The organism is Dictyobacter formicarum (assembly GCF_016587435.1).
This window is the reverse complement of record NZ_BNJJ01000004.1, coordinates 1-57,671: the sequence shown is the minus strand read 5'-3', so window position 1 is coordinate 57,671 and position 57,671 is coordinate 1. Positions and strand designations below refer to the sequence as shown.

At 49.9% G+C, this 57,671-nt stretch carries 45 protein-coding genes, 1 riboswitch and 1 other annotated feature (1 of these 47 running past the window's edge); of the genes, 24 read left to right on the top strand and 21 right to left on the bottom strand.

Features of this window, described 5'->3' with window-relative positions:
• Positions 1–3,041, bottom strand: partial view of a type 2 lanthipeptide synthetase LanM family protein gene (locus JMI88_RS07750; protein WP_201361238.1) — the 5' portion only. 253 nt of this gene lie to the left of the window's left edge; 3,041 of the gene's 3,294 nt are visible here — the first part of the coding sequence; it begins with the start codon at positions 3,039–3,041; its stop codon lies off the left edge, out of view.
• Between the two features lie 346 nt (positions 3,042–3,387).
• Here JMI88_RS07750 and JMI88_RS07745 point away from each other — a divergent pair, with 346 nt between their 5' ends.
• On the top strand, positions 3,388–6,387 hold the full coding sequence (locus JMI88_RS07745) for an NACHT domain-containing protein (RefSeq protein WP_201361237.1): 3,000 nt from the start codon (positions 3,388–3,390) through the stop codon (positions 6,385–6,387).
• A 134-nt stretch (positions 6,388–6,521) separates the two neighbouring features.
• Here the strand turns inward: JMI88_RS07745 and JMI88_RS07740 are convergent, their stop codons facing one another.
• Both JMI88_RS07740 and JMI88_RS07735 read right to left on the bottom strand, forming a co-directional pair.
• Entirely contained in the window at positions 6,522–8,195 is a 1,674-nt protein-coding gene (locus JMI88_RS07740) for a sensor histidine kinase (protein WP_201361236.1), read from the bottom strand.
• A 32-nt stretch (positions 8,196–8,227) separates the two neighbouring features.
• A complete protein-coding gene (locus JMI88_RS07735; protein WP_201361235.1) occupies positions 8,228–8,938 on the bottom strand; it encodes a response regulator transcription factor in 711 nt (236 codons plus the stop codon).
• A 310-nt stretch (positions 8,939–9,248) separates the two neighbouring features.
• Between JMI88_RS07735 and JMI88_RS07730 the strand changes: the two genes are divergently transcribed.
• Both JMI88_RS07730 and JMI88_RS07725 read left to right on the top strand, forming a co-directional pair.
• Positions 9,249–9,803 (top strand): Dps family protein, encoded by a 555-nt coding sequence (locus JMI88_RS07730; RefSeq protein ID WP_201361234.1) that lies wholly within the window; start codon positions 9,249–9,251, stop codon positions 9,801–9,803.
• Between the two features lie 383 nt (positions 9,804–10,186).
• On the top strand, positions 10,187–11,320 hold the full coding sequence (locus tag JMI88_RS07725) for a potassium channel family protein (RefSeq protein WP_201361233.1): 1,134 nt from the start codon (positions 10,187–10,189) through the stop codon (positions 11,318–11,320).
• A 52-nt stretch (positions 11,321–11,372) separates the two neighbouring features.
• On the opposite strand, the gene JMI88_RS07720 is transcribed toward JMI88_RS07725, so the two are convergent.
• Both JMI88_RS07720 and JMI88_RS07715 read right to left on the bottom strand, forming a co-directional pair.
• Positions 11,373–12,404: a ribonucleotide-diphosphate reductase subunit beta gene (locus tag JMI88_RS07720; protein WP_201361232.1), complete on the bottom strand. Its 1,032-nt coding sequence runs from the start codon at positions 12,402–12,404 to the stop codon at positions 11,373–11,375.
• 28 nt (positions 12,405–12,432) lie between these two features.
• Positions 12,433–14,886: a ribonucleoside-diphosphate reductase subunit alpha gene (locus JMI88_RS07715; protein WP_201361231.1), complete on the bottom strand. Its 2,454-nt coding sequence runs from the start codon at positions 14,884–14,886 to the stop codon at positions 12,433–12,435.
• A 145-nt stretch (positions 14,887–15,031) separates the two neighbouring features.
• A riboswitch (cobalamin riboswitch) is annotated at positions 15,032–15,176 on the bottom strand.
• A gap of 474 nt (positions 15,177–15,650) precedes the next feature.
• Here JMI88_RS07715 and JMI88_RS07710 point away from each other — a divergent pair.
• Positions 15,651–16,130 (top strand): GNAT family N-acetyltransferase, encoded by a 480-nt coding sequence (locus tag JMI88_RS07710; protein WP_201361230.1) that lies wholly within the window; start codon positions 15,651–15,653, stop codon positions 16,128–16,130.
• A gap of 52 nt (positions 16,131–16,182) precedes the next feature.
• Here the strand turns inward: JMI88_RS07710 and JMI88_RS07705 are convergent, their stop codons facing one another.
• The 4 genes from JMI88_RS07705 to JMI88_RS07690 all read right to left on the bottom strand — a co-directional run bounded on the left by JMI88_RS07705 (position 16,183) and on the right by JMI88_RS07690 (position 20,522).
• The gene (locus JMI88_RS07705; RefSeq protein ID WP_201361229.1) at positions 16,183–17,448 is read right to left on the bottom strand and encodes an MFS transporter; all 1,266 of its coding nucleotides are present in this window, start codon (positions 17,446–17,448) and stop codon (positions 16,183–16,185) included.
• Between the two features lie 330 nt (positions 17,449–17,778).
• On the bottom strand, positions 17,779–18,714 hold the full coding sequence (locus tag JMI88_RS07700) for a HEAT repeat domain-containing protein (protein ID WP_201361228.1): 936 nt from the start codon (positions 18,712–18,714) through the stop codon (positions 17,779–17,781).
• Between the two features lie 119 nt (positions 18,715–18,833).
• Complete coding sequence (locus JMI88_RS07695; protein WP_201361227.1) at positions 18,834–19,727, bottom strand: alkaline phosphatase family protein; 894 nt, start codon at positions 19,725–19,727, stop codon at positions 18,834–18,836.
• A 114-nt stretch (positions 19,728–19,841) separates the two neighbouring features.
• Positions 19,842–20,522 (bottom strand): DedA family protein, encoded by a 681-nt coding sequence (locus JMI88_RS07690; protein ID WP_201361226.1) that lies wholly within the window; start codon positions 20,520–20,522, stop codon positions 19,842–19,844.
• A 529-nt stretch (positions 20,523–21,051) separates the two neighbouring features.
• Between JMI88_RS07690 and murA the strand changes: the two genes are divergently transcribed.
• Complete coding sequence (gene murA, locus JMI88_RS07685) at positions 21,052–22,350, top strand: UDP-N-acetylglucosamine 1-carboxyvinyltransferase (RefSeq protein ID WP_373323798.1); 1,299 nt, start codon at positions 21,052–21,054, stop codon at positions 22,348–22,350.
• A gap of 125 nt (positions 22,351–22,475) precedes the next feature.
• Here murA and JMI88_RS07680 read toward each other — a convergent pair whose 3' ends face one another.
• Both JMI88_RS07680 and JMI88_RS07675 read right to left on the bottom strand, forming a co-directional pair.
• The gene (locus JMI88_RS07680; protein WP_201361224.1) at positions 22,476–22,880 is read right to left on the bottom strand and encodes a hypothetical protein; all 405 of its coding nucleotides are present in this window, start codon (positions 22,878–22,880) and stop codon (positions 22,476–22,478) included.
• Between the two features lie 204 nt (positions 22,881–23,084).
• Positions 23,085–23,474, bottom strand: a complete 390-nt coding sequence (locus tag JMI88_RS07675; protein ID WP_201361223.1) for an SCO5389 family protein — start codon at positions 23,472–23,474, stop codon at positions 23,085–23,087.
• Positions 23,475–23,946: 472 nt separating this feature from the next.
• Between JMI88_RS07675 and JMI88_RS07670 the strand changes: the two genes are divergently transcribed.
• From JMI88_RS07670 to JMI88_RS07640, 7 genes are all read left to right on the top strand, one after another.
• Positions 23,947–24,867, top strand: coding sequence for a metal ABC transporter solute-binding protein, Zn/Mn family (locus JMI88_RS07670; protein ID WP_201361222.1), 921 nt, complete (start codon positions 23,947–23,949; stop codon positions 24,865–24,867).
• A gap of 31 nt (positions 24,868–24,898) precedes the next feature.
• On the top strand, positions 24,899–25,687 hold the full coding sequence (locus tag JMI88_RS07665; protein ID WP_236022856.1) for a metal ABC transporter ATP-binding protein: 789 nt from the start codon (positions 24,899–24,901) through the stop codon (positions 25,685–25,687).
• 15 nt (positions 25,688–25,702) lie between these two features.
• Positions 25,703–26,608: a metal ABC transporter permease gene (locus tag JMI88_RS07660; protein ID WP_201361220.1), complete on the top strand. Its 906-nt coding sequence runs from the start codon at positions 25,703–25,705 to the stop codon at positions 26,606–26,608.
• 81 nt (positions 26,609–26,689) lie between these two features.
• Positions 26,690–27,586, top strand: a complete 897-nt coding sequence (locus JMI88_RS07655; RefSeq protein WP_201361219.1) for a metal ABC transporter permease — start codon at positions 26,690–26,692, stop codon at positions 27,584–27,586.
• 165 nt (positions 27,587–27,751) lie between these two features.
• Complete coding sequence (locus tag JMI88_RS07650) at positions 27,752–28,189, top strand: Fur family transcriptional regulator (protein ID WP_201361218.1); 438 nt, start codon at positions 27,752–27,754, stop codon at positions 28,187–28,189.
• A 233-nt stretch (positions 28,190–28,422) separates the two neighbouring features.
• Positions 28,423–29,517, top strand: coding sequence for a glycosyltransferase family 9 protein (locus JMI88_RS07645; RefSeq protein WP_201361217.1), 1,095 nt, complete (start codon positions 28,423–28,425; stop codon positions 29,515–29,517).
• 470 nt (positions 29,518–29,987) lie between these two features.
• A complete protein-coding gene (locus JMI88_RS07640; protein ID WP_201361216.1) occupies positions 29,988–31,844 on the top strand; it encodes an MraY family glycosyltransferase in 1,857 nt (618 codons plus the stop codon).
• Between the two features lie 106 nt (positions 31,845–31,950).
• On the opposite strand, the gene JMI88_RS07635 is transcribed toward JMI88_RS07640, so the two are convergent.
• Positions 31,951–33,645 carry a serine/threonine protein kinase gene (locus JMI88_RS07635; protein WP_201361215.1) on the bottom strand — a complete coding sequence of 565 codons (1,695 nt, stop codon included), beginning with the start codon at positions 33,643–33,645 and terminating at the stop codon, positions 31,951–31,953.
• Between the two features lie 306 nt (positions 33,646–33,951).
• On the bottom strand, positions 33,952–36,462 hold the full coding sequence (gene leuS, locus JMI88_RS07630; RefSeq protein ID WP_236022855.1) for a leucine--tRNA ligase: 2,511 nt from the start codon (positions 36,460–36,462) through the stop codon (positions 33,952–33,954).
• 93 nt (positions 36,463–36,555) lie between these two features.
• Positions 36,556–36,814, bottom strand: a binding site (T-box leader).
• Between the two features lie 424 nt (positions 36,815–37,238).
• On the opposite strand from leuS, the gene JMI88_RS07625 reads away from it, so the two are divergent.
• Positions 37,239–38,273, top strand: a complete 1,035-nt coding sequence (locus tag JMI88_RS07625; RefSeq protein ID WP_201361214.1) for an SIS domain-containing protein — start codon at positions 37,239–37,241, stop codon at positions 38,271–38,273.
• A gap of 74 nt (positions 38,274–38,347) precedes the next feature.
• On the opposite strand, the gene leuD is transcribed toward JMI88_RS07625, so the two are convergent.
• Together leuD and leuC are read right to left on the bottom strand one after the other, a co-directional pair.
• Positions 38,348–38,980, bottom strand: coding sequence for a 3-isopropylmalate dehydratase small subunit (gene leuD / locus JMI88_RS07620; protein WP_201361213.1), 633 nt, complete (start codon positions 38,978–38,980; stop codon positions 38,348–38,350).
• Positions 38,981–38,999: 19 nt separating this feature from the next.
• Positions 39,000–40,445 (bottom strand): 3-isopropylmalate dehydratase large subunit, encoded by a 1,446-nt coding sequence (leuC, locus tag JMI88_RS07615; RefSeq protein ID WP_201361212.1) that lies wholly within the window; start codon positions 40,443–40,445, stop codon positions 39,000–39,002.
• 202 nt (positions 40,446–40,647) lie between these two features.
• On the opposite strand from leuC, the gene JMI88_RS07610 reads away from it, so the two are divergent.
• Entirely contained in the window at positions 40,648–41,553 is a 906-nt protein-coding gene (locus JMI88_RS07610; RefSeq protein ID WP_201361211.1) for a LysR family transcriptional regulator, read from the top strand.
• 175 nt (positions 41,554–41,728) lie between these two features.
• Here JMI88_RS07610 and JMI88_RS07605 read toward each other — a convergent pair whose 3' ends face one another.
• The 3 genes from JMI88_RS07605 to JMI88_RS07595 form a co-directional block, all read right to left on the bottom strand.
• Entirely contained in the window at positions 41,729–42,316 is a 588-nt protein-coding gene (locus JMI88_RS07605) for a hypothetical protein (RefSeq protein WP_201361210.1), read from the bottom strand.
• 326 nt (positions 42,317–42,642) lie between these two features.
• Positions 42,643–43,341 carry a phosphatase PAP2 family protein gene (locus JMI88_RS07600; RefSeq protein WP_201361209.1) on the bottom strand — a complete coding sequence of 233 codons (699 nt, stop codon included), beginning with the start codon at positions 43,339–43,341 and terminating at the stop codon, positions 42,643–42,645.
• A gap of 357 nt (positions 43,342–43,698) precedes the next feature.
• Entirely contained in the window at positions 43,699–44,253 is a 555-nt protein-coding gene (locus JMI88_RS07595) for a hypothetical protein (RefSeq protein ID WP_201361208.1), read from the bottom strand.
• Positions 44,254–44,435: 182 nt separating this feature from the next.
• Between JMI88_RS07595 and JMI88_RS07590 the strand changes: the two genes are divergently transcribed.
• Both JMI88_RS07590 and JMI88_RS07585 read left to right on the top strand, forming a co-directional pair.
• The gene (locus tag JMI88_RS07590) at positions 44,436–45,119 is read left to right on the top strand and encodes a DUF1345 domain-containing protein (protein ID WP_201361207.1); all 684 of its coding nucleotides are present in this window, start codon (positions 44,436–44,438) and stop codon (positions 45,117–45,119) included.
• Between the two features lie 603 nt (positions 45,120–45,722).
• Positions 45,723–45,917 (top strand): helix-turn-helix domain-containing protein, encoded by a 195-nt coding sequence (locus JMI88_RS07585; protein WP_201361206.1) that lies wholly within the window; start codon positions 45,723–45,725, stop codon positions 45,915–45,917.
• Positions 45,918–46,334: 417 nt separating this feature from the next.
• On the opposite strand, the gene JMI88_RS07580 is transcribed toward JMI88_RS07585, so the two are convergent.
• The gene (locus JMI88_RS07580; protein WP_201361205.1) at positions 46,335–48,029 is read right to left on the bottom strand and encodes a serine/threonine protein kinase; all 1,695 of its coding nucleotides are present in this window, start codon (positions 48,027–48,029) and stop codon (positions 46,335–46,337) included.
• A 480-nt stretch (positions 48,030–48,509) separates the two neighbouring features.
• Here JMI88_RS07580 and JMI88_RS07575 point away from each other — a divergent pair, with 480 nt between their 5' ends.
• The 5 genes from JMI88_RS07575 (at position 48,510) to JMI88_RS07555 (ending at position 52,771) form a co-directional block, all read left to right on the top strand.
• A complete protein-coding gene (locus JMI88_RS07575; RefSeq protein ID WP_201361204.1) occupies positions 48,510–48,950 on the top strand; it encodes an SgcJ/EcaC family oxidoreductase in 441 nt (146 codons plus the stop codon).
• A gap of 172 nt (positions 48,951–49,122) precedes the next feature.
• Positions 49,123–49,926, top strand: coding sequence for an SDR family NAD(P)-dependent oxidoreductase (locus JMI88_RS07570; RefSeq protein WP_201361203.1), 804 nt, complete (start codon positions 49,123–49,125; stop codon positions 49,924–49,926).
• Positions 49,927–50,074: 148 nt separating this feature from the next.
• A complete protein-coding gene (locus JMI88_RS07565; RefSeq protein ID WP_201361202.1) occupies positions 50,075–50,902 on the top strand; it encodes a GNAT family N-acetyltransferase in 828 nt (275 codons plus the stop codon).
• A 66-nt stretch (positions 50,903–50,968) separates the two neighbouring features.
• Entirely contained in the window at positions 50,969–52,030 is a 1,062-nt protein-coding gene (locus JMI88_RS07560) for an alpha-hydroxy acid oxidase (RefSeq protein ID WP_236022854.1), read from the top strand.
• A 63-nt stretch (positions 52,031–52,093) separates the two neighbouring features.
• A complete protein-coding gene (locus JMI88_RS07555) occupies positions 52,094–52,771 on the top strand; it encodes an HAD-IA family hydrolase (RefSeq protein WP_201361201.1) in 678 nt (225 codons plus the stop codon).
• A 316-nt stretch (positions 52,772–53,087) separates the two neighbouring features.
• On the opposite strand, the gene JMI88_RS07550 is transcribed toward JMI88_RS07555, so the two are convergent.
• Positions 53,088–54,086: an RIO1 family regulatory kinase/ATPase domain-containing protein gene (locus tag JMI88_RS07550; protein ID WP_201361200.1), complete on the bottom strand. Its 999-nt coding sequence runs from the start codon at positions 54,084–54,086 to the stop codon at positions 53,088–53,090.
• Positions 54,087–54,849: 763 nt separating this feature from the next.
• On the opposite strand from JMI88_RS07550, the gene JMI88_RS07545 reads away from it, so the two are divergent.
• The 3 genes from JMI88_RS07545 to JMI88_RS07535 all read left to right on the top strand — a co-directional run bounded on the left by JMI88_RS07545 (position 54,850) and on the right by JMI88_RS07535 (position 57,150).
• Positions 54,850–55,842: a glycoside hydrolase family 76 protein gene (locus JMI88_RS07545; RefSeq protein WP_201361199.1), complete on the top strand. Its 993-nt coding sequence runs from the start codon at positions 54,850–54,852 to the stop codon at positions 55,840–55,842.
• 894 nt (positions 55,843–56,736) lie between these two features.
• A complete protein-coding gene (locus tag JMI88_RS07540; protein WP_201361198.1) occupies positions 56,737–56,922 on the top strand; it encodes a hypothetical protein in 186 nt (61 codons plus the stop codon).
• A 42-nt stretch (positions 56,923–56,964) separates the two neighbouring features.
• Positions 56,965–57,150 (top strand): hypothetical protein, encoded by a 186-nt coding sequence (locus JMI88_RS07535; RefSeq protein WP_201361197.1) that lies wholly within the window; start codon positions 56,965–56,967, stop codon positions 57,148–57,150.
• Positions 57,151–57,285: 135 nt separating this feature from the next.
• Here the strand turns inward: JMI88_RS07535 and JMI88_RS07530 are convergent.
• On the bottom strand, positions 57,286–57,671 hold a 386-nt coding region (locus tag JMI88_RS07530), incomplete at its 5' end, for a DoxX family protein (RefSeq protein WP_201361196.1).

Here is a 57,671-nt window from a genome sequence, read left to right as displayed (position 1 = left end):
AGGTTGCCCAGATCCCCATGACAAAGCGAATGATTAAAACCAAATCCCTCCTTCAGAGTCGTTTTGAGAGCTATATCCACTTCCTGACGTAATATGGCATTATCGTCATAGCGCAATAGCTCCATCCGACTCAAGCCCAGACCAGCCGCGCCATGGCACCAGGCGACAACAAAACGTGATGCAGCGTTTGCTAACGACTGATCAGCACCAACCGGCGCAGGCCGCAAATCGGGCCAGTTGTTGTGGGCACTAGAAAACAATTGACGCTCAAAAGAGAGCAAGGCAGAAGCAGCTATACGAAATCTCTCTTGCTGGCAAACAACGGATAGCTTCACCAGACTCAGAGCCATGCCAGCGGCGCCATGTGCATATCCGGTTAACAGGCCTTTTTGGAGCAAAACTGCTACCGGAATAGCTGGTGAGTTCAGATCCAGCGCTTGTAGCAGATGATCACCACAACGAATGGCGTTCGCCAGCACACGTGCTGTAGGCAGTACCGAATATAAGCTCATCAGAGCTAACAAGCAGCCGGCCGAACCATGCACAACATCGAGCTGTTGATCGTGCTCAATCAATAGCTCTATCTGTTCAAGCACGCGCTCCACCCCTGTCACCAACCAGGGCTCATTCCAAAGCGCAAGCAGATGGGAGAAAAGGTATAGCAGTGATCCCCAGCCACCAAAAGCGCCCACGCCCTGCATCAAAAGTTGTGAAGATGATGACGGTTCCAACTGCTGACACAGGGAGAAAACAATAGCGCGGGCCATAGCGGTCGATTCTGCATGCGCTTCGCATTCTCCCAGGTAAGCTAGAAAAAAGGCCAGGCCCGCAAGGCCATTGTATAAATCATAGCCAACGGCACCGATATACCACTCACGATGCAAGCCTGGCGATAAACTTAACCAACTAAACGCAGAGTCATGGCGAAATGAAAGGGTATCCAAGCGGCGCCCAATCGACCTGGCAGCCGCCCGCAAACGCTCAGGGGTAGCAGGAGCGGTAGGAGCGTGCAATTGCAGGGTTGGAGGCTGAAAATGGAGCTCCTGCTCCGTAATAGAAGCCAGCGAAGCCTGAATGATCCAGACTTGCCGCATCAAGTCAGTATCATCCAATTTCTGTAAGCGCTGCACGGCCATATCCATACCGCTATGCGAGCAGAAAGCCGTCATCTGTTCTCCCCGGCTAGTATAAAGATCATAGCTAGAAACCCGCGTCAGGAAAAAAGGTATATCACCTGAAAGGAGATCCGCCTGTTCAGCAGCAATGACACTGGCCATATGCGGCTGTTGAAGTGTAATCGCCCATAAACGATCCATATAGCGATAGAGATCAAGCGCATCGCGTAACACATCCGGATGAAAGCTTTCCTGTAACACCAGGCTATAGGCCATAGTTGGCCTTAAAATCACTCGTATCTCGTCACGCGCAAAGCGCGGCAACACAGCGCGCAACAACTCTTCGCGGCAGGCAACCAGCAGTCGATACATAGAGACAAAACCAAACACAATACAGTGCTGATAGGAACAGAGGTCTACCGACCGACCTTGCAAACGCGGGCGATTCTGGCGGCCTCCCAGCGTTGCAAAATCGCGAATGACGCGCATCTGATCCGTACCCACGTGAGCCCACATCGGCATCGCCACCGGGACCACCTGCCCCTGTAGATCGCTCATGCCACTCATATCCATACCGGGCACCTGCTCATTAGACCAGAAGCGATAGGGCAGCAAACCCACCGAAAGGACAGACGACTGCAGCGCCTCATCGACATCAGTCCAGGTGGATGCCGCGTCCTTCTGTTGACGGATACGTGGGCAAAACAACGCCTCTAAATCAACTAATACTGGCTGCTCGCCAGCAGCCACCAGATTTTCCGCATGGACATCGGTCGCTGATAACATATACAAGAGAGCCAGGTATGCTCCTTGTCGAATATAGAAACGCTCAACCTGTTCTGGTTCACTACAATCATGGGCTTCAATAAACTCGGACCATCCATATGTACCTTTATCCAGCAAACATAATAAGCGGAACGGAGGCAACTTACTTCTCACATTCAGCCACTGTAGTAATGCTTGAAAATGAGTATCAATCGACAGGGACCTGGGTTTATAGACCAGGCGCAACCCGGAATGAAACCGCAAAAGGAAAACGCTTCTGCCACCTCGGTGGACATCTCCTGTCCCGCTTAACACCTCAACCAGAAAACCGGGATCAGTTTCGGGAGAAAAGAGCGCGCGAATTTCTTTCCAATCGGCGCACAGGCGCTGCAGGAACTCCAGCGAAGTTTCACGCCACTGATCGAGATGGGCCATCAACTGACGAGCCAGAACCGGATATCTGGTCAGAATCGAAAGCATAACCTGTGGCTGACTACACCAATCCGCGAAAAAAGCGAAGCGCTCCTCAGGCGTCTCACCCCGCAAACGTCCCTCCAGGCGCATCACATTTAGCTCAAGAGCCAGCACTTTACTTACCTTAAGCAGCAGTTGACCGGGTAGGTGTTGGAACAGCTGAGTCATCACAACCAGGGGCTCGAACGGAGGGTTTTGCTGACGCTGTAATAGAATTTGTACTTCTACATAGACGCGCTTCCAGGCGCTACGTAAGAGGGGGCGAACCGCATGAACGAGTAAGTCAATTCCTTCTTCTCTCCGCATAGGTGGAAGAGGACACGGCATGTCCTTATCATCCATGGAGAAAGCCTGCATCAACTTATCTAACCAGATCAAATCGCCCGAAAATCGCTGCTGTACTGCTTCAATAGGTTCAGCCAGCAGATAGAGGAGATCTTCTTCCGAGAGCCCATCGATAGCCAGGCGCTGAGCAAACTGGCTTCCCTGTTGAAAAGCTGGCAGTTCCTGCCACCAGCGCAACTTACTCGCCGCCAGATCAGTATTGAGATGATCAGAGGCGACCCTTTTCTTATCATCTGTTTGCCATAAAGCAATGCGCTCAGGCAACGTAAGGGCGCGATACCAGGAAGCTGGAATTACCTGCCGCGGTATGCCAACCGTTGTTTTATGCCCCTCTCCTATCATCGCTTCACATCCCCTTTGAAAAGATCACTACTACATGTTACAGTATAATTTCTAGTAAAATTCTTTTTCAACATGCTTTAAGTGATCAATACAATCCTGGCCTTTTGAATACACTATACAATGATTCAAAACGGTTTCATAAGTGAGTAGGAATATTATACCAGATATACAAGATATAAAAGTGCTATCATATAGGAAAGATAGGACCAACAAAGACTTAACAACGGTCAGCATGCTATAATGATTTTGCATCGTTCAATGAGTGCGTAAAAAACAAACACTGTATAGCAGAAGGGCACAGGGTGGAGGAACACCTCAAGGGCAATGTGTAAGGAGGAAGAAAGGGATGGGAAAAGAAATTTGTCCAAGAGAAATGATAGCACCAAACCACAAACTTAAACAAGAAAGAGAGCGACGCTGCTGGACGCTTGAAGACGTTGCCAGGTATATCAATCACCTACAAGATTTCGGGCCAGGCAAACCTGATCCAATCATCGTGGAATACTGGGAGCAAGGGATACTCTTACCGACCCCGCGCTACTGCCGGGCACTATGCACCATCTTTCAAATGGATGCCTACGCGCTCGGGCTCGTCTCTCCCTTACAAAATGCACCAGTATATAACAGACCTGGCGTGGAAGAAGATATTTACAAGACCATAGCGGGCGGTGAAGAGACGCTGCTGCGAACACCTGGCGACAGACAAAAAACAGCGATGCCATTCACCGGACTATTGGGGCAGTATTCACAGCATGCAAGCAGAGCATCCAGTATCCAGGATCAGACCATAATCCCCCAGAATGAGAAGACACCACTATATTATCCAGCAAGTATTAATAATACAGTATTCAGGAATATAAAAACCGCTCGCCATCCGCAGGAAAAAAATAATCGCCTGCATTTACTCAAGCGTGTCAGGCGCTTCTGGATTACTGATGTGCTCGAACATTCACTGCATCACTCTACTCTGATCGAATTAGGATTACAGACACGGCCAGATGCATTGATTAACCCCTGGCATCTTTTACAGGAGTCGGCCCAGGCCAAAAGAACGCTACCCGCGCAGACCTCAATTACGCAGGTCTATGACGAAGCCGACGGCGCCCTCCTCATACTGGGAGAGCCCGGCGCAGGCAAGACCACACTTCTGCTGGAACTGACGCGCCACCTGCTCAACCGGGCCGAACAAGACGAAAATCATCTATTGCCCGTCGTTTTCAATCTCTCCTCATGGGCAGCCAGGCGCCTTTCCTTGCGTGACTGGTTAATCGATGAGCTACACGATAAATATCAGGTGCCACGCAAAGTAGGACAGAATTGGATCGACACCGAAGGCATCCTGCTGTTATTGGACGGACTTGATGAAGTCAGCGCCATCCATCGGGCAGCCTGCATTGATGCCATCAATGCTTTTCGCCAGAAACACGGCCTGGTGCCAATAGTGGTATGCAGCCGCAGCGCGGAATACCACACATTATCGACGCAACTGAGCCTGCAAATGGCAGTGGTTATACAGCCATTGACCCCACGGCAAATCGAACAGTACCTCAAAAACGTTGGCAAGCCCCTGGAAGCCCTGAGAGTCGCGCTCCAACAGGACTTCTATCTACAAGAGCTGGCCACTACGCCCCTGATGCTCAGTGTGCTTGCACTGGCCTATCACGGCATGCCACTGGACGAGATTCTGCAAAATGACACCATGGAGAACAAGCGGCAACAGATTTTCGCCACCTATGTGCAACGCATGTTAACTCGCCGTGGAACGTCAACCAGCCATCCACCCACCCAGACCATTCAATGGCTGGCCTATCTCGCCCGGCAAATGAAGCGGCAAAATCAAAGCGTCTTTTACATTGAACATATCCAACCAGACTGGCTAGAAGAACCGCGTACGCAACGCATCTATGAACGCCTGGCGATACAACTGATTGGCAGCTGCGTTGGCGTCTTGATCAGTCTGGTCGTCAGCCTGCTCTTTCTAGGCAGCTTAACTGTAACGATACGCACTATCTATGGCTTAATGGGAGGATTGCTGGGCGGTCTATTGAGTGGCAGAACACTTGAGCCGCTACCAGAATTAACAACGCCACCGATCAGGCAAGGCTGGACAGGCTGGTTGTATCAGCTCATCAGCCACGGACCAGCCCGCAATGGCCTGAGTATAACCCTGATTACCATCCTCGTTCCCGGAGGCTATACCTGGCACGATCCACTAAAAGGCATCATCATTGGGGGGGCCCTTGGTCTCACCAGCACGCTCTTAAGTATTTTACTGGCGCCGGTAGCCAACAACAACGGCAAACGTAGAACCTATAATTTAATCAAACAAAGTATCTTGATTGGCACATTAATCGGCCTGAGCACCGGACTCAGCTTTGGCTTCCTGATCGGACCAATCATTGGTATTGGCTTCGGCTCAATCATTGGTATTAGCTTTGGCCTGATTTCATTACTCCTCCTTCTCTTTTTCTCACAAAGGAGTCCGACTATCCAGCTAACCGAGATCATTACCTGGCATCCAAGAAACTTGCTCAAAGGACTGCTCAGTACACGTTATATAAAACAGAGCCTGCTGGTAAGTGGTTTAGTCGGACTGAGCATCGGTCTGAGCAACGCCTTAATCTTTGGCCCCAGTGTAGCGCTAGCGCGCAGCTTGAGCTTCGAACTCAAGAATCTCCTCGCCCTGGGCAATGTCGCCGAGCTTATTTATCGCGCCCTGGTCGGCCTCGGCTTCGGACTAAGTACAGGATTGAGTATTGGACTGAGCTATGGATTTATTTTGGGATTGTTAAACGGCCTTTCTAATCACAAACTAGAGGAACATCGTCGCCTGACACCAAATCAAGGTATTGGCCGTTCAGCACGCAATGGATTAATTGTAGGACTCATTTGCACGTGTGCCACCTGGAGTATACAGATCTTAATGTTACTCGTTTTTACGCGATCCTACTATTTGTTAAGCCAGGGTCTGGGGATGATGTTAAGCAACGAATCAAGTCAACAACTCAATATATTGCTCGATGAAGGTGTCAACGAGGTATTGAACTTTGGCTTACACAATGCACTCTACATCGGGCCATCCTGCGGTTTGCTGGTCGGGCTCTTAATTGGCGGCTGGGCCTGCATCCAACATATAGTCCTACGCGTCCTTCTCTGGCGTAGCGAAGCCATGCCACGGAATTATGCAAAGTTTCTTGATTTTGCGACCGAACGTATTCTCTTACGCAAAGTGGGTGGAGGATACATCTTTGTGCATAGGCTATTATTGGACTACTTCGCAGCCATGGTCCCACGGCCCCTGGCCGAGCCAGTTGAGGAGATCAAAGAACACATCCATTGCCCTTAAGAGAGCCTCCGTTTCCCATGGCTATGGGAAACGTAACGATCCTTTTGGGAGCGATTTGACTCGATACATAACGTTATTATTGTTTCTTTTTCGAGCGTGAAGGGTAAAAGCGCCCACAAGGGGCGCACCTACTATCAAGGCAATGGGAGAGGGCGTGTTTTGACGGATGGTTCATGTACAAAAATGTCTCTAACAGTCATATCATCGGGAGCCTGGGCACGGGGAAAACAAATCGTAAAGCAAGATCCCTGTCCAGGCACGCTTTCAACCGCCACCGAGCCGCCCATTGCCTCGGATAGTTCCTTCACAATAGCCAGACCCAGACCGGTCCCACTGCCATATTGAGCATTTGAGGCCCGATAAAAACGGTCCCAGATTTTGGTGATATCTTCTGGTGCAATACCTTCACCAGTATCTTTCACCTGCAAAATCACCTGCTGCGCATTCGCATGGGCAGCAACCGCAATAATACCACCGGGAGACGTATGCCGTATACCATTATGGATTAAATTATGCAAGATTTGTTCCAGCCGATCACGATCCACCAGAGCATATGGAAAAGCCGGGCTGATAGGAGCCACTTCCGCCACTACCTCAACACGACTACCCCGCCACGCGATAGGAGCAATCATCTCTACCACGCGCGTAACCAATAACTCGATATTGGTTGGCTCACAGCGCATCTCCAGGCGACCAACCTCGGCACGAGACAGCATAAACAGATCATTGATTAATGACTGCAGACGTATAGTCTGCTGCTCAATCGTCTGCATATCTTGCTTCAAAGTAGCTGGAGGCTGATCCTGCTGCCAGTTCGCCAGACTAGACTCCAGGTAACTACGAACAGTAGCCACCGGAGTGCGCAGTTCATGAGAAACACTGGCAATGAGCTCCCGGCGCGCATTGAGGAGCGTCTGTACATTATCGCGCTCCTCTTTCAGCTCAAGCATGGTACGCTCAAGGGCTGAAGCCATCGCATTAAAGTCAGCCTGCAGATGAGCAATTTCATCTTCACCCTCAACATTCACACGAATGCTGTAATTTCCACCGCGCAGCATACTGGTCGCCTGAGCGAGCTGCTCGATACGCCTGGTTATACGACGTGTAAAGATGTAAGAGGACAGAATAGATGGCGGCAAGACACAGGCCACCGTAAAGACGGTACACATAAACATGATAAACAGAAAGGAAATGATCAAATAGAGAGGCCTGGTATCTGTAAAAAGCGTACCGGCATCCAGCACCAGAAGTAGAAATACGATCACGACACTGATAAAGCCAGCGCCGATAACCACCACCATTAAATGCGAATGTGTGACCGCCCAGCGCAAACGCTTCAGGCGCAAGCGATCCCAAAACCCCAGCATGTGTAACACAATACGTAATGAGAAAAAGCCAATGCAACCCAATAAAGCAATGGCAATGAGGGGAAGCTTATTTTGCGGATTTGCAATGACCAGAGCGATAAAGTTAAACTGATGAAATAGCCAGAGAAAAAACAAAGCACTGAAGAAGAGTTCAAATAACAAAACACCAGCTACTTCAATCTCGACCAATAGCTGATGCCAGACGGTACGATGAGCCGGGCGTAGGTGCCAGCGAAAAGCCAGCCAGAGAAGCGAAAACAGGATGTAGAGCGTGAAAAACTGGGCCACAGCATTGATCGCAGGCTTGTGGCTTTCAGTGAGCGGTGAGAGCGCCGGCATTATCAGCGCTATAGCACTCTGAATAATCAGCATCTCTAGCAAAGAGCGCCAGACAAATGCACGCAAAAAGATGTTCCGCCGCCATGCTTGTTTACTCATCATAGAACACCAGATATTCTTTAACTTATATGCTTTTAAGAGCGTTCCAGACCGTCTTGTCTCAAACGATAACCGACACCCCAGACAGTCTCGATAGCATCCCCAACCTTACCTAATTTCTTACGCAAACGCAGCACCACATTATCCACCGAGCGATCCCCTCCAACATACGTCTCGCTCCAGATTGTCTCGATTAGATAGGCGCGACTAAAAGCACGGCCGGGACTGCGCAACAACAACTGCAATAAATTAAATTCAGTAGGGCTCAAATCTAATAAGGTTCCATCCAATGTTGCCACATGCGTCTGGGGATTAAGCCGGAGCGGGCCCTGCACCAGCATGGCAGCAGCATCGCTGCGATCAGCATTCAATGTCTGCAAAATCAACTCATTGCGGCGTAAAAGCGCGCGTACACGCGCAATTAACTCACGCACGCTAAATGGCTTCGTCAAATAGTCATCCGCCCCTACCTCCAGACCAACCACACGATCCGCTTCTTCGCTGCGCGCCGTCAACATCAACACAGGCGTTGAAGCTACCTGCCTGATCTGCCTCAGTACATCCAAACCATTCAATCCAGGCAACATCCAGTCCAGAATCACCAGGTCTATCTGCGAGCTTTTATGAACTTTGACCGCATTGAGGCCATCGCTGGCATGTAGCGTTGAATAGCCGGAGGCAGCCAGTTCACGCAAAACAACCTGAGCCAGATCAGCTTCATCTTCAACCAGCAATATTGTTGTCATCTATACTCTCTCTATTTTTTACCTGTTGTAGTTAATACAATTATAGCCGCAAAGCGCCGGTTGATAAACTCCTGCACACCATCTCGCGCGGCTATTTCCAAATATTGCGACAAAATTGCGACAATCTAGCGATACCTATCAGCAGTTGTCACCCATCTCATTTCAAAGCCGTGTAATGAACAGCGTGTCGCAAACCGCCATCAAGAGAAGGTAAACCCATCAGAAGGGATCACATTTATATAGAGCATTAGCTGGACAGGAAATTTTAAGCCATGCAATGGTCTTATGATATTGAGAAAGGGTCAAACTGATGACAACGAAAGATAAGTCAACCGCCAGGCATACAACGGCCCAGTATAAAGCGAGCGCGGCCCAACTTGCTACAGTGACAGACTTAACGTCAGAAGAGGTACAGGCCGTAACCACCGTTCTCAATCCGCTAATCGCGGACGCGTTTGCTCTTTACACAAAAACCAAGAATTTTCACTGGCACCTGTCTGGCTCACATTTCCGCGATTATCACCTCCTGTTCGATGAGCAAGCGGAAGACATATTGGAATCAATCGATGTGATGGCGGAACGGGTCAGGCGCATCGGCGGCACCACGATCCGTAGTATCAAGCATATTAGCCAGCTACAAACTATTCAAGATGACAACGATGAATTCGTACCGCCTGGTGAAATGGCTAAACGTTTAATGAATGATAACACGCATTCGGCACAAATGCTGCGCGCAGCAATCGAAATTGTAGAACGCAATCACGATAGCGCGACCGCCAACGCACTGGAAGATTTACTAAATCAAGCCGAGCGCCGCAAGTGGTTCCTGTTTGAAATCGTACAGGGACAAGATAACACTGGCTAAATCATTGAAAAGCAGCAGTCAAACCTCTTCTTTACCAGTGGCACCAGCATCATCCCCGGCTTGCCAGCGAGGAAGCCGGGGATGATTGCGTCACCCAGGTTAACAAATGGAGATCATAGGCGGCTCGCCCCAATCCGACGCGAAACTGTGGAGCCGCGATAGCTATCAGGCTACGCTAGAACATACTGTCTTTACTATAAAAGACGATCCGCAATGCTCAAAAACCCCTGCCTGACATCACAAAGTGATCTCACTTGAGTAGCTAGACAACGCATCATGGAGATGAATACAATACATATGACAGATTGAGCTAGTCAGGCTGATTGAACAGACTGAACAAAGATGTGAGCAAATAACTCAAACAGTGTAAACGAGGACAACTTATGCGGATTATTGCAATCATTATTGGCATATTACTTATTCTGGTGATTGCGCAAGATGGTTTTGAGACCGTGATCCTTCCCAGGCGCGTGGCACGAAAGTTTCGCCTGGCACGGCTTTTTTACAGTACTACATGGCAATTGTGGTCGAGCCTGGCACGTAAAATGCGCCCGAATGGTCGGCGCGGGCAATTTTTAAGTTACTATGGCCCCCTCTCCCTGCTTCTCCTCCTGGCTGTGTGGGCGTCTGGATTTGTCTTTAGTTTTGCCTTGCTTCAATGGGGGCTCAACTCACCGCTCCATTCACCCGATACATCAATATCCTTCGCCACCTATGTATACATGAGCGGCACAACATTTGTGACGCTTGGATTGGGTGATGTCATTCCACTCTCCAGTATGGGCAGGGGATTAGTAGCCATAGAAGCAGGATTTGGGCTGGCCTTCCTGGCATTGATTATCGGATATCTGCCCGTAATCTACCAGGCCTTTTCCCGCCGCGAAACCAATATTACGCTGCTGGATGCACGTGCAGGCTCACCTCCAGGAGCGCTGGAACTGCTCAAACGGCACGCGAACAGCAATTATCCAGACGAATTATTACAATTCATGCGCGAATGGGAAAAATGGTGCGCAGACCTGCTAGAAAGCCATATCTCGTATCCAGTCCTGACCTATTACCGCTCGCAACATGAGCGCCAATCCTGGTTGGGAGCCCTCACAACCGTGTTAGATGTCAGCGCACTGGCCCTGGTTGGCATTGAAAACCTGCCTGTCAAACCCATGAAATTCGCCTTCGCCGTTGCCCGCCACGCAGCTGTCGACCTGGCACAAACCTATGGCACCCCACCAATCAGGAACGCCAAAAGGTTATCCTCGGAAGATTTCGTCGAGCTGCGTGAGCAGCTAGCCGAAGCTGGATTAGTTTTCAAGCATGAAGAAAGCGCCGAGCGCCGCCTGGCGGAGATTCGCAGTACCTACGAACCATTCCTGATTTCCCTCTCCGAGCATCTGCTGATGCCGCTCCCCGAGTGGGTACCACAGGGAGAACGTGTTGACGACTGGCAAACCAGTGCCTGGGATCATTTCCTGCCATCAACTCCCGAGGCAATTGACCGCGCCATGCGTGGCAATTAAAAAAGCAGCGAGTTCTACTTTCCGTAGAACTCGCCAGTGTTCCTCATATTGTCTAATCCCAGCGCAGTGTAGAAGCGGCCTGATATTCAGTCACTCTGGTTTCAAAGAAATTCTTCTCTTTGCTCAAATCAATGGTCTCGCTCATCCAGGGAAAAGGATGGGGAGCATGATACTGCGCTGGCAGGCCAATACGCTCCAAACGCCGATCAGCGATATGCTGAACATAATGTTGAAACGCCCCGGGCTGCAAACCCAAGATGCCCTGCGGCAAACAATCTTGCGCATAAGCAATCTCTAGCTCCACCGCTTCTTGAATCAGAGCCAGGATATGTTGTTGAAAAGCAGAGGTCCAGATTTCAGGCTTTTCAGCTTTAATGCCATTGATTAGATCAATACCGAAGTTGAGATGGATAGTCTCATCGCGCAAGATATACTGAAACTGCTCACCAATGCCGGTCATTTTATTGCGACGATGAAACGATAAAATCATTGCGAATCCGCTATAAAAAAAGATACCCTCCATGATCACATAATAGCCGATCAGATTTTTCAAGAAAGTTTGAGCACCCTCCAGCGTTTCCGTCGCAAAATGCGGATCCAGTAGCGCCGCTGTCAAATTCATTTCGAAGGCATCCTTACGCGCGATAGCTGGAATGGCATGATACATTGTAAAAACTTCGCGCTCATTGAGTCCCAGGCTCTCAACGATATAGAGAAAAGCGTGCGAATGGACCGCCTCTTCAAAAGCCTGGCGCAACAAGTACTGTCGGCATTCGGCATTGGTAATATGCTTAAAAATAGCCAGAACCAGGTTATTGCCTACCAGGCTTTCAGCGGTAGCAAAAAAGCCCAGATTACGCATAATTACCAGTCGTTCAGCCTCGGTCAGGGAATGGCTGCGCCAGGTCTCGATATCCTTATTCATAGGTACTTCATTGGGCATCCAATGGTTGGCGCAGGCATTCAGATAGTGCTCCCAGGCCCAATGATACTTCAGGGGCAGCAGTTGATTAACGGTCACCTGCTTGCCGTTCAACAACTGTTTCTGTTCCGTCAACGACCTATCCTCAAACAAAGAATTCATTTTCAATCCTCTTTTCCAGCCACAAAATTTACTGGCATGCCTCGCACTGATCATCAAGTGAGCAGGCAAGTGGTTTAGCTGCAGATTCACGTGTCACCTGAATAGTGCTAGAAGGGCTGCTATGCTTCATCCAGCGCGGCTGAATACCCCAGCGGTTAACGTCGATAGTCGATTTTTCGATCTGTGTAGCGGCTACAGTACGCAAATAGTAGGTCGTTTTTAATCCTTTACGCCAGGCCAGGGTATAGATATCGTGCAGTTTCTTGCCGCCTGGCTCGACCAGATAGAGATTCAGCGACTGACCCATATCGATCCATTTTTGACGTCGGCTAGCGCACTCAATCAGCCAGGTAGCATCGATTTCAAACGCGGTCCGATAGCGCTGCCTGAGCTCTGAGGGCAACTGCGTCATCACTGCCAGCGAGCCATCATAATACTTCAACATTTCAAGCATCTCAGCGTCCCACAGTCCCGCTTTCTTCAGGTCATTCACCAGAAAAGTATTAATAGTAGTGAATTCACCGGAGAGATTGCTCTTGACATACAAATTTTTGTACTCCGGTTCAATTGATTGGCTGACACCAACGATGGTGGAGATAGTGGCGGTGGGAGCAATGGCCAGCACGTTACTATTGCGCATACCATGCTGCTGGATAGCGGCGCGCACAACCTGCCAATCCAGATGCGAGGTACGATTCATCTCAAGCGGCTCGCCACGCTCCTGCTCCAGTAGAGCAATGCTATCCAGGGGTAACAGGCCACGCTGCCATTTAGATCCCTGATAGCTGGAATAGCAACCACGCTCCGCCGCCAGTTCAGTAGAAGCTAAGAAGGCATAATAGGAGATAGCCTCCATACTTTGATCAGCGATTTCAACCGCTGCCTGGCTGGCATAGCTGATTCCTAGCTGGAAGAGAGCATCCTGAAAACCCATCAAGCCCAGGCCAATCGGACGATGACGCAGATTGGCCTGGTGTGCCTCTGGAGTGGGATAATAGTTAAGATCGATCACATTATCCAGCATACGCACCGCGGTAGAAATAGTCGCACGCAAACGAGGCAGATCCAACTGTCCAGCGGCAAGATGGGCCGCCAGATTGAGCGAACCAAGATTACAAACAGCTGTCTCATCCTGTGAAGTATTCAGTAGAATCTCGGTACACAGATTGCTACTATGAATCACACCAGCATGATCCTGGGTAGAGCGCACATTGGCCGCATCCTTCCAGGTCAGCCAGGGATGTCCCGTCTCAAACAGCCGGGTCAGCATCTTGCGCCACAGGTCCAGCGCAGGCAAACGTCTGAACTGCTTTAGCTGTCCACTATCCGCCAGCTGCTCATACTCACGATAACGTCGGGTGAAAGCCTCCCCATAGAGCTCATGCAGATCAGGCACCTCATCAGGACTAAATAGTGTCCATTGCTCGCCCTGCTGCACGCGGCGCATAAACTCATCAGAGATCCAGCAGGCCGTATTCATATCATGAGTGCGACGCCGCTCATCGCCGGTATTGCGGCGCAGATCCAGGAAATCCTCAATATCCAGGTGCCAGTTCTCCAGGTAAGCACAGACGGCTCCTTTGCGCTTGCCACCTTGATTGACCGCTACTGCAGTATCATTCACCACCTTGAGGAACGGGATAATGCCCTGGCTGGTACCATTAGTACCGTTGATATGAGAACCGGACGCCCGTATGTTTGTCCAATCGTTACCAAGTCCACCGGCCCATTTTGAAAGCAAGGCATTGTCCTGTATACTTTTAAAGATATGCCACAGATCGTCCTGCACCGTAGTCAGATAGCAGGATGAAAGTTGAGGATGGCATGTACCAGCATTAAAGAGCGTAGGCGTAGCGGGAGTGAAATAAAATTGCGAAATCAGCTCATAAAACTCAATCGCCCGCAATTCTTTCTGCTCTTCATGCAGGGCCAGGCCCATAGCCACGCGCATCCAGAGCAACTGGGGTAGCTCAAAGCGCAGGCCATCGTGCTGCAAAAGATAACGATCATATAGAGTCTGCAAGCCAGGATAAGCAAAGAGCAGATCACGCTCGGGCTTGATCGCGCTGGCAAGCACGGAGAGATCAAAGTCGGCCAGGCGAGGATCGAGCAGCAGCGTTTCAACGCCGCGCCGCACATAGGCTGCGAAATAGCCAGCATAGAGAGCAAAGGAGTCCTGCAGCCCCGGTTGAAGCTCGCCAGGAGTTAATAGCGAGTTATAAAGAGAGAGCAACAGGAAGCGAGCCGCCACAAACGTGTAGGCGGGCTCCAACTCAATAGAAGCTCGCGCAGACATCACCAGAGCCTGCCAGACCTCATCCCGTGAGGCCCCCGGATAGATATTAGCCTGCACACTGGCTAACAGGTGCGCTTCATCCACGTCAGGAGCGAGATCGCGACACGCCTCAGCGATAAGCGCAAGCACATCAAGAGCAGTCGATGGCATCGCCATAGTTGACTCAGAAAATCGGCTTGAAGCCATAAAACATACCTCCACAGACAACAAAAAAACCTGTTCCCCAGGCGAGAACAGGCCGACAGGCAAAAAGGCGAAACGTGTCTGGCGAGTATGCGCAAGCAAAGCAGACAAAGGCCCCTGCTGGTCTTACCCTTTCACGCGAAGGGATCAATCCATAGCATCACAGGTGGGCATTCGGGCTTGGCGGATCAAACATCCACGCCTTACCGTTGCGCGACAGCGCCGGAATCACACCGGACTTCCCCCATTTTAGCTAGACCACGACAGTCTAACCCTATGAGCTTTTCTCTATTGTATTGCGATAGTGCACAACATGTAGTACTTACAAGTGCAACAGTACCATATGTTGATTCAAAAAGTCAAGCCATTAACCTGGCCAGGCCAGAGCTTTCCACATTTTCCTTTTGACGCCGACGGTGGGGTTGGGGCGAGATGCTTCAAAATTGATAATTTCTGGGATATTGACAGAAGTGCTTATCTCGGGGTAAGCTTGTTGACGAAAGCAGAACAATAAAGGAAAGAACAGAGAGATGGATCTCATCTACATCAAACACTATAACTCCTGTATAAGTTGCCTCGAAACCTCTACGCAGATACGAGGTTTATTTCTGCACTTCGCCATATAATCTCACTTCGACCAACCTCACTACTAGAAATTTTCTTTGAATAGATACATAAGCCATACAAATACCCTCAATGCTAAAGGAGTTAGCACGTGGAAATTGCAACAACTATTATCGATATGGCAGCTTTTCAGGTTCGCACCAATGACCGAACAGGATGTGCGTCTCATAACTCGGTGGCACTATGAGGAACCATATGCAATCTATAACTTGAGCGCCAATTCAAATGATAATTTAGTGGAAATGCTGGACCCACGCAGTCCGCACTATACGATCAAGGATGAGCAAGGGCAATTGATTGGCTTTGCCAGCTTTGGCACCTCCGCCCTGGTCTGGTCGAGTGCCATACCAGCCATTTACGACGAGGACCAGACGATTGCCATTGGCCTGGGAATGCGACCAGATTTAACCGGCAAGGGTCTGGGGGCAGAATTCGTGGCAGCCATACTGGCGTTTGTCAAAGAGCGCTTTGCTCCGAAACAGGTTCGTCTTTTTGTATTGCCATTCAATCAGCGGGCCATTCGAGTGTATGAAAAGGTGGGATTCAAGCAGACAGGAAGCTATATACAGAGAAGCGAACTCTATGGCGAGCGAGAATTTATAGAAATGAAGCGTAGCTTATAGTGCTGACAGGTGGCAAGGTATAAATTATTCTGTCACCTGTCATTTATATTGGTTATGCAGGGTCCATAACCAGATCTGCATTATCTGCGGCCACCTCTACCTCTAAAACCTCTTCGCATACTATGGCCAGTGAGTTCATTTGACCGGTCGCACGAGCAGCCAGCACCACAAACACGCCAACCAGCACGAACAGGGCCAGAATAATGCTGTAAGCGCGCCACAGCCCCATAATGTCCGCCAGGCGTCCCAGCACCAGGGGCGAACAGAACATAGCCAGTCCACCACCAAATGCTGCACGGGCACTGGCCAGGTCAGCGTACTGTGGAATACGATTGGCCGAAGCCGAGAAGGTAAACGGAAAGAGATTACAGATGCCTAGACCAGCCACGAACAATCCAATTACATGCAGAGGAATTGATGGGCCGAGCCAGAAAAGGATAAAGCCCAGCATCGCCACTATCAGCATGGGCAAGAGCAATTTTTCGACGGCAATGCGCTGTGTCAGGCGACTGCCAATAAAACGACCAATCACGGCGGCCAGGAAAAACAGGCTCATGAGCGTCGCGGCGCTTGTGCGCTCGATGCCGGCCACGTTGATTAAGTAGCCAGAGCCCCAGAAAGAGACGCTCCACTCAGCGGCCACTCCCATCACCATAGCAAGCCAGTAAAGCCAGAAAGCGCCTGGCACCTTAACACGTCCACGGGCCTCTTGCCTACGTACAAACGATCGGGCTTCGGGCACCGGAATCTTGAAAAAGAAGAGGGCCAGTAGCAACACGATAACCATTGGAACAAAGAGCATAGTGCGCCAGCCAGCCCCAATCAGCACCATGCCACCCAGGCAGATAGGAGCCAGTCCAGCCCCCAGGCTGGCCACCATATTGGCTTCAGTAATCGCCGTCGCCCGATGCTCTCCATGATGATCGGATAAAGAAGCCTGGATCGTTATCATCAAAAAGGTACCCAGCAAGCCAATCACAAACATACTAAAAATACTGACTACAGGATGATGGCTAAACAAGACCAGCAAGGCACCGGCCAGCAGACCAAAGGCGCCGCCCCAGAACGTCAGTCGGCGCCCCCAGCGACCAGCCACACGATCTGCCAGCAGGCCAGCCACAATCATGCCAAGCGCCATACCACTCATGTGCAGGCTATCAATGGTATAGTTGAGGTGCATCTCCGTATGCAAAAATGGGACCAGCGGGCCAGGTGAAACCTGCAAATACGCAAAGCTAGCCAGCAAGGCATAAGCAAGCAAAGTAAAACGATCGCGCACAAACGGCTGGCGCCAGGCGGATAGGGTAGTATTTTTCATATCTCTCTTTTTGCCGTTTCAAACAAGTAGGAGATGGAGAGAGGGGATAAGTACAAGCAATTCAATGCAGAAGAAGGAGCATCCATTGCTCCTCAATGGTATATATCCTCAGAACTATCTTCCAATTCCACTTCTTACACGAAATAAAGATGGCACATTGTGCATGTATTATATAGAAAGTTTATAGAGCCTTTTTAAGCTGCTCACATGCATAGACGGTTTGCTGCATTATATAGTAACCAATTTTGAAATGGGTCCCGGCATAATAACCCTTCTATTTCCTGGCTTTCAAATTTTCAAAATAGAAGGGAGTCAAAAAATATAAATGATCTATAAGTTCTCGGCCACAGCTTCAACGGCTTTGATAATTTCTAGCTGACGCAAAGCAGCAATGACCGCCATACGCATAATTGGTTCGGGATCTGTACGATATCTACTGAGTGTGTCGATAGCCCGAGGATCACCAAGTTGTCCTAGAGCGACGGCAGCGCGCCAGCGCATCTCATTGGCATCATCAGCTACAGAGTCTGTTATGACGGCAAGCAGAAATGGAACGGCGCACTTATCGCCTAAATGGCCCAGGGCTTCGATAGAGAGCGCCCGCACCTCATCATCCTCAAGTGGATCCTGCAAAAGCGCAATCAGCGAATCCACCGCCTGCGTAGCACCCAGGCGATCCAGAGACTCAACAATAAATATACGTCGACATGGTATCTGATCTTGTTGCAACAACGAGCACAGAGGCTCAATTGCTCGCCGATCGCCAAGTAATCCTAGAGCTTTGATAGCGCTACCGCGAGTCTCGAAATCAGGATCGGTAAGCAATGCAATTAAAGGCAAAACGGCGCGCCGATCGCCCAGATCACCCAGAGCGCAAGCAGCCGCGCGACGAATTAAGGGCTCACCATCATGCAGAAGATTTAGCAATGGCTCAACCGCGCGTGTATCGCCAAAACTACCCAGGGAGAGAGCAATGACGGCACGCGTCTGCTCATCCCTCCTCTCGATGGCCGCAATCAACGGCTCAACCGCGCATGCATCATTCAACTCCCTCAATGCAGACACAACACTTGAGACAACGTTTACATCCATCTTATTACCCTTGTGTTCATTTGAAGCCGAAAGTACAGCAATGAGCGGCTCAATAATCTGAGCAGCATTCACCGCCATACTGAAAAATACGGCTGTATCCCGTATAGGATCAGCCGTATTTTTCAATTCTAAAGGAGTTTTTTCCGGCCCAGATAGAAATGTAATCTTATTCATACCCTACCCCTTATTTTTAATATATTGCCTCACCTTCCTTTATTTTACTTGAAAAGTGAGATTTCTTGTCTCAAAATTTCATAAAGAAATGAGAAAAAAGATTAAATAGAGGGAAAAAATTAGCGCCAGACATCCGTGATCGATGGCACGGTAGCGCTTTGATTGATGGGGGGAAGCTTATACATATCTTCCAGGGTGCGAAGCAAATTATAGTGGTTAACATTTTCATTATATCGACCAGGTTTGACCATCGAGCCGCTCATAAGAGTCAGAACCTGATTGACATCGGAGCCATCATCTTCATCCCAGGTAACAATCAGCAGGCTATTATGCGTGTTGGCCCAGCGAGCATAGCCATCAAGATTATCTTTGAGCCACGTATCACCTGCCGCGATCGAAGCGGAATGCATATCATGGACCTGGTTCGGAATCACAAATGAAACGGTGGGAAGCTGGCTATAATCGGTGGGAAATTGAGTGTAAGGTACATTACTGCCCGCTGGAACATTAGTAAAATTTACCCAGGGATTGTGCTTACGTGCGTAGAGGGCATCCAGGGAATCAGGAGCAGCGCATCCTGTATAAGCTGCAGATGGCATACTATCGGAATAGCCCTTAAAGCTGAGATGGGCGTTAAGCAGCGACTGACCTAGATTTGGACCAGAAAATGTATTGGGGCAAGCATCACTGGTGACACCCTGTGTAGAACCCGAGTAAAGCGCCAGGTAATTAGGCTGGCTTGGATGCGTTTCAGCATGGAAATTAGTAAAAACGGCGCCATTACTAGTCAACGAATTAATATAAGGAGCCTCGGCAGAGCCGATAATATCAGAATAGTTATGATTCTCTTCAACAACAATCACCACATGATCAGGACGAGGGAGCTTAGTCTGAGCAATCAAAGCCTGTGACGCAGTCTCTCCAGGTTTGAAGAAAAAAAGGCTAGCGAGCAGAGCGCCGGCCACCAATACAACCACACATACCAGTACAACCGCGAAAATACGCACTTTCATCCTTACTCTCCTGATCCAACAACCACGCTAAAATAAGTTATTTACACGACGATATCATAATCCAGATAAACTATCCTCCTTGTATATAACGCGTCTGCAACTTAAATAGGGGACTTAGCGGAGCGAATGTTCTTTAGGCTTATCGACAGTTTCGGGAGTCGCAATGCTATGTGTAATACGCTTTTTGACGAAGATAACGACGCCGATAGTAATGATAACGACAATAGCAAATCCTGCCCAGCCTACAGTTCTAGCCACCGCTTCAACCTGATCAAAATGCTCGTGAAAATAACGTCCAGCAATATAACCAAGCAAACCGACATAAGTGGCCCAGACAATACCACCCAGACCATTATAAAACATGAATGTACGCCATTCCATACGATTCACGCCAGCCAGAAACGCCGAAAAGATACGCAAAATGGAGATAAAACGTCCAAAGAAAACCGTCTTGGCGCCATGACGCTGAAAAAAACGCTCTGCATGGTCCAGGTGTTCGAGCCTGATAAACAAATAACGACCAAAGCGGCCAACAAAGGCCCGGCCGCCGGTACGGCCGATATAATAGCCAATATTGTCGCCCATAATCGCGCCAAAGGCCGCACAAGCAATGACGATTGGAATTTGTAACTTATCATCTGTAGCAGCATAAAATGAGGCCAGCAATAGCATGGTTTCACCTGGTATTGGAATGCCGATACACTCAATCATGATAAACAATGCAATAGCGGGATATCCAATTATATGTAAAGCGTCTTGCAATGCCTGCAGCGAAATCAGGGATGCCAACAACATACTCATCAACTCCTTATCCATTTGACCAATAGCCTGCACTTCTTATGCTGCTTCCAATTGCCAGAAAATAAAAGTTATTCAGATCTATTATAGTATACATTTCAGTGCTGCCTGCGGGAGCACTGGGGGAAGGAAGTGCCCGGGGGCGCAGCCCCCGGAGCCCCCAGTCAAGGGGCTTGCCGCCCCTTGCATCCCCGCTTTTGGCATGAGGCGGCATCAGGGGGTCTCAGGGGGTGAAGCCCCTGAAAAACCTATATCTGTATAGGGCTGTCACTCTCTATTAAAGGCGATGTAGTACTTTCTGTCTAATGACTTGTAAAAAGGGCGTTTTTTCTGCTGATCGATCTTTAAAAGCGGAGAAAATCATCTTTTTCTATTTATTTACGACTTGTTTACCCATAAGGTTGTCGTCAGATGGGACCACTACTAGGCCTTTATACTGGGATTCTCATTTAACTCCTAACGATATGATATGCTAAATACGCATAGATTATGCATATACATTAAAGGGGATTCTAATTCTATGTCGATACGCCAACCAGTTCGCTATCACGTGCGCGGCGGACAACGCCTTGAAGGAACGGTTATTATTCAAGGGGCCAAAAATGCCGCATTACCAATTATTGCCGCCTCTCTGCTCGCCAAAAGAGGGCAGACCATCTTGCATAATGTTCCGTTGATCAACGACGTTTATGTGGCCATCGAGATTGCTCGCGCGCTAGGCGCCAAAATAAAGTTACATGAAGAAGAGCAGGTGATGGTCATTGATGCCTCAAACATCACATCCAGCGCTTTACCGCCAGAGCTGACCAATCTGATCCGGGGCTCAGTACTCTTCTTACCGCCTGTAATGATGCGCACAGGCCAGGTAAGCATTGAGAAGGTGGGAGGCTGTAACCTGGGCAAGCGCAGCCTAGATTTCCATTATCGTGGTTTTGTGCGCCTGGGAGCTGAAGTGGTAGAAGATGAACAGGCCATTTCAGTATATATGGAGAAACCCAAAGGTGCCTATCTTTACTTAGATACACCCAGCCACACAGGAACAGAAAATCTGATGGCTGCGGCATGTCTGGCTGAAGGAACAACTATCATCGAGAATGCCGCTCTGGAGCCTGAGATCGCCAATGTCGCCAATTTCTTAAACTTAATGGGAGCAAAAATCTCTGGCGTTGGCACAGGCGTCATCCAGATCGAAGGGGTTAAAGAGCTTTCAGCCGTTGAATATACCATCATGCCTGACCGCATCGACGCCGGAACAATGGCCATTATGGCGGCCGCCACTCAGGGTGATGTAGCACTGATTGGTGCAAATCTGCGCCACTTCGGTGTTGTACGCGCCAAACTAGAGCAGATGGGTGTAGAGCTCCAGGAAGATGGACCCGTCATTCGCGTACAACGCCGTGGTGCCCTACGTCCTGTCAACGTGATCACGTGGCCGTTTCCAGGCTACCCAACCGACCTGCAATCGCCACTGATGGCCCTGGCCTGTCTGGCCTCAGGTACCTCATACATCCGTGAAACGCTGTTTGACCAGCGCTTTGGCGTCGCCAACGATCTCAACAATATGGGTGCAAAAATCAAGCTCGAAGATGGCTCAGCCGTCATAGCGGGTCCCACGCAATTTACGGGAGCCACCGTGTGGGCACACGACTTGCGTGCCGGTAGCGCGCTGATCATCGCAGGCTCGGTAGCTGAAGGAGAAACCATCATCGACAACGCCCAGATGATCGAACGCGGCTATAGCTCAATTATTCGCCGCCTGACACGTCTGGGGCTGCAAATCGAAGAAGAACGCATAAAAGAAGCCGTTCTCCAGGATTCCCTTTAATACTGCAATCAAAAAGCGATCTCTGATATATATAAGCTCAGAGGTCACTTTTTGATTACATGGCAGTCCATCGATCCATACACAAATAACAGCACAAAGTTGTGCATATGCTTGAAGTATCGCCCCTACTTTGTACGAACCTTCATACCTACGCATAAACCACACACGCTGCCATCCTCATCTGACACAAAAAAGAGGCCATTAGCAGCTTTAGCTTTGACCGCATTTTGCGCGCGTGAAAATGGATCTAGAATGCCAGCCCAGGCCGGTGCATCGCTGGCAGGGAACGACTCTTCAGAAGCCTCAGTCACCGTATCTGCAACTTCGGCGGCAGTATTATAGGTACCCACATGCTGTGTACCCAGATCCGGAACAGCAATAGGATTACGACTATGTCTCACACGACCAGCTACCCAATGTCCGCCCAGGAGTATTTCCAGCGCCTGACCACTCACAACATCGGGACCAATAGCCGAACCAAGCGCATAGCAGCCTGGATTGGTGCTTGCAAACAATATTCCCTCAGACATACAGATTGTCCTTTCCGCCTCAATAGCGTCACCTGCTCACAAATAGATACATACTGTTCTGGCTCTATGGCAGGCACAACAACGTTCAACAAAGCTTAAATTCTCTTTTATTACACGTATTCCTATCAAAGCGAGAAGACAAATCAGCGACCAGATAAGGAGCCGAGCAACAGTTGTTCGACTCCCGATCAAAATCAATCATCACTAACAATCGCGCAATTCGGGGCTCTGATTAAGAATCTGGCTACGCGGCGTAATAAATTCAGAGTACTCCGATCCTAATGCATCTATGGGAAAAAGAGCCACGCGGTGACAGTTCTGAAACGCGAGCTTAACGCCATAATGTTGCTCAATAGCATTGCGCATAGAGTCACTGGCCAGCATACGCAAAAGCTGTCCACGAGCTTGCTCACTGGGAGGTGGCACCTGATTATCGACAAAAGCAGCATTCCCCTGCTGTAAACGCACAGCCAGTTGGGCAACCAATTCCCAGGCGTAGGGAAGTGATTCTTTGATGCACTGAAGAAAATCGCTGGTCCGCACATTACCAGCCTCAGCCTGCTCAAGAAGTGCGGAAGGTACATTAAGCGACATATCTGATCCTTTCTTTTGAACACTCATCATGCCTGCAGACAGAAGCTTGCACGAACAATGCACAGTTATGCATTACAACCAGACTAATGCGCACCGAACGCGAATAGCAAAGGCTTCATAAAAGGGCACGACATGAATAATGTCAGTAAACGATATTAATGATACTATGTATTAATTATAATCATGGCAACAAAACAGGAATAAAGCGTGGATCAACGATGTTTTGTAGAGGTGGAAAAGAAAGTAATCAGAAAAGAAACGTTAATGAGAATATATCTCATTGACAAAAAATCCCCGACTATGTTATCCTTCATCCATATAGAGATCGAGTATCATTAATAATGATACTCGGTACTGCTAATTAGCACATACTCAGATACTTTTTAAACCAATTAGGGATGCTGCTTGATCGTGGCTAGCTCATCTAAATGAACGGCAGGCAAGCAACAACTATTTCAGGAGCAATTATTTTATGGTAATCAAATGTAGCAAGCCTGCAAGACTGATCATGGCGCTGATGATTTTATTTTTGCTGAGTGCCTGCAGCAATCCAGCTACTAACAATAAAGTGAGCCAGGCAAGCAACGGTGCGATTCCAGTGGTGGCGGCCGAAAATTTCTATGGGGACATCGTCAGTCAGATTGGTGGCAAGCATGTGAGTGTGACAAGCATATTGTCAGATCCCAATGTGGACCCACACACTTATGAGAGCAATGTCGATCAAGTAAAAGCCGTAGCCAAAGCCAGGCTGGTCGTTGCCAACGGTGGTGGATATGACAACTGGATGGATAAGCTCATCGCCAGCACACCAGATAATTCACGCAGAGTAATCAAAGGTTTTGACGTGGCCACGGTAAAATTACCCGACAACGAGCATGTCTGGTACAGTCCAGCTAATGCCAGAACCATTGCCACCGCCATAGCCGATAATCTGAAAGCGATCGATGCCGGTCACGCAAGCGATTATGATACCAATCTTCAACGCTTCAAAAGTGAAACGGGGAAGATCGATCAAAAGCTAGCAGCCATTAAAGCCAGATACGCCGGCACACCAGTCGGTTTGACCGAGACAATCTTCCTTTATCAAACGGGTCTGATGAACTTAAAGGTATTGACACCCACGGACTTCCAGAAGGCCATAGCGGAAAACAATGATCCTCCGGCCAACACCGTGATTGCCGCTGAAAATCAGATCAATAAGCGCCAGATCAAAGTACTTATCTATAACAAACAGACCCAATCGACCATCACCGCCAGGCTACAAAGTGATGCCCAGGCACAGAATATCCCAACGATGGCTGTAACAGAAACAATGCCAGACAATAAAACGTATCAAAGCTGGATGATAAGCCAGCTAGATATCCTGGAACAAAGTCTAGGTCAGCATAAATAAATAATAGATCATGAAACAGGTAAAGAATAACGTGAAAAATGCTATTGTGGAACGGGAAACGCCGATCATTTCACTGGAAAACGTACGCATCCGACTGGGAAATCGCACGATCCAGGAAAACATCAATCTGACCGTCAACGAAGGTGAATTTATCGCTATCCTGGGTCCAAACGGAGCTGGCAAGAGCACCCTGCTCAAGCTACTCCTGGGATTAATAAAACCCAGCGTAGGCACGGTTCATATTATGGGTCGGCCACCGCGCCGTGGAAATACAGATATTGGCTATGCGCCCCAACACCGTGTGCTCGAAGCGGATCTAGCGCTGCGCGCACGCGATGTCGTAGGCTTTGGACTGGATGGTCACCGCTGGGGTCCAGGCTGGCCCAGCCGCAAACGCAACGCGATCATCGAAAAGGCCCTGCAGGAGGTTGATGCCTTACATTTCGCCAACGCACCGGTAGGACAGCTATCGGGCGGTGAACAACAGCGACTCTTAATCGCGCAGGCGCTATTGACCAATCCACGTCTGCTGCTGCTCGACGAGCCACTCTCTAACCTGGACATCACGCGCGGGCAAGAAATCGTCACCCTGGTAAATAACCTCTGCCGAGCGCGCAACGTAGCAGTACTGCTGGTCGCACACGATATCAATCCACTGTTGAACGTAGTGGACAAAGTCATCTATGTCGCAAACAAGAATTGTACCATCGGGACGCCCGAAGAAGTAATTACCAGTGAAACTCTGACACGACTCTATGGATCGCCCGTAGAAGTAGTCAAAGCCCTGGGACGCGTGTTTGTAGTTGGCGCGGAGACGTAAATAGAAGGAGCCACTATGTTATATTCCATCATGGACTCACTGCAATACGAATTCGTGCGCAACGCTCTGCTCGCCGGCTCATGTATTGCGATCGTAGCAGCCATCGCAGGCTATTTTTTAATTGCGCGCGGGCTCACCTTCGCCAGTCATGCATTACCAAACATCGGCTTCGCCGGAGCCGCCGGGGCGGTCCTGCTCGGGCTCAGCCCCGTCTATGGCCTGTTTGCCTTCACCATCGGCGCAGGCATTATCATCGGCCTCCTCGGCAAAGAGGTACGCGAACGAGATATCACCATTGGTATCATCATGACCAGTGCCCTTGGGCTTGGCCTGATGTTCCTCTCGCTCTACTCAGGCTATGCGGAACGCGTCTACAATGTGCTATTTGGAACGATTCTGGGCATCAGCACAAATGACGTGCAAACAACGATCATCACATGCCTGTTAACCATCATCGCAACCATCGTTTTATATCGTCCGCTCTTATTTAGTTCCTTCGATCCCATCGTCGCGGAGGCCCGTGGCGTCCCAATTCGAGGCATAGCCATTATTTTTCTGGTTTTGGTCGCCATGGCGGTCTCAATAGCCATACAAATCGTCGGAGCACTACTGATGTTTACCATGCTGGTTGGACCAGCGGCAACCGCCATCCGCATAGCGCAGCGCCCGCTATGGGCCATAGTAATCGCCATAGTGCTTGGGCTTGCCTATATGTGGGCAGGCATCTTACTATCAGTCGCTAATGGACTCTGGCCAGCCAGTTTCTATATCGCCACCATCTCATTCGCCATCTATCTGCCCGTCCGTATTTTATCGCCACACTGGCTGGGGAAACGTGGTCGCCACGAGCGAACGCCAACCAGACAGCCAATCAAGCCACAAGAAAGCGAGCGAGCGCAGAAAATAGTAGAGCGTGTCTAAAAGAAAAGTGAGTGCATATAGGAAATGGTAGAGCGTATCCAGACTAGCTGAACGTTAAATAAGGATAGATAAATATAGACCATGCTAGAATTTTTCAGTCACGAAATTGTCCAAAACGCATTTAGCGCCGGAACCATTGTAGCGATTATCGCTGCCTGCATCGGTTACTTCGTCGTGCTCCGCTCACAGACGTTTGCCAGCGAAGCGCTATCAGATATTGGTTTCGCCGGAGCAACCGGAGCTGTCGTCTTCGGTTTCAGCTCGCTAATTGGCATGCTCATCTTCTCCATGATATCCGCGCTCGGGATGGGCGCACTGGGAGAGCGCATCCGTGGGCGCGACGTTGAGATTGGAATGGTACTTTCATTTGCCCTGGGTCTGGGCGTACTTTTTCTGACCATCTACACCCAGACAGGCAGCGCCGGCACCAACTCGGGAGTAGGCATCCTCTTTGGTTCTATCCTGAGCGTCAGGCGCTCGGACGTACTGATAGCGCTGGGATGTGGAATTCTATTATTGATTCTCCTGGCATTCCTGTATCGTCCACTACTCTTTGCATCCATTGATCCTGAAGTAGCGCTAACACGAGGTGTGCCAGTACGGACCCTCTCAATCATCTTTCTACTCATGCTCTCAATCACGATCTCCATTTCCATCCTGGTAGTTGGAGTCCTATTGATCATAGCGCTGCTGATCGCGCCCGCCGCCACCGCTCTACGCCTGACCCACCAGCCCCGCCACTCGCTGATCTTATCCATTGTCCTCAGCCTGGCATGTACCTGGAGTGGGCTCATCCTGGCCTTCACTGGCAGTTTCGGCAAATACCTGCCGGTAGGTTTCTATATCTCAGCCATAGCCGCGGCACTCTACTTTATCTCGATCATCATTAATCGTCTGGGGATTATTTATACGCCTCGACGAGTTGAAAAAATTGTCCGCTGCACAGATCGTGAAGAGCACGCGCAGCCAAACTATTAGTGCATATAAATATAAATGAAGAGTAGTTTAGATCATGGCTGTTGTGGTAAACTATATTAACCACAAAATATACCGGCGTTGCAACCAGGGGACACAGAAGTTGATGGCGAGGAGCAAGCAATCCAGCAACAAAAGAGCACATACATATCAAATGGAGAAATAGCAATGTCAAAGGAGATAACGGACAAAATCTATATGGCGTTTGACGAAATGAGTCAACGCAACACCCGTCCACGCCGACTCATTGCCGAGCGGCTAGTACAACTGGCTAACTCCGGGCACGACTTCACCACCGATGATCTCTGGCAAGAACTGCGAGCCGTAGAACCCAAAATTGGTCGCGCAACCGTCTTTCGCTCCATCGAAAAGCTGGTAGACAAAGAGCTACTCGACCGCATCGAGTTCGCCGATGGCACGCATCACTACCGTGTCTGTGGAGGGAACCATCACCATCACCTGACCTGCACCCAATGTCATCGTGTGGTCGAAGTTGATCTCTGCCTTGCCCCGGAACAGTTAAACGCCATCGGGGATCAGACCAACTTTGAAATCGAAGGGCATTCCCTCTCACTCTTTGGACGCTGCGAGGCCTGCCGCTCCTGATGTGATAAAAAGTTGTGAAAGAATAAAAATCTGATAATAGCAGAGTCCACATTTGCTATTGTCAGGCGTAACAACTAATAAAGGCTCAATTTATAGATTGGGCCGCTCAAAATAAAATCCCCACCAGGCATGCTTCAAGGTGCTTAAAACAATATGATCAGTGGCTCCAAACAAACCCCTGGTTTGTTTTTTATGCCCGCAAGCACAGGCACGCGGAAAGGAATGCAGCGAGTATGAAGTACCATGACGGGTCGTGTCAGGCTACAAGAGTGGCTGGCAAGCTAGCCGGTATCAAGAAAATAGCTGTATTACAGGCCAGTACGCCAGGAGACTTCATCTTCACCCTGCCAGCGTTAGAAGTGTTACGCCATACTTATCCCAGGGCAGAAATTGTATTGCTCGGCCAGAGCTGGCAGGCGGCATTTCTGCATGGGCGCCCCTCACCGATCGATAGAGTAGTGATCATACCGGCTTACAAAGGCGTGAATACTGCAAGTCATAGTGAAAAACAGCGGGACGAGCAAACGCAGTTCTTTAGCCGCATGCAAGCGGAGCACTTCGACCTGGCACTACAGATGCAGAACGGCGATAGAGACACCAACACCTTCCTACTCAAGCTCAAAGCCCGCGTTACAGCCGGGCACAGCACGCCCGATGGTCCCCAATTGGATCGCTGTCTCTCATACACATTGTTCCAGCACGAAATCCTGCGCTGGCAGGAAATCGTCGCCCTGGTAGGAGCGCCAAAAAATGGATCCACGCAACCCCGGCTGACCGTAACAGCAACGGACCTCAAAGAATCATTACAGGTAGTACCGGAAGATACGCGGCCCCTGGTTGCTCTGCATCCCGCAAACAACGATCCGCGCAGTCGCTGGCCCGGTCACCAATTCGCCAGCGTAGGAGAGGCACTGGTCAGAGAAGGAATGCGCATTGCCATCACAGGTAGTGAGCAAGAGACCGACATCAGCGCGCAAATCGCGAGGCAGATGAAAGCCTCCGCGCTGGATGTAGCAGGAAAGCTTACCTATGCGGGGCTCTGCGGCCTGTTCTCCCGTTGCCGCATTGTCATCGCCAACGATGCAGCAACACAGCAACTGGCCAGCTGTATTGGGACCGCCACCATCGGTCTCTACTGGTGTGTCAATATGCTCACCAGAGGCCCGCTCAATCGCCAGCGTCATCGCCCCTTTATCTCCTGGCAGCTAAGCTGTCCTACCTGTGGGCATAACCAGCTCTACGGAAACTGTGGACATCTGGACTCGTTGCTAACAGACATTAGCAGCGACCAGGTGCTCAGCAGCGCCAGAGAACTCCTCAAGGCATGAGTGACGGCGCCACAAAAGAGAGAGGCAGAGGTAGCTAGCCCTGTGAACCCCAACAACGGGGTGGGCGCATGCGCCCACCCCGTTTTTTTATGATGTGGGGCCGAAAATGTGCTCGGCACATTTTCGGCCCCACATCATAAAAATTTTGGAGCGCCGAAGGCGCGAACAATTGCTGGTGAGCAACATAAAGAGCATGGTTTCCCAACATGCCAGAACGTTTTTTTCAAAAGCACGAGGCAAAAAAAAACAGGTCGTAATTTCGGGGACTTCGTACGTACTTATAGAGTAGAAAGCAGCATGCGGTACCATGCAAGCTAGCAAGAGAAAATACGGCAACGCTAGCCGGTATGTGCGGATATTTGTCCTAGTAGCATAGAGATAAAGTTACATACATATAAAATCGGCCGTTTCAAACCGTTAGGAAAAATATTTTAAACTCATATAATCGGTCATGAGAGTTGACTAAATTAATGAATTCAATACAATTTGATCAAATCTACTGGCTATTGCTCGCCTTCGGCCTCTGTTTCCTGGGAAGCTTGCTCTTATGTGGCCTGGCCCGCAAACTCTTTCCCACATTCCGCAGCGGTGAGCACAAACCGGGCACGCATCGCACCGATATGCCAACGAGCAGTGGACGCGCAATTAAAACGGTCGAGCTACCGCTAGTTGGAGGGCCGGCCTTCACAATAGCAATTATCGGCAGCGGTATCAGTGCTGGCTATATTTTAAACTTAAATCAGAATCAATGGAACCTTCTCTTGATCGGCTTAGGTGCAACCCTCGGCTACGCCACAATTGGCTTTCTAGATGATTGGCGTAAAGTTTATAGCAATCAAGGCTTATCCGAGTCAGCTAAATTTGCCGGCGTCTTCCTGGTCTCAGTAATCGCCGCCGTTTGCTACTTCTTTTTCTTCTCCGCGGGGCAAGAATCTTACAGTCTCTGGAAAGACCTGCCGATCCTTGGGCGCTTGATATGTAACAGCCCAGTAGCAGTAGACCAGCCCTGCCGGGTCATATTTCCGCAGCTTGCGTACTTTGGCTGGTTTATCTTCCTGGTCCTGCTGGTAGGCTTTACCGGCACGGCAACCGCCGTATCGGTTGATTTTAGCGACGGCTTTGATGGGCTATCTGGCGGCCTGGTCGTCAGCGCAGCCATCGCCCTGGCACTGGCAATTACCAGTCGTCTGCAAGATATTGGAACGCATCCCGAGGGCATAGTGCTAGAGTTGCTGGCCTTGATCTGCGTAGGAGCAGCACTGGGATTCTTACCCTGGTGCTGGCCCTCGTCCTGGGCGGCCAGGCGCAGTGGAGTCGTCAAGCGGCGCGCACGCATCATTATGGGAGATAGTGGGGCCCTGGCACTGGGTGGTCTGCTGGCCATGATCGCCCTCTTCTCGCGTAACGAAATTCTGCTGCTAACCACCATCGGAGGCGTTTTCGTCCTGGAAGCTCTCTCGGTCATCGTCTCGACCCGCGTCCTTACGCCATTCTATCGTCGTCGCTTAAAGATTCTACGCTTCGAGCATAAAAAGGAATTCGTGCCGCACACAGAGTTTCCGCTGCCTTTCCTGGCCACGCCCCTGCACCATCACTTCGACCTGTTAGGATGGGATAGGAAGCGGATCGTCTATTGTGCCTGGACGCTGGGAGCGATCTTCGCCGGACTGAGTGTGCTCATTTCGGTGGACACTATTAGCTGGCAGCGCTACCTGGCTCGTTTCCTGGCCTTTGTCCTGATGGCAGCCATCTGGTCCAGCGGTACCTGGTCCAAATGCTACTTTGTAGGCAAACAATCGATAGCGGGTCGCGGCCGCCACCGCCGTCTGGCCCTGTATTATGGTTATCCCTTGAGCATCATGGGGATCAACCTCTATCATCACGTTGAAAGCATCGAGGCCAGCGAAGATGTGATCGAAACGCCAGCAGAAGAACTGGCCCTCTGGCAACGCATGACGATCTTTGATGCGCGAGCCATGCTCGGGCTTTACTGCTATCGTGCGGGCTACTATCCAGCCGCCATGGCTCAATGGAGCCGCATCCCTGAACGCAACCGGCACTTGCGGCCAGAAATCGGCATACTCTTAAACGAGGTTGATAATCGCCTGGCACTGGAAAAACAGGAGACCCAACCGATGCGCCGCGACCAACTGCGAGCAAAAATTGAAGAGACCAGGCATCCAATTCTCACCGGCAACTTACCACCTGCCGATATGCCCAACCCATATGAGCCTATCAGCGAAGAAGAGATGAGTACTGGAAATACCGGAGGCCCCTGGAAAGCGCTGGTGCTCGACAATAAAACGGAGCACGATCAATCCAGATAAGAAGAAAAAGCAATAAGAAAAATGAAAATCGTAGATGCGCCCCTTGCGGGCGCTTCCTTGCTCCTCGCTCGAAAACGTACCAAATTGTATTAAATTGTTATCCACATCAGCGACATTGCCAGGTAATGGTTACCTGGATAGTATTTTGTGGGCCCTGGATAGTAAAATGCGCGCTCTTATTGCTCTGGTTCCCAAAGCCGCAACGCAAAGCCACAGTAGCATTCACTAGCTGGGAATCCTGCGCCCCAATAGTACCCTGATTATTGTCCCCATCCTCAGAATTAATCGAGCCAAGATACGTCGGAAGATTAGAGGTAGCGACCCAATGCACATTGTTATTGCTCCGATTGATCAGGGTAATCGGGCAAGTCGCCAGGTCAAATCCCATGATCGAGCAACCATCTAGATTTTGAAAAGAGGTCCTATCTGCCTGCAACAACTGAGAAATGGCCACCGCTGTCGCTGTCGCTGCAACATGCTGTCGCGTAACCGCCGTCGCAGTGGCATTGAGGTGCGACTGGGCCACCGCGGTACTGGTGGCATCGCGCTGCGCCACCGCCGTCTGGGTAGCGCTGATATTATGAAGTGATCTGGCCACCGCCGTCTGCGTCGCCGCATGGTCCGTCGAGGCAAAGATATTCAGGCCACCCATTGGATGACTAAAAGTAAAGGCATACGCCCAGCCAGCACCGCCCACCAGCAGGACCAGCGCAACCAGAAAAATCAAGGTCATCTTACGCGTAGAAAAATCCTGTGCGGGCTGGAAACGCCGATAAGGCAAAGGAGTTACAGCATCCTGCTGCTGAGCAACGCGCCCACCGGTAATGGCGACTGTAGGAGTGCTATGGTCCATAAGTGCGAGGCGTACCGGCGCAACATTATCTTCATCGGACCACCTGTCAGGTGTCAGCCAGGGTAGCTTACCAGAGGCACTGGCCTGCAGAGATTTTTGAAAGGCCCGGGCAAAATCAGAAACAGAGGGGAAGCGATCCTCCGGCTGCTTGGCCAGCGCACGCAATAAAACGGCATCGACACCAGGAGGAAGCGCGGGATTCAAACGCGAGGGAGGATCAGGCGGCACATGCATATGCTTATACATAATCTGACCAGGTGCGCCTTCAAAGGGCGGCTGGCCGACCAACAGTTCATAGGCCATAATCGCCAGCGCATATTGATCCGTGGCAAAAACAGGATGTCCATCCCATTGTTCAGGAGCCATATATGTTAATGTGCCACGAATAGTCTGGCTGGTATGCGAAGTAACCAGCAGCGATCGAGCCACACCAAAGTCCGCCAGCAGCAGATCGGGCTGCGATGGCTGCTCTGGCCGGATACGCAATAGAAAATTGTCTGGTTTCACATCCTGATGCACAATACCCTGGCTATGTGCATGCTGCAGAGCGCCCGCGGCCTGAGAAATAAAGCGCGCCACCTCCGACGGAGGTAATAAATCATGATCGTCACGCTCCCTCACCCATTGATAGAGCGAACCCTCAGGTCGATACGGCATCACCATATAGGTCAGGGTAGCACCATTTACCTCTTGCTCCCCATAATCGAAGAGTGGCAGGATAGCTGGATGATCTAACCCGGCAATAGCATGCATCTCGCGCTCAAAGAGCTGGGTTGACTTCTGGGCGTTTTCCGACGCACGATACATAGGCGTATCGTTCCGTACCACCTTTACCGCCACACGCCTCTTGATACGCGTGTCATCCGCCAGATAGACCTCACCCATACCGCCGCTTCCCAACTGCTGCTGCAAACGATAGCGACCAAGGTATATTCCTTCTAAGGACATACCACTCTCCTTGGAATCATTAGAAGATCAACACACAGATTCATCAGCGCTCATCTTCCTTAATGAAAACACTATCATCAATATAACACACAATGATATGAAATTCATAAAAATAAGCAAATAGGTACTTTATAATAAAACGTGGATGCCAGCAGAATTAACAGTAGCAAAGTTTAGCGCCCCCGCTCGGGCGTTCGCATGCGCGGCCGCGCTGGTTTCATCGTGTAGTGTGGACATCGTGCTCGGCACAATGTCCACACTACACGATGAAAAGATTTTTGAGTGCCAGGGACGTGAATAGGCTGGTTAGCGGGTAACGACGTTGATCAGGCGACCGGCTACGTAGATGATATTCTGGATGGAACGATTGGCTATGAAATTTTGGATTCTGGTGGTGCTGATTGCCTGTTGCTTGATGGCTGCTTCAGGGGTATCAGCGGGCACCTCGATGCGATCGCGGACGCGCCCATCGACCTGGATGGGCAGCCACAACGTCTCTTGCTGAATGGCCTCGGGATCGTAGGTGGGCCAGGAGGCTATATGTATGGAGCTGGCATGGCCGGTCTGCTCCCATAATTCTTCGGTGATAAAGGGGGCAATAGGAGCCAGCAGCACTAACAGCGTCTCTATTTCCTGGTCCGTGGTGTGGGCTTTACGCACCAGGGCGTTGAGGTATTCCATCAAAGTGGCAATGGCGGTGTTGTACTTGAAAGCCTGCATATCTTCGGTGACGCGCTTGATCGTTACATGCAACATGCGCCGTGCATCGCGCGTCAGTGACTGCCGCGCGGCAGTTGACTGGGAGTGTTGCAGCACTAACTGCCAGGTACGATCCAGAAAGCGAACCACGCCGCCGATACCGCGATCACTAAAATCGCCATCAGCTTCGTAGGGTCCCATAAACATCAGATACATGCGGAAGGCGTCTGCACCCAGATGTTTAACGTAGTGATCGGGGTTAATCATGTTACCGCGAGATTTGGAAATCTTGGCACCATCGCGGGTAATCATACCGTTAGCACGAAAACGCCGGAATGGTTCGCTAAATTCTAGCAGTCCCAGATCGTGCAGGGCCATGGCAATGAAGCGCACATACATCAGATGCAGCACGCTATGATCGGCGCCCCCGATGCACATATCCACTGGCAACCAGCGCCGCGTCATCTCAGGATCCCAGGCATGGTTTTGATCAGCAGAGGAGGGATAGCGTAGGTAATACCAGGCGGAATCCAGGAAGTTATCGCTGACATCGGTCTCGCGCCGGGCAGGCTGGCCACAAACGGGACAGGTTGTATTAACGAAACTTTCGATGGCCGCCAGGGGAGAAACGCCGGTGCCGGTCGGCATCCACTGCTCCACGTCTGGCAACAGTACTGGTAATTGATCCTCAGGCACAGGCACCGCACCATGCTCGGGACAATAAATGATAGGAATGGGAGGTCCCCAGTAACGTTGACGGCTAATCAGCCAGTCGCGCAAACGATATTTAACGCTGCGCTTTCCCAGCTGCCGTCCCTCAAACCACTCACAGATGGCCGCACGAGCTTGCGCCGAGGACATGCCTGTATATACGCCCGAGTTCACCAGCACGCCCGGCTGGGTGAATGCTTCTGTCATGGTGCCAGCATCGATTACCTGCTCGGCAGAGGATTGTACCACCACACGCACCGGCAACTGCTCCTGGCGGGCAAAGGCCAGATCGCGCTCATCGTGTGCCGGCACGCCCATGATCGCGCCGGCCCCATAGCCCTCCAAAACAAAATCGGCGATCCAGATCGGAATATGCTCACCCGAGAAAGGATGGATAGCATAAGCGCCCGTAAAGGCGCCCGTCATCGTCTGCTCCTGCCGGGTGCGCAAACTATTCACTGTCTCCTGATAAGCTCTAACACTGTCCTGGTAAGCGGGCGCGGTAATTTCAGCCACCAACGCATGATGAGGGGCCAGCGCCACAAAGGTCATACCAAAGATAGTATCCGGGCGGGTCGTATACACCTCTACAAATGTACCTGCTTTTCCGGCAATCTCCATCTGGAATTCCAGACCTTCAGAGCGACCAATCCAGTTGCGCTGAATGGACTTAACACGCTCGGTCCAATCCAGATTATCCAGATTATCCAACAAGCGTGGGGCATAACTGGCCAGTTTTAAAAACCACTGCTCCAGCCAGCGCCGCTCAACGACGGAATCACAGCGCTCACAGCGGCCATTAATAACCTGCTCGTCAGCCAGCACAGTTTTATCTTTAGGGCACCAATTAACGGGAGCAGCCTTACGTTCGGCCAGTCCACCTTTAAACAACTGCACAAAGATCCACTGCGTCCAACGATAATAAGCCGGATCGGTTGTATTCACCTCATGCAACCAGTCAAAGCGATTACCCATGCGCTTCAACTGCTGCTCGCGAAAATGCTCAACATTATGAGCCGTCAGAATACGAGGATGAATGCCACGCTTAATAGCGAAATTCTCGCTATGGATGCCAAAGGCATCAAAGCCCATTGGCTCAAAGACGTCGTGGCCCTGCATCGCCATCAAGCGACCATGCACATCCGAGCCAACATAGGAATAAAAATTGCCAACGTGCAGCCCCTCAGCGGACGGGTAAGGAAACATCATCAGGTTGTAATAAGGGCGCTGCGCTTGCTGCAGATCTACCTGATAGAGTTTCTGTTCCTCCCAGCGGGCACGCCATTTGGCCTCAAAACGAGCAAAGTCATACTTAGGGGCGCGGATACGCTTTACAGCCTGCTCCAAAGCCGCATCAGAAGATAATGCTGCGCCAGTAACAGCGGCGGGAAATCTCGCTTCAGACACAAGATCCTCCTTATGATTCACATATATGGAACATTTTGCGGAGGACAGGGTTCAGCGATGCAAAACAGGCATCAAAAAAGCGCCCTCCGCCCTGGCAAGGGCGAAAAGTGCGCACAGACCCACTTTCGCGGTACCACCTTGTTCACCATCGCCTCGCAGCGACGGCCTTTTGAGTGCCAATACACCCGAACCCTGTAACGGGAGTACCCGGAGCCAGCTACTTCCATCCAGCAAGATGTTTCACCGGCACGGCTCACAAGGGAGTTTCAGGTTGCTCTGAATGCCGGCTCACACCACCCGCCGGCTCTCTGCAATCCCGGTCAACCCTACTTTCCTTGTTCAAGGCCATGCTTATATTTCTTCTATTCATGCATAAATTACCTGATATAACGTTCTTTGTCAAGAGGGACATAATAAGCCACAAGGCTCGAACCCACGAGGGGCATTTTCGTGTGTGGAGGAGAAATCGGCCGCAAGGGCCGAACCTACGGAATCGCATTTATTGTTGCTTTTTACATGATGAAACGGCGCTCTGGATAAATATGAGGCAAGAAGGTGCTCAAGTCATCTAGACCACTATACCAGAAAATATGGTATAGTAAGAAAAGCAGCATGAATCGCAAAGGAAAGACAGATGCAGGGTAAACACAATCCGTCAAAAATATGCGTCGACAATCGAACCACCCCAAGCCATAGGTTCGGACCTTGCGTCCGATTTACCCGTTGATACACGTAAATGTTCATCGTTGGTTTTCGATCATAAAAGGGGATAATATATGTCATCATTGTTAGAGCAGGAGATCCATAGTCAGCCTGAAGTTATCGCGCGGTTATTGGATAAGGAGACGCGGCACATTCAGCAGATCGTAGCGCAGTTGCCCGGCTTCGATTATATTTTGATTGCGGCCCGTGGTTCATCAGATCACGCGGCTACCTACGCCAAATATGCCTGGGCGACGATGGCTCGCTATCCTATCGCGCTGGCCGCGCCTTCCTTGCAAACGTTGTATGATGCTCCTCCGCGAATGAATAACGCGCTGGTGGTGGGCATCTCGCAGTCCGGTCAATCGCCAGACATCGTGGCGGTCCTGGAAGAAGGCAAGCGGCAGGGGCGTCCGACCATCGCGATCACCAATGATAGCAATTCGGCACTGGCCAAAGCTGCCGACCATGTCGTAGAGTTGCACGCGGGACAGGAGCGGAGCGTCGCCGCCACAAAAACATATACAGCCCAGCTGGCAGTGATGATGCTCTTCGCAGCCAGCTGGAGCGGCGACCAGCAGCGCCTGGCCGAGCTACAGCAGGTGCCCGACGCGATCGCCAGCATACTGCAAAACGCAGCAGAGATCGCGCAGCGAACGGAGCGCTATCGCTACATGAACCAGTGCGTCGTAGTTGGACGTGGCTACAACTACGCGACCTCATTCGAACTGGCACTCAAATTAAAGGAGCTGACCTATGTCATGGCCACCGCCTACTCATCGGCAGACTTCCGGCATGGTCCCATCGCCACCATCGAGGAGGGACTCCCAACCATCCTGGCCATGCCAGGCGGGGCCGCCTTCGCCGACATGATCGAACTGGCCAAGGATCTCCAGCAGCGCCAGGCTGAACTACTGATTATCTCGGACACTGAGGAAGCCCTCAAACTGGCCCAGACACCTTTCGCCATCCCAACTGGCATACCCGAATGGCTAAGTCCAATTACCGCCATTATTCCCGGGCAGCTCTTTGGATTACATCTAACCCTGACGAAGCGCTTACAGCCAGACACGCCTCGTGGTCTGAACAAAATTACCCTCACCCGCTAACCAGACACAATAAAATGCGACCCTTTGACGTGTTGCAAAGGGTCGCATTTTATCAGGGATACACAGTATAGCAGTTAGTGAGCAATCAGCGAATCGGAAAAATACCAGGGTACCTCTTGCCGACGTCGCTGCTCATAGCTGGCAATATCATTGCTCATCTGCAAGGTCCAGCCGACCATGTCCAGCCCCTTCAACAGGCGCTCTTTCCTGAAGGCGTCAATCTCGAAGTGGATCACCTCCTGGTTGGGACGTGTCACAGTCTGCGCGGCCAGGTCAATGGACAGCGTATAGCCGGGATTGGACTCGACCTCCGCCATCAATGCATTGGCCACAGCTTCAGGAACCGTGATCGGCAGGATACTATTACTGAAACAGTTATTATAGAAGATATCGGCGAAACTAGGAGCGATAATGGTGCGGAAGCCATACTCGGCCAGAGCCCAGGGAGCATGCTCACGCGATGAGCCACAGCCAAAGTTGTCGCCGGCCACCAGGATACTGGCGCCCTGATAGCGCGGCGCATTCAAAACAAAATCAGGATTAGGAGTCTGCTGCTCATCTACATAGCGCCAGTTAGCAAACAGAGCCTCGCCGAGACCAGTACGCTTCACCGTCTTCAGGAAGCGCGCAGGCAAAATCTCATCAGTATTGACATTAACGCGATTCAAGGGCAGAACCAGCCCGGTATGCGTGGTAAATGGTTGCATATGTCTTTTTAGCTCCTCTTCACTCCCAGGCGCGGATATCAACAAAATGACCAGCTACAGCAGCGGCAGCAGCCATGGCTGGACTGACCAGGTGGGTACGGCCACCACGTCCCTGGCGTCCCTCAAAGTTACGATTACTAGTTGAAGCGCAACGCTCACCCTCGCTCAAGCGATCCCCGTTCATAGCGATACACATGCTACAGCCTGCCTCGCGCCACTCAAAGCCAGCCTCACGGAAAATATCGGCCAGCCCTTCTTCCTCAGCGATACGGCGTACATTTGTTGAGCCAGGAACCACCAGCGCACGCACATTGGGGGCCACATGCTTACCCTTGACATACTGAGCAGCCATGCGCAGATCATCCAAACGCGAATTGGTACAGGAGCCAATAAACACCGTATCCACCTGAATATCAGTCACCTTTTGACCGGCGTTCAGACCCATATACTGCAAAGCTCGCTCATAGCTCTCACGCACCTGAGGATCAGTCTGTGCCGCAGGATCAGGCACGCTGCCAGTGACATCAAGAACCATACCGGGATTAATGCCCCACGTCACCTGGGGTCCCAGACCATCCACATTAACCTCATGGACCGCGTCATACTGCGCGCCGGGATCGCTCGCCAACTGGCGCCAGGCAGCAACGGCCTGCTCGAACAGCTCGCCCTGCGGGGCATAGGGGCGGCCTTTAATATATTCAAAGGTCGTATCATCGGGGGCCACCATACCCATGCGCGCGCCCGCCTCAATGGCCATATTACAGAGCGTCATGCGACCTTCCATCGACAAAGCGCGAATGGCCGAGCCGCTAAACTCGATCACATAACCGGTCCCCACGCCCGTTCCCAGCTTACCGATAATCGCCAGCGCCAGATCCTTCGCCGTCACGCCGTCCGAAAGCTCGCCCTCAACGCGAATATTCATCGTCTTCGGCTTTTCCTGCCAGAGACACTGCGTGGCCAGCACATGTTCAACCTCACTGGTACCGATGCCAAATGCCAGAGCGCCAAAGGCCCCATGGGTCGAAGTATGGGAATCGCCACACACAATCGTCATGCCTGGCAGCGTAATACCCAGCTCAGGGCCAATAATATGCACAATACCCTGGCGTGTATCCTGCATATCAAATAACGTCAGACCAAAGTCACGCGTATTCTGTTCCAGAGTAGTAATAGTGGTAGAAATCGCCGTATCAACAATATCCAACTTACGGCGACCCTGACTGGTCGGAATATTATGGTCCAGCACCGCCACCGTAGCATCCGGACGTCGCACCGGCAATCCAGCGGCACGCAGGCCAGCAAAAGCCTGGGGAGAGGTCACCTCATGCACAAGGTGACGATCGATATAGATAAGGGTGGCCTCACCAGGTTGATCCTTAACCACATGGGCTTTCCAGATTTTGTCAAACAGAGTTTGTGGATGCCGTTTATTACCATCCACTGCTTGCTTGTCAGCTACCATATGCACCTCTTCTCCTGAGTACCAATGTCCCCTGGCAACAACAGGGACCACAGCAAGCGCACAGAATTATGCGCTGTAATTCACCAAATGCTTTTTATAGCCTGGCATTATTACATGAAGTATAATAACATAAAATTGATATGTCTAATACTTATTATAGCTAAGGTTGATGCCTGTAAGTTATCAGTATGAAAGGTAAAAGATGGAACTACGTCAGCTCACCTATTTTCTAACAGCTGCGCAAACCCAGAATTTTCGCAAAGCAGCCGACATTTGCCTGGTAGCGCAGCCGGCTTTGAGTCGTCAGATCGCCGCGCTGGAAGCCGAACTGGGGATAGAACTCTTCCGCCGGGTGAAACAACGCGTGGTTCTCACACCAGCTGGACAAGAATTCGCCACGTATGTACGCGATGCCCTGGATCATTTGCAGCAGGGGCAGCAAGCCATGGCACGCCTGCAGGACGGGGAGCATGGCACCATTCACATTGGCAGCATAGAGCCCCTCACCACCGTCTTCCTGCCCACAATCTTCCCCATCTTCCACCAGCGCTATCCCAACATCCAGCTCAAAGTACGCGTCAGCCGCACCGATGAACTGCTCAAGCTCATCGAACACGGCGAGCTAGACCTCGGGCTCATCTTTAATCCCAACGTACATCCCGAAGTAGTAGTCGTCAAAGAACTCTTTCGCCAGCCGCTGCAAATCATGGTCGCGGCGGATCATCCCCTGGCGCAACACAAAACGAGCCCCGTCACGCTAGCCCAGATCCTACAAGAACCACTATTTTTACTGGGAGAGACCTCGCGCTTACGGCGCGCCGTTGAACGCGCCTTCGCGGCCCAGCACATAAATATTCAACCAGTCGTAGAAATCGAATCCCTGGCAGGCCTGAAAGAGCTGGTCAGGCAAGGAAGAGGCATCACCTTTATGCTGCCTGCGCTGCTCTATCCATCGGAGATCGATCGCGAGGTCGTCCTGTTACCCATTGAGGATATCACCGAAGAATTTGTTTTCGCCCTGGTCTATCCTCGCTTCCGCCACATAGCGCAACCGGCCCGCCACTTCATCAATACCATTATGGACACGCTGGCAGCCAACCAGGCGTAATGCCTATCTTGCCGCTTTCCTGAGCGGGAAGGGAGGAAGCGCCCGCAAGGGGCGCATCTACGGGCTCCTTGTTTTTTCGCACATGATAACAACAATCGAGAAGCACACGATAAAAGCTTTCGGCGTGCTTCTCAGATAATGGAAACATATTCAAGATAAATAGCAGAGCTGTCAATCAGAACCAGGCGTGAATGACGGTCGTCACAATCGTATGGGTCTGCCCCAGCGGGACCACTTTGGCGGTCCAGATGGTTCCTTGTTTGGGTAAGCCAGCAATAACGGTATTATTAGTACAGCCATAATCAACACGCTCATCATCAACCAGCCCGGTAGCGCCAGTCGCAAATGTACAGTACACGCCACCCGACAGTTGCAACACCCAGGGCTGAGTATCAACAGAGGTCACCGTAGTCAACGGCAAACTCCCGGCCAGGCTAAATTTCAAGCCACGTGTATCCGTAGCGGGACTGGCATCGCAGATTACGGAATTCGGCTGGCTGGCCAGGCTAAAGCAAGGATCGTAAATAATATTCCCCACAGTACAACGCCAGGAGTCCTGACGCGGAGCGGCCAGCGACGTTTCCCAACAATCTGCTGTCGAATCAGAAGTAGCACGAACACCAGAAGGGAAAAAATGGGAGACCAGAGTCGCTTTAGGTACCGAAGCAGCCGCGCTACTGCTAGAAAACAAACAGAGTGCCAGTGCAATACCCAGCAAAGCCAGAATAGAACGGGAAACAGACGCTTCTTTTATGTATGCCATGACTTACTTCACTCTCAACTTTCTACATAACACCTGATCATCACGACAAGAACCTGCCACAAAGCAAGGTCCTGTAGTAAATAACGCCAGAAACAAAAAAAAGATCGCAGGGAAACGGGCAGCGTCCTCCCAGGCCAGAACTTTCTATGAGCGCCATGGCTATATTGTTGTAGGTGTCGTCGAGGATTATCCACCTGGCTCTCACTATTATACGATGGTTAAAACACTCGATGCATAAAATCTATTAAAAAAAGCGGAGCAGTTGCACTTTTTCTATGCTCTGTGCAACTGCTCCCGCTGATGAGTCGTCCATGGCTGAAATTATATTATGCCAGGCGTATACGCTGGACAAACGACAGCACTCTCTCGGTAGGATTATGCAACCAGCGGCGCAAAGCAGTAACCAGGGCAGACGCGCACAGACCGCTGACCGCTCCACCAACAATATCTCCTGGATAATGCACACCGACAAAAACGCGAGCAATGCCAATGATACATGCCATAGCCAGCGCAACCAGCAACAAAACAGCAAAAAATTTAGGAGTCAACCCTAGAATTCGTCCTTTGCCGGTCAGATTGCTGGCCGGAGCAAGCTTCAGCCAGGAAAACAAACTGAGCGCCAGCATGCCAACCACTGCAAAGGACCAGGCGGTATGATCACTAGGGAATGAGCCATCGGCCGCATGAGCAACTAGCAAGTGAACATGATGGCTAACAAAAGGGCGCGGCTCATTAATAAACTGCTCAACAGTAAGGTTGATCGCATAAGCAACCAGGCAAGCAATCGCCGTCCAGAGTACAGCAGAACGACGCTCCTGAATCAAAACCTCACTTGCAGGCGACAAAGCGCGCCGTCGCCAGTTCGCGGGTAGACCCCAGGCCATCAGCATCAATATAGGCCAACAGAAAATAAGATTATTAGCACAAAAAATCATGAGTGTATCAAACCAGGGAACGACACCTGCATGCTCATTTAACTCAACAAAAAGATGGTAGTTTTCTTGCATAAAAGAAACAAAAGACATTTTATATTACTCCTAATCCGAAAAGATATGTTTACTGCGCAAAAAAAGATATAAGATTGTATCTGATGGCCACTCCCCATAGGGCTTTGTTCCTCGCTTGCAGGCGGCGCTGACGCGTCCGAGCTTTGTTCTATATGTTGCAAAATGTGCGCAGCACATTTTGCAACATATAGAACATTTTTTGAGCGTCTAAGGCGCTAAAAAACATGCGCTGAGAATGCAAAGGTATAGCAATTGCACGCTGTCTAAACAGAGCAATAGAAAGCCGTAGATAAGTTGTATTGATATATACGGTCAGATTAGCAGTGATTGCTTAAAACAACATTAAATGAAGAGAAGGTACCACCCGGATGGCGATCAGTAATAGGAGCGCTTAAAGTCCTCTTGTAAATAATACGTTGGATCGGCAGCATCAATAATCACAGGAATTTGAGAGCCCGAGGTAGGAAGCTTACTATCGCGCACACGGCGAGAAAAAGTATAAATTTTGCCAGTTTGAGGAGAGGTCCACTCTAATTTGAGTCGATATTCACTACCACCGGAGAAGAAACGGCGTGGCCAGCGCCAGATATGCACCTCATCAAAAGCCACCACCGTAGCCATGATCTGTGTACCATAAGACCGAAACCATGCCTCTTCCTGATTCTGGATAAAGGTATCTGTAAAAATAAACGAAAAACCCACTACCAGGACGCAGGGCAAAATCCATTTCCAGGGCACCGAACCATCGACGATAAAGGCTCCCCACGACGTTTTGATCCCAATCACTCCTACCAGAATGCACAGCAACAACAACGCGATAATGCCAAGGTAGACCCGGAAAGCCCAACGCTGCAGGAGGTAGGCCCTACGAATAGTAGTCCGCTTTCTCCGCTTACCATAGAATTGCTGCTCATCTATATTCTGCTGCATATAAATTATAATAATCTACTTTCTCAAAAAAACAGATAGCTCAACTGACTGTATACCAGGCCTTCAATCATGCGAGCAAAACTGAACTCACGTGAACGGAATCCATAATTGCGTTTCAAGCATGTCACAATTATAATATCTCAAGCAAGAGTAATAAAATAGAAAGAAATGATCAGCAAAAAATGACGGAACCACAAAAGACAGAGCTAGAGTCCTCTATAAAGCAAAAACATATAGCAGAAGAACATCAATTGATCGGGCAGGTGCCAAAACTGCTTGTTTCGCTCAGCTTGCTTGTGATAGGAATCTGCTATTTCTTTCTACCACCCACGCTCAGAGTGGGACCGGAATGGTCACTGCTGGTCATAGAAATCATTCTGCTCATTCCTATGTGGCAATACTGGGTCACCGGACGTGCGATTCCCCATCGCATAGCGCGGCCACTCAGCCTGACGGCAATGGGGGTGGTAACGCTGGCCCTTATCATCGAAATGGTAGCGCTCATCACAAAAATATCAACGTTCAGCAACGGTTTTATACTGCTACGTTCAGCAACTTTGCTGTGGATCAGCAACGTGCTCGTCTTCGCGGTGTGGTACTGGAATATTGATGGCGGAGGCCCACGCAAACGGCATGAGAACAATCATCAGGCTAGCGATTTCCTGTTTCCGCAACAGGTCAATGGAGCTTCCTGGGAGACACATTTCTTCGATTATCTCTTTGTCGCCTTTACGGGAGCCACCGCATTCAGTCCAACCGACACCGCCCCGCTCAGTCGCCGAGCCAAGATACTGATGATGTTAGAAGGGCTCATTTCATTTATGATCGTAGCAGTCTTAATTAGCCGCGTTGCAAACATCTTCTAGCCAGCAAAAAAAGGCAAAACCAGGAATTTTATCACCCGGATAGTACTATAGTGGGAGTATTCCCACTAACAAATCAAAAAATCCAAAAGAATCTCAAAAAAAGGTTTCTTCAAGGTAAAAATAATGTTCTATATACTAGCGCGATAAAAATATTTTGCTTTACATCATAATTCTATAAAGAATATCTCCTCAACTGTCACATTCAGCATAGCCTCGTCTCGCTTTTATAGCTCGTAGCCGCCGAGCCAGAATAGCTTGATTGTGTGATTCGCGTCACCTATTTCCCAACTCACACGTATATATATATGAGGTCATAAACTATTAATTCTAATGATGGACACAAGAAATTTCACCATCAGCGCCGTTATTGTTCAGAATAATGGTAATAAAAAACCGAATGATATAAAGACGTTTAGCAATATATTTTTCTGAATTCCATAGATAGGCCTTTACAAATGTCATTACTTGATATACAATATAAAGACAAATGCCACACAGTTTATTCATTAGCAGATATTTTTTAATATTTTTTCTGCTAATGAATAAATCACCGTTTTGAAACGGTATTCAAATAGTAGAAAACTTGAAAAGGAGACATACCACATGAGCGAGCTATTAACTGTATCTGAAGTTGCAAATATTCTAAGGGTAGACGACACCACCGTTCGCCGCTGGGTTAAACAGGGTGCGCTAGAGGCAATCATTCTCCCACATGTGAACGAACGCCAGGCTTATCGCATCAAACGTGATACCCTTAACAAGTTGCTGTCAGGTCAGACTGAACTGGCACATGCCTGATTTGCACAAGGTACGTACGTATGGTCAACGATTCATGCGATGAAGCAGTTGATCAAAAGAGCGGGTGTCCCGAAAGGGACACCCGCTCTTTTTGTTAAGAATATGTTAGACTCCCAGGGCCCTGGGAGTCTGGTCGCCCCCGCACGGGTGGGTGCATGCGCACTCGATGCGCCAACACATAAAAGCGTTTTTGAGCTCTCAAAGTATGGGAGCTCATGCTGTAAGAAGGCGCGTATGATGGGAGTCAGATACTCTCTAACATTGATGTCAACAAATTTATGCGTAAGTGTAACAAAAATAACAATTGATGATAGCAGCAAAAACATATCCATTACATAGAGAATCACTTTCACCATTCATTCTATTGTTGTTAGATGAATGGTGAAAGTACTAAGGATAGCTGGCACGGCCAGGAAATCAGCAACGCTGCAGGGTCTGTGCGAACAAGGCCACCGAGCCAAAGCGCTCTGAGGGCTTTTTCGCCAGGGCAGTTGCCAACACCGCATTTACAGAAACAGGCAATTTAGGATTCAATGTAGAAGGGGGTGGTGGGAATTTTGTGGTATGTAAAATCTTCATCACATGTTCAGCATTGCCCTGAAATGGAGGACGTCCGGTCAACAACTCATAAGTAATGGCGGCAAGGCCATACTGATCTGAAGCCGGGCCGACCGCTCCATCCCAACGTTCTGGAGCCATGTAAGGAAAACCCTCGGGCTGCTTTGAGAAATATGATCCATCCTGAACTACAGAAAAATCGGCCAGAGCCACTTCCAATTTTGCCATACGCTTATTCTGGTTCAGGACGAGAATATTCGTCAGCTTAAAGTTCTGGTAGGTCACCTGATAATTGTGGGCAAACTGCAGTGCATCGGCCAGTTGAAGAATCACAGGCAAAGCATCCTTCAATGTAAAAGGAGTCCCACTTCCATAGCGACGTATCCAGTTAGCCAGCGATCCTTCGGCACAGAAAGGCATATTTTTATAAATAAAATTCGTACCACTGATATACGACTTACCGCAATTCAACACAGGCAAAATATGAGGATGTTGCAGAGGACCCAATAACTCCGCCTCTTGTTGAAAGACAGTAACCTCCTCAACAGAATCCTTCATTACATAAAACGGTACCATATCCACCTGAATTGCTTTTAGCGCACTCTCTTGCTCGCGCAAGCGATCATAGGTACGATACACCTCACTATACATGCTACCGCCCAGACGGGTCCGAATCTGATAACGCCCCAGACTCTGCCCATCCAGATACACTTTTTCCTTCTTGAGTTGCTCAGCCTTATTCGCATAAGGCTCACTTTTCAGATCCCTGGAGATAGGTGGCTCTGTATATACTGAACGCATAGAAGGAAATTTAGCACCGGAATGAGAAGTAACCTGATCACTTTGTGGACCCACAGCAGGAAGAGACGCTGGTGGAGGAGTTGGGACATGTGAGACAGAACCACGCGCTGGCGCAGAAGCCGAGCCTTTAGGCAAAGGGCCGCTGCTAAAAGGAGAAATAGCAGCGGAATGAATATCGTTAACATTTGGCCAACCAGGCAGGCTATAGCTCTCTTTCTGTTCGCCTGAGCGGTTATTTAAAGGTCTGGTCGTGTTGGCATAAGGGGTGCGAGCTTGCAAGGGTTTGCCGCCAGGTGAAGCAGAGGGAGGAGAGAACTCGCCCGATAAGGAAGAACCGAAGGCAGCAGAACGCGAATCCTGCAAACGGATCATCAATGGCTCCCAATCATAGCGCTGCGCCATCTGCTGCAACAGACGATTCACAAACAAGCGATTCGATCCATCTTCTTGCCCGAGCACGATAGCCAGTGGAAGACAGCTACCACGCAAAAACGAGGTAAACGCATCGAGCTCATTGGACACGATAACAGGCCGATATCCAACAGCGGTCAACAGGCCACCGATATACTGGGCGCGCTCCTGGTATGCATCAATAATCAAAACGGTAAGCGCATTGCGAACAACTATCTCCCTTGATGTTTTCGTCGCTAGAGGCTGTCTTAGCCTTTGCTGCAAGAGATTGAGTAAAGGATTCAAAACGTAATCCGGTTGATCAAAAGAAAACGCGATTTCATGCATTACAGTATTGGCCATCGACAAATTCCTATTTTATACCCAAAAAAGGTATCTAGTGCTGGAACGAAACAACACATTTACTCTAAGATGACATACCCCTTATACATTCTATAACGAACAACTTCGTACACATAACGTGAAAAACACATTCTATGGAAAAATATGTATACTATTCCTGAGTTATTCGATACACCATAATATAAGGTGAAACACTTTATTAATAGATACAACAAATTCATTATAAAAGAAAATCATGTTTATATTACCGATGCTATATATTCCTGACCCAAGGATCGATGGAAGAAAAGCGTTCCTGGACTTCATAGCATGCGTAAGTGTTACTACATTAACATATGTTAATGTAGATATTCAAGAGTGTACAGCCTATCTTTTTCAGCTAGTGCAGACGATAAATATTGGGTATACTGTTTTACATGCACATAAATAAATGTTTTCTGAACAACCGTAGTACGTCCGCACTTGATGGGAGGGCACATTATGGTAAATCAAGCTACCACCGACACAACCGCTGTCGAACAAGTTGTTAAGAAACTGGCAAACGCATGGAATAGTCATAATGAAAAGGATCTGGCAAAGCTCTTTCGCGAGGACGGAGAATTTACCGATGTTTCAGGACAGTTGATGCGAGGCAGGGCTGAAATAGAACAGCTGCACCAACATCCCTTTACAACAACGCTGAAGCATGCCATCCTTTCCATCAAAGATGTACGCATAACCTGGATTACTCCAACCAGCGCCTCAGTGGATGTTCATTGGACTACGACCGGGCACCAGACGCCAGCCGAGCAATCATTACCAGCCAGAAATGGTTTGATGAATCTCATCATAGTCCAGGAACAAGATCAATGGTTGATTGCAATAGGACATAGTTTTGATTTTACAGCAACCTATCGGCGGTCAGATTTCGGAAAAGCTTAGCCAGATAGCATATATGCCAATAAGCGATTGCCTCGCCACCTGGCATCTGCCGAGGTTGTAATGTGCATGCAGCTACAATCGCATGCACACTACAACAGACAATCACTATGCTAGAACATGTTGCGCATGGTCCTTCCTGGCTAACCTGCACACGCTAGAAAAGGAAAACACGGTGGAAAAACAAAGCATTGCCAGGCTGTTTGATCTACATGGAAAGACTGCGCTGATCACAGGTGGCGCGCTCGGCATTGGACAGGCCAGTGCCCGGCGACTCGCAGAAGCGGGGGCCACCATTGTACTGGTCGACATCAATCCGGCGGCTGCCCAGGAGACGGCACGAGAAATCCAGACCCAGGGCGGCCAGGCCACAGCTATCTATGGCGATGTCAGCGAGATACATAGCATTGATGGCATCATCCAAACAACAGTGGAAACATCTGGCAGCCTGGATATCCTGGTCAACAACGCCGGCATTTATCCTTTTTCATCCGTACTAGAAATGACTGAAGCCGCATGGGATCAAGTACTGGACATCAATCTGAAAGGTGCATTCTTCTACGCCCAGAAGGCAGCGCAACAAATGATCAAAGCCGGACGTGGCGGCCGCATCATCAATATATCCTCGATCAATGGCCTGACCCCAACCCGGTATTTAAGCCACTATGACGCCTCCAAAGGAGGTATAATCGCCCTCACCAAAACACTGGCCCTCGAATTAGCACCTCACAACATCAACGTCAACACCATCGCGCCAGGAGAAATCATCACACCAGGCACCTCTTCCGTCTCCTCAGCAACGCTGGCAAAAGCAGGCGTCACCGATATGAATGACAGCGATTTCCTGCAACAAATTCCACTCGGCCGCTTAGGCTTGCCCGATGATATTGCCAGAGCAGTCCTCTTCCTCGCCAGTGACGCCGCCAGCTATATGACAGGAAGTCTGCTCACAGTAGATGGTGGCTATCTACTGACCTGACACCCGGTCTGGAATGCTATGTGCTACCTGCCAGCCACTGTATGTCTCAGAAAGGGATACAGTATAGCCCTTGCTTGTATAGAAAACAGCATGGTAGGATGAACAGGAATATTAGTAATAGAAAGAATTCAGTCTAAAGGATCACTGAATGAGCATTAGCAGTAATATCCTTCAACAGACCAATTATTCTGGCGTCATTATAGCCATGGAAAAGAACCTGATTGAATTTATTATGTATTGTAGTTGTATACCTGGTGCACAGGCCTATCAAAGCATCGATCACATTGCCGCCACTACAGGGATTCCGCAACCATCTCTTAATGTAGTTATGGGCATAAACATGGATGAACAGACGATCATGGCCCGCATAAAAGAAGTCATGATCCCATTTAAAGCTCGTCATGTTCCGATGCTGTGGTGGATTTTTCCGGACACCCAACCTGCCAATCTAGGCCATTATCTGAAGCAAAGCGGATTGCAGTACAATGGGGCAGAATACGGTATGACGATAGAGCTCTCTCAGCTACCAACCAGCCTGCCACCAATTGACGGCTTCAGTATTGAAGAGGTGGAAAACGCAACAGCTCTACAAGAATGGATACATGTCTCGTCCATTGCCTTCGGCGGCGACGCCAGCAACATCGATCCCAATTACATCAAATTTGAACAATGCCTGGGTTGGGGGAAAGACCTGCCATACCGACGTTTTCTTGGCCGCCTCAACGGCAAGGCAGTCGCCACCTCCTCAATTTTTCTTGGCGCAGGCGTCGCAGGTCTATTTTCCGTTGGGACCCTACCAGAAGCGCGAGGTCGTGGCATTGGCAGCACTATTTCTTTAGCCCCTCTATCAGTTGCAAGCGCTTTAGGATACAATATTGGTGTATTACAGGCGTCGCCAACCGGCTATAGCATCTATACCAACATTGGTTTTCAGAAATGCTGCAGCATCCAGACATATCTCTGGGCCCCACGCTAATGTATACCTGCAGGTAAAAAAGCAGAGATAATACAGTAGCCAGAACGTTCAAGATGATAGGAGTGTATGATGCAACCAATCAACCTGCATGATTATGAAGTGCTCGCCCAGAGACGCCTGGCCAGACCTGTGTGGGATTATTACCAGGGAGGCAGCGACGACGAAATCTCACTGCACGAGAATCGTGCCGCCTTTGCCCGGCTACGCCTGCGACCTCGGGTCCTGGTTGACGTCAACAACTGCAACACCGCGACATCCGTACTAACAACAGAGATTGCTATGCCCATCCTGATCGCACCAACGGCAGCACATGGTATGGCCCATGCCGCTGGCGAGTGTGCGACCATACGAGGTGCCGACGCAGCTGGCAGTGGCATGATCGTCAGCAGTAATGCCACATTTAGCATGGAGGACATCGCCAGAGCCAGCCAGGGATTACGCTGGTATCAGCTCTATATCAACACCTTGCCCGAAGCACAACAACAGATCAAAAGAGCCGAGGCAGCAGGTTACCAGGCTATTGTCCTGACCGTAGATACGCCGCTTCTGTCAAGACGCGAGCGCGATAGACGCAACAACATGGGAAACTTCCAAAGGACGTATTATCCCAGGGCATTTGCTGGCAACGCCTCATATACCGTTGAGGGCAACCTGAATGACAGCGAGCGTGCAATTTACGCAGGCCATACTCTCACCTGGGACATTATAGCCTGGTTACGCACGCATACAAGTCTGCCAATCATACTCAAAGGCATTTTAACAGCTGAAGACGCTACGCTGGCAGTGCAGTACAGGGTAGCTGGCATTATCGTCTCAAATCACGGAGGGAGGCAGTTAGACGGGACGATTGCTCCCATCGAAGCCCTGCCAGAAATTGCAGCGGCTGTCAGGGGTCAGTGCGAAATCTATCTCGATGGTGGTATAAGGCGAGGGACAGATGTCCTGAAGGCGCTGGCACTCGGAGCACAAGCAGTCATGATCGGGCGACCAATCCTATGGGGACTGGCAGTTCAAGGTTCCGAAGGAGTAAAACACGTACTGGAGATCTTACAACAAGAGCTCCACTCAGCCATGGTCCTGGTTGGAAGTCCCACAGTGAAAGACATCACTCGTTCACTTATTCAATAGACATAAAGAACAATAACAAAACAACCCGAGGCAATAGAAAGGATCTCCTAAGTACTTTTACTTATGACAAAGAAAAAAGACTACAGCAAAGTTTTAATCTGTCGCGTACTCCTATTTGATTTGGATGGGGTCCTGGTAGACTCAATCGCCAACGTAGAACGCCACTGGGGTGAATGGGCCCAGAGGCATCAATTAGATGCTCAGCAAGTACTGAAAACTATCCATGGGCGCCGCACCATTGATACTATTCGCCAGGTGGCACCCAAATTACCGGCCGAGAATGAAGCACGCTACCTGAACGATATGCAAACGCTGGACACCAATGGAGTCACGGCAACGGCAGGGGCCGCAAAACTACTATCACAATTGGCACCTGAGCAATGGGCCATCGTAACCTCGGGTCCGGCAACCCTGGCCAGAGCACGCCTACGCGCCGCCCAATTACCATTGCCGCGCTTGCTGATCTCGGGCAATGACGTCAAGCAAGGCAAGCCCCATCCCGAAAGCTATCTCAAAGCGGCAGAACTAATGCGAGCCGAACCAGAAGAGTGCCTGGTAATCGAAGATTCACTGCCAGGGATTGAAGCGGCCCACGCCGCCCATATACCAGCCATTGCCGTAGGAAACACCCATCCACGCAATGAACTGAAGAGCGCGGAACTCTGGATTCCTTCCCTCAATCTGTTAAGTATCATCGACACAGAAGAAGAAAATGAGATTGCGCTGGCGGTCTCTGAATAAAATTATTCAGAGACGCGCGCAGCGCGTGTTATTTTTATGCCCATGAGGGCATGGCTGGCCAGCCTGGGGGCGCTGATGCCTCCAATCTCTTTTTTTATGGTGTTTTGAACACATGCACTTTGTGCATGTGTTCAAAACACCATAATTTTTTGTATGTATTGGTGCATAAAAATGCGCACATGCGCATTTTTATGCACCAATACATACAATTTTTTAGAGTGTTGTAAGACCATGCGTTTCACAACACTCTAAAAAAGGGCTGGCTGCGGATGCGACCATCCGCAAGAGGATAAATATTGTGCTGTAGCCTGCCAGGCTACAGCACAATATCCTCCACACGACCACCCATGTGTCGCGTCCAGATTTCAGCTGCCAGCTGCTCGGCATCGTGCTCAAGACCATAGCGCGCAAAGTACTGGCATACGCGCTCAACATCGCGAGCAAAAATCGGGAAGACCTCGTCATGGATGGTATCCACAGCCTGGGCGAAGTCAATAATTGTTACGGCCCCCTGCCAGTACAGGATATTATATTCCGAGAGATCACCATGGATGCGACCATTGGCCAGGCACAACTCAATGTCCGCCAGCAAGCAATCAAACAGCGGTTGTGCCTCATCCTCATTTAGCCTGACATCACGCAAAAGCGGAGCCGCGTTCCCCTCAGTCCCGATATAATCCATCAGGACCGCATTACCGACATACGCCAGCGGATGTGGAACGTGTACCCCGGCTTGAAAAAGCCTGTTCTGAGTTTCAAACTCATATTCGATCCAGGACTGCACGCGAGCAGCCTGACCGCGCGCAGTCTTACGAGCCACGCCGCGCAACCGATTATCACCATGGGCTACCTGGCCCTGCTCATCGCGCTGGGTACGGTTATTACGATAATCCGCATCGTTCTTCAGGCTACGAAACATACGAGGACGATACACTTTGACCGCCAGGTATGCGCGACCAGTGTCGGGATGGGCCGCACAGCAAAAGACGGTCGCCTCCTTACCACTCTTGACCACATGCAGAATATCCAGAATCAGCTTCTGCTCATAGAGAGGGGTCAGCGAAGACAAGATCCAGGGAGCATCACGCTGAGAAGAGAGGAAAGTAGGATTAAAGACAGCAGGCTGATTAACATCAACCCCCTGCTCTTTCAGCCAGCGCTGCACATCAGCGTTACTCTCATAGCTAGTCTTCTTTGTCTGCTTGACATGCACCTCGGGGCGGCGAATAGGTTCCCAGCGCGCTGGCGGTGCCTCATCATCATCTTCTACGTCTATATTATCCTGATAATACTGTTTTGAAAGCTTCTTTACCATAATCCATACTCCTTTTCCCTGACCAAAAACAAACGCACAGCAATGTTGTCACATCCGGCGGCAATCACACCACGCATACAGCGTGCGAGCCCAAGAAAAACATGCATAGTTGAACCTCTATACCCAATCAGGTAGGTGAATAGCGTAACCTGGAGCAGATTGGTGTGGCATAGCAGCTATGGCTGGCGCAGGTTTAAAGCGCAAGCGCATAGATAGCTAGCATGCAAAGCCGGGGAAAGGAAGTTAACGCAGGCACAGCGCAACCACGGCACACACCTGGGAAGCTGTACCTGTGGTCTACTGCTCATAAAAAAACCACAGGTGGCAAGTGCAGCAGTGGTCCATCAATTAGCGAACGTGCGACATAGTGACAGCGATACTGGCGCAAGGCGCAAAGCATCCCCGTCTCCGCGTCGTCACAAGGGGAAATGGGTGAATGATGGTAGCGATAAGATGCACTTACCTCCGGGCGAACTCCGACTCCACGGTCAGAAACGCACGCCCAGAACGAGCGGAGGGTGTAATTGTAAAGCTTAAAGTTGTCATCTTTACCTCCTTTGAGTGCATTGATATAGCAAGAGTGTACCATTCCCTTTTTCCTGTGTCAAGCAAAAAAGCTCCGCTATCGACATAACAAGAAAAATTCAAGGCCAGCGCAAGTTCATGCAGCGCCTTGAAACGCGACAGAAGTTAGAGCGTGAATACAAGATAGGGCCATCACATATCAGAATGACGCGAGAATCACAGGGAAGAAGGCACACCTATGTATAACTACCAGTCCTATGTAGAGGGGGGACTAAACACGCTCCAGCAATGGTATAATCCTGACCAGTGCCTTTGGGACAGTACAGGATGGTGGAATGCCGCCAATATACTCTGGGCACTTTCTGATTACCAGGGCCGCACAAATAATCCCATCTACTTCAATGTTATACGTGAGATCTTTCAAAAACATCAGGGCGGCAACTTTATCAATAACTTCTATGATGACGAAGGCTGGTGGGCGCTAGCCTGGATCAAGACATATGATCTGACGGGTAAACGACCATACTTACAAATGGCCCGTACTATTTTCGCGGATATGGAAGGTGGCTGGGATAACTACTGTGGAGGCGGCACCTGGTGGTCCAAAGAGCGCACCTACAAAAATGCCATCACCAACGAGCTCTTCTTTACAGTCGCCGCTCAACTCCATCGGCGCGTAACGAATGAGGCAGAGCGCGCCTACTACTTCGAGCGCGCCTACCAGGGCTGGACCTGGTTCTGGCGCAGTGGTTTAATCAATCATCAACACCTGATCAACGATGGATTAAATAAATTCTGTCAAAACAACGGCGGCGTCACCTGGACCTACAATCAAGGTGTAATCCTGGGCGGACTGACAGAACTGTATCACATCACCCACGACCGCGGTTATCTCGATGTGGCCGAACAGATTGCCGATGCCACCATCAGCACACTGATAGATCGCTACGGCATCTTACAAGAACCCTGCGAGAATGGCGGCTGCGGAGCAGACGGACCACAATTCAAAGGCATCTTTATGCGTAATCTAGCTACCCTCTATACGGTGCTGCCAAAGGCAAGCTATCAACTCTTTATGCATAACAATGCCAGGGCCATCGTCACAAACAATCCAGCAGGCAATTATCAATTTGGCCTCAAATGGTCTGAGCCGATTGACAGCAGTGATGCTGCCCGCCAATGTTCAGCTCTGAATGCCTTGCTAGCCGCTATGTCATGTGATACAGCCTGAATCAGATGCTAGCTGCCACGCAAACGCCAACCTGCCAACCTCGGAAGATCATCTCCCCATCCCTAACCCTAGTCTTCCTTTGTAAGGCCGCAAAGGTAAAGTTGCTTATGCAAATGAATGTGAAGACATTTTTTTACATAAGTGTAATATTTGTAATTTTTGTCCGTAATTATCTTGACAATGGTCCTGCTTTATGCTATCTTTGAATTGTAAAATATCGATAGAAAAGATTCTGCTACTTTTTTAAGTATCAAGATAGAAAGAGACGGAGGGACCGCATGAAGGCATCAATGCTTTTTAATCGTCGCACCGTGTCTGTCTTGATATCCCATCACTTATACCTCTTTACTGAAAGATGTCTGGCAGACCTGAGTGGTAAAGACATCTACCAAACGGGCGGTAGTTGGCCAAACCTATAGGCAGCTTCGTCAATCTCTCTTGTGTCTTTGCCTCGTGTGACGACCTGAATGGTGTCTGAGGTAATTGTTTCCCAGTTTTTGTTGTTTCGACATCAAACATAAAAATTGTTTGCCGCTGTCAGGCGCACAATTATGATTGTACATTGATAGCCGCTCTATGCTGCGATAGAACCATAGCATAGATCGACTTATGCATGCAATTTTTGCACAAATAGTGCAAAAATATAGCGTTTTGTGCTCAATTTGAGATGCTCGTCCGGTATACGTAAAAGCTGGTAAAGAAAGAAATAGGTGATAGAAATGCTCGAAAAATTACCGTTTTTACGGGGGCGATGCAGAATAGATAAGTAGAACAGTGAAGCAAGTAAAGCAAAAACGCTGACGTCGTTAGAGTGACGACCGCCCTCGCTAGCCGTAGCATTAGCGCAATGATGTGTCTATCGGCACGAAACCATAAGTGAGAAGAGGTGAACATATGATCCAATTCAAGAAGGGTATGATGGTCTTCAATCAGGTTGAGCAGACAACAGGCTTCAAATTCAGCCACGCTGCTCAGCAGCGCGTCGTGCTCACCACGCGGGTACAGCAGACCCGCCAGTCCGAGGGTCGCATGTTTAAAAAAGGGATGATGGTTGGTTCAACCGTCAAGGGTCTATGTTAGAAACCTATCGTTAAACAAATAGTCAGGCTAAGAGGTGAACGTATGGTACAGTTCAAAAAGGGTATGATGATCTTCAGGCAGATCGAGCCAGCTAGCGATCTGAAGCGGGGTCAGGCTGCTCAGCAACGTGTCGTACTCACCACACGCATGCAGCAGCCACAAGAAACTCGCGATAGGATGTTCAAAAAAGGGATGATGGTTGGCGTGCGCGCCAAAGAATTGTGCTAAGAGAGAGTGCTTTGCGGACGGGTGCGCATACGCACCCGTCCGCTTTTTATTCATTAATGCCACAAGTGCGCTATACGCACTTGTGGCATTAATGAATGGGCTCCACTATCTTTTGAGCCCTAACGGATGTGCTTATCAGGCGGGTCTTTGGTTGGAGACCTGTTTAGCAGACTGTTTGTTACTGCTCACCATACCAATTACGACAACCACAATGGCCACCAGCAAGAGAAGCCAGAAGAGCAGGGTTGGCAGGGCAAAACCTATCAGCGTATCAATCGCATAGGCGCCCGGACCCGTCAGCGCTACGACCAGACCCATAAACATCAAGACCAGTGGATATTCGTAACCACCTTGAGTAGACCATAAGCCATTTGACCAGTGAAAGCGTATCACTGCCATCAACATGCTAGCAATGATGCCAATCGCAGCCAGAGGTGTCAATAGACCCAGCGCAAAGAACAGGCCACCCACAAACTCACCACCAGCTCCCAACAGCGCCCAGAACCAGGCGGGAGCAAAGC

Bases quoted from the DNA above. Each gene is read 5' to 3' on its own strand.
- JMI88_RS07745 (WP_201361237.1), top strand. From the start codon at position 3,388: ATGGGAAAAGAAATTTGTCCAAGAGAAATGATAGCACCAAACCACAAA.
- JMI88_RS07695 (WP_201361227.1), bottom strand. From the start codon at position 19,727: ATGAAAGTGCGTATTTTCGCGGTTGTACTGGTATGTGTGGTTGTATTG.
- JMI88_RS07545 (WP_201361199.1), top strand. From the start codon at position 54,850: ATGTATAACTACCAGTCCTATGTAGAGGGGGGACTAAACACGCTCCAG.
- JMI88_RS07540 (WP_201361198.1), top strand. From the start codon at position 56,737: ATGATCCAATTCAAGAAGGGTATGATGGTCTTCAATCAGGTTGAGCAG.
- JMI88_RS07550 (WP_201361200.1), bottom strand. From the start codon at position 54,086: ATGGTAAAGAAGCTTTCAAAACAGTATTATCAGGATAATATAGACGTA.
- JMI88_RS07595 (WP_201361208.1), bottom strand. From the start codon at position 44,253: ATGCAGCAGAATATAGATGAGCAGCAATTCTATGGTAAGCGGAGAAAG.
- JMI88_RS07625 (WP_201361214.1), top strand. From the start codon at position 37,239: ATGTCATCATTGTTAGAGCAGGAGATCCATAGTCAGCCTGAAGTTATC.
- JMI88_RS07675 (WP_201361223.1), bottom strand. From the start codon at position 23,474: ATGTCGCTTAATGTACCTTCCGCACTTCTTGAGCAGGCTGAGGCTGGT.
- JMI88_RS07680 (WP_201361224.1), bottom strand. From the start codon at position 22,880: ATGTCTGAGGGAATATTGTTTGCAAGCACCAATCCAGGCTGCTATGCG.
- JMI88_RS07735 (WP_201361235.1), bottom strand. From the start codon at position 8,938: ATGACAACAATATTGCTGGTTGAAGATGAAGCTGATCTGGCTCAGGTT.
- JMI88_RS07690 (WP_201361226.1), bottom strand. From the start codon at position 20,522: ATGTTGTTGGCATCCCTGATTTCGCTGCAGGCATTGCAAGACGCTTTA.
- JMI88_RS07705 (WP_201361229.1), bottom strand. From the start codon at position 17,448: ATGAAAAATACTACCCTATCCGCCTGGCGCCAGCCGTTTGTGCGCGAT.
- JMI88_RS07575 (WP_201361204.1), top strand. From the start codon at position 48,510: ATGGTAAATCAAGCTACCACCGACACAACCGCTGTCGAACAAGTTGTT.
- JMI88_RS07710 (WP_201361230.1), top strand. From the start codon at position 15,651: ATGACCGAACAGGATGTGCGTCTCATAACTCGGTGGCACTATGAGGAA.
- JMI88_RS07605 (WP_201361210.1), bottom strand. From the start codon at position 42,316: ATGGCATACATAAAAGAAGCGTCTGTTTCCCGTTCTATTCTGGCTTTG.
- leuC (WP_201361212.1), bottom strand. From the start codon at position 40,445: ATGGTAGCTGACAAGCAAGCAGTGGATGGTAATAAACGGCATCCACAA.
- leuD (WP_201361213.1), bottom strand. From the start codon at position 38,980: ATGCAACCATTTACCACGCATACCGGGCTGGTTCTGCCCTTGAATCGC.
- JMI88_RS07600 (WP_201361209.1), bottom strand. From the start codon at position 43,341: ATGTCTTTTGTTTCTTTTATGCAAGAAAACTACCATCTTTTTGTTGAG.
- JMI88_RS07660 (WP_201361220.1), top strand. From the start codon at position 25,703: ATGTTATATTCCATCATGGACTCACTGCAATACGAATTCGTGCGCAAC.
- JMI88_RS07535 (WP_201361197.1), top strand. From the start codon at position 56,965: ATGGTACAGTTCAAAAAGGGTATGATGATCTTCAGGCAGATCGAGCCA.
- JMI88_RS07645 (WP_201361217.1), top strand. From the start codon at position 28,423: ATGAAGTACCATGACGGGTCGTGTCAGGCTACAAGAGTGGCTGGCAAG.
- JMI88_RS07555 (WP_201361201.1), top strand. From the start codon at position 52,094: ATGACAAAGAAAAAAGACTACAGCAAAGTTTTAATCTGTCGCGTACTC.
- JMI88_RS07560 (WP_236022854.1), top strand. From the start codon at position 50,969: ATGATGCAACCAATCAACCTGCATGATTATGAAGTGCTCGCCCAGAGA.
- JMI88_RS07610 (WP_201361211.1), top strand. From the start codon at position 40,648: ATGGAACTACGTCAGCTCACCTATTTTCTAACAGCTGCGCAAACCCAG.
- JMI88_RS07635 (WP_201361215.1), bottom strand. From the start codon at position 33,645: ATGTCCTTAGAAGGAATATACCTTGGTCGCTATCGTTTGCAGCAGCAG.
- JMI88_RS07585 (WP_201361206.1), top strand. From the start codon at position 45,723: ATGAGCGAGCTATTAACTGTATCTGAAGTTGCAAATATTCTAAGGGTA.
- JMI88_RS07565 (WP_201361202.1), top strand. From the start codon at position 50,075: ATGAGCATTAGCAGTAATATCCTTCAACAGACCAATTATTCTGGCGTC.
- JMI88_RS07670 (WP_201361222.1), top strand. From the start codon at position 23,947: ATGGTAATCAAATGTAGCAAGCCTGCAAGACTGATCATGGCGCTGATG.
- JMI88_RS07720 (WP_201361232.1), bottom strand. From the start codon at position 12,404: ATGAATTCTTTGTTTGAGGATAGGTCGTTGACGGAACAGAAACAGTTG.
- JMI88_RS07590 (WP_201361207.1), top strand. From the start codon at position 44,436: ATGACGGAACCACAAAAGACAGAGCTAGAGTCCTCTATAAAGCAAAAA.
- JMI88_RS07725 (WP_201361233.1), top strand. From the start codon at position 10,187: ATGCGGATTATTGCAATCATTATTGGCATATTACTTATTCTGGTGATT.
- JMI88_RS07580 (WP_201361205.1), bottom strand. From the start codon at position 48,029: ATGGCCAATACTGTAATGCATGAAATCGCGTTTTCTTTTGATCAACCG.
- JMI88_RS07655 (WP_201361219.1), top strand. From the start codon at position 26,690: ATGCTAGAATTTTTCAGTCACGAAATTGTCCAAAACGCATTTAGCGCC.
- JMI88_RS07640 (WP_201361216.1), top strand. From the start codon at position 29,988: ATGAATTCAATACAATTTGATCAAATCTACTGGCTATTGCTCGCCTTC.
- JMI88_RS07700 (WP_201361228.1), bottom strand. From the start codon at position 18,714: ATGAATAAGATTACATTTCTATCTGGGCCGGAAAAAACTCCTTTAGAA.
- JMI88_RS07650 (WP_201361218.1), top strand. From the start codon at position 27,752: ATGTCAAAGGAGATAACGGACAAAATCTATATGGCGTTTGACGAAATG.
- JMI88_RS07715 (WP_201361231.1), bottom strand. From the start codon at position 14,886: ATGGCTTCAAGCCGATTTTCTGAGTCAACTATGGCGATGCCATCGACT.
- JMI88_RS07730 (WP_201361234.1), top strand. From the start codon at position 9,249: ATGACAACGAAAGATAAGTCAACCGCCAGGCATACAACGGCCCAGTAT.
- JMI88_RS07740 (WP_201361236.1), bottom strand. From the start codon at position 8,195: ATGATGAGTAAACAAGCATGGCGGCGGAACATCTTTTTGCGTGCATTT.